Raw genomic sequence first — 55,358 nt, forward strand, 5'->3', positions numbered from 1 at the left:
TGAACCAGTTGAAATGATTCTTGCAATATCCCGCAAATAAGTAGTTTTGCCCGTTTGCGGCGGTCCGATAATCATCGTATGTTGCCATCTATTTTGATATAGATAGGGAAGACAGCTTTCCGCAACCCCAATCTTTTCTTTGGCAATCCTAATATTAAAGGAGGATAAATTTCTAATAGCTTTTACATAACCATTTTCAAGGATGACTTTACCTGCTAGCCCCACTCGGTGCCCACCGCTAATAGTGATATAACCTTTTTTTAATTCTTCATCTAATGTGTAAAATGAATGATTCGCTATTCTATTTAGGAATTGCTCAGCATCCTCTTCTAATACAATATAAGGAAGAAATAAAGGTTCATTCTTTGCTATTACTTCTAAAGGACGACTGATTCGAATACGAATTTCTTCCAAGGAATGTAATATGGGAGTCGGTAATTCTTCTATTTTTTCGGAAATTGTTTTTGGCAATAAGGATAATATATTCTCCATCATTGATTCCTCCTTTGTACAAGTGAAAATGAACTACTATTTTCACCAGTCCTCCCGATACTAAATGTATTCGATTCTATCAAAATTATGACTTAGAAAAATAGGCATAAAAAAAGAAATCGAAATTGCTTTCGATTTCTTCCTATTTTTCATTTGTAGTTAGGCTCTTGAAACATATGAACCATCAGTTGTATTGATAATTAGCTTGTCGCCTTCATTCACAAAGAAAGGAACTTGAACAACTAAACCTGTTTCTACAGTAGCAGGTTTTGAACCGCCGGAAGCTGTATCTCCTTTAATTCCTGGTTCCGTTTCAGTAACAGTTAATTCAACTGTATTTGGAAGTTCAACCCCAAGTGTTTCAGTTTGGTACATCATAATATTTACTTCCATATTTTCCTTTAAAAACTTTAATTCATATTCAATTGCCGCTGTTGGCAGTTCGATTTGCTCATATGATTCATTATCCATAAATACGTGAGAATCACCATTCGCATATAGATATTGCATTCTACGGTTATCAATTTGAGCTCTCTCTACTTTTTCGCCGGCACGGAATGTTTTCTCTTGGATTGCACCAGTTCTTAAGTTACGAAGTTTAGAACGTACAAAAGCCGCTCCCTTTCCTGGTTTTACGTGTTGGAAATCCATTACACGCCAAATACCTCCATCTACTTCAATGGTTAAACCTGTGCGAAAATCATTTACAGAAATCATACTCTATTTCCTCCTCATTTATATGACAAATTCTACGGTGTAGAAATTTCCGTTGTGCATCCATTCTATAGAATTATTAAATCCTTTGTTGAATGTGTTATCGTTTCGTTAGAGTTTTCAGTGATCAATGTATCATCTTCTATCCTAACGCCGCCTAGTCCTGGAATATAAATTCCTGGCTCTACAGTTACCATCATTCCTGGTTGTAAAACTACATCAGATCGTACAGATAAGGATGGTCCTTCGTGCACTTCTAGGCCAATTCCATGTCCTAAGGAATGTCCGAAGTATTCGCCATAACCATGACTGGAGATATAATCACGTGCAATGGCATCGGCTTCCTTCCCTGTCATTCCAGGTTTGATTTTTTCAATAGAAAGTAATTGGGATTCCAATACAACGTTATAAATTTCTTTTAGCTTTTCCGATGGCTCACCAACAGCTACTGTTCGGGTAATATCAGACACATACCCCTTATAAAGAGCACCGTAATCTAATGTTACAAAATCGCCTTTTTCAATAACCTTTTCACTAGCAACTCCATGTGGCAGTGCAGATCGCACTCCGGAAGCAACAATAGTGTTAAAAGACGAGGACGTAGCTCCACATTTTCTCATAAAAAACTCAAGTTCATTCGAAACTTCAAGTTCTGTCAATCCCGGTTTAATATAATCTATAATATGTTTGAATGCCGCATCTGCTATGTCGGCAGCTTCCTTTAATATCTTAATCTCTGATTCCGTCTTAATCAAGCGTAAATTTTCAATTAGGTTTGAGACTGGTACTAATTCTGCTTGGATCGCTTTTTCATATGTTTGGAAAGAAGAATACGTCATATAATCCTGTTCAAATCCTAATCTCCTGATGCCTAGATTTTTCACCTGGCTGGCTATTTCTTCATGAATTAGGCCTTTATGTTGAACAATGGTAAAGCCTACTGCCTGTTTCGATGCCTGCTCAATATAACGAAAATCCGTAATAAACAATGCTTTGTCTTCGGTTATGAGCACAACTCCAGCAGTACCAGTGAAATTGGAAACATATCTGCGATTATAAGGACTTGTTATTAAAATACCGTCTATTCCGTTTCCCTGCAAAGCCTTCCGTAGTTTTTCCAGTTTTCCCATCTTCAATCTCCCCTTTTTATGTATTCAACCACAGCTTTCAGAGCCAATTCATAACCAAAAAAACCAAAACCAACAATCTGACCAACGGTAACAGGTGCAGTAACGGACTCTCTTCGGAATGCTTCCCTTGCATGCACATTTGAAATATGCACTTCAACAACGGGAACCTGGATAGAAGCAATCGCATCGCGAATCGCATAACTATAATGGGTAAATGCTCCAGGATTTAAAATAATCCCTGTATAGTTTTCCTCTTCTGCATGATGAATTTGGTCTATAAGGTCACCTTCATGATTGGATTGAAAGGCATCAATCATTACACCGTAGGATGTACCTACCTTCTGTAAATGCTCAATTAAATATTCAAGCGTATTGTTACCATAAATATTAGGCTCTCTTTTGCCAAGCAAATTTAAATTGGGACCATTTAAAACAAGGATTTTTTTCATTTTCTACACCTTTTTATGTAAGAATGTTCAACATATTCATTCTATCATAAACAATGAAAATGAAACTAGATGAACCCTTACAAAAGTTCATTAACTTTTCATCTCTTTATTTTTATCACGGTAATGACTCCTTTCTTGTTGTTCATAGGAGATAGAGTATCCTATAAACACTCCGTAAACTAGATATAGACAGACACTTGTAATGATTGTATTTACATCTAACTTAAAAAATGGTTTCATACTTGGAAAAATAGGATTCAAAATAATAAATACAATTAAAAATAAAACAATTCCATATACCGCACCCACCCACACGGTTTTAAACTTTTTTAATATCGCATAATAAAGGAAAGCCACAACAATGGAAATAATTCCGTAAGCGAATATCGAGATCACAATTCCTATCCAGCTTTCCCTCCAGGTTCCTACTGTAAAAGGTTCTAAAATAATGTTTGGCTCTACTTTTATAAAATTTAAATAGTAAGCAAAATATCCTATTGCACTCCACAATATACCACCAAAAAAACCTGTAATAACCACCATCTTTGCAAATGATCCGGACTCATTTAACAATGTTTCTTCATGATGAGAAGCCATTATTTCACCTCCAAAAAATATAGAAACCTTGACACAAGCTGTACCAAAGTCCCTATTAGTAGAATAACCATATCTATTTCAGCTAGTCGTATTTCAATTTTTTTAGTAAAATGAATGTAACTTCTTATTTGTATTGAGTGTATAAAAAGAAACGACTTTACATTAGATAATTAGGCTGGTGACTTTAATGGATAAACAAAAAGCTCCATCTTATGGTGGGCAAGCAGTAATAGAAGGAGTAATGTTTGGTGGGAGAAATCAAAGCGTAACGGCTGTTCGAAGAAAGGATTCTTCCATTGAATATTTTTATTTGCCCCGCAAATCGAGACCCGCACTTCAAATGTTAAAAAAGATACCCTTTCTTAGAGGGATTGTTGCAATCATTGAAGCAAGTGCAAACGGCTCCCAGCACTTAAGCTTTTCCAGTGAAAAATATGATGTGGACCCTAAAGATGATGTTAAATTAAAAGAGGAAAAAGTTTCTAAAACAACCATGGTCTTAGGCGTAGCAACCCTTGGCGTCCTCTCTTTTTTATTTGGTAAATTTGTTTTTACACTTGTACCAGTATTTCTTGCTGCACTGTTTAAACCTATCTTTTCAAACGATATCACTCAAGTATTGCTGGAAGGGTTATTCAAGTTAATTCTGTTATTAGGATATATTTATTTTGTCTCCATGACCCCTCTTATAAAACGTGTTTTTCAATATCATGGGGCAGAGCATAAGGTCATTAATTGTTTTGAACATCATTTGGATTTAACCGTAGAAAATGTTCAATCCCAATCACGTTTACATTATCGTTGCGGGAGTAGTTTTATTTTATTTACAGTTTTCATTGGCGTAATTATATATTTATTCGTTCCAACAAGTCCATTGTGGCTAAGAATTGTGGATCGAATTGCGCTAATACCGGTTGTTCTCGGAGTCTCCTTTGAGGTTTTGCAATTTACAAATAAATTACGTGATATTCCTGTTCTTAGATACCTTGGATATCCTGGTCTATGGCTTCAACTGCTTACAACAAAGGAACCCAGTGATGATCAGGTAGAGGTGGCAATTGCATCCTTTAAGGAATTGCTAAGAGTGGAAAATGAGAATGAGGACATTTCAGTGGAAAAACCGAATATGTCCTTGTAATAAATCATCTTTCTGCATGGCGTGATGTTTATTCTTCAATACTCACTCCATGCAGAATAGGTATATTTAAAAAACATATTTTTGTACAGAAACTCATTTAATAGGTATAAAAAATTGGTATAAAAGGATGATTTTGAGGAAACAATGCTTATGATGCTTAAACGGAGGTGGCTTATTTGCACATAAGAAATAGTCTAATCGGTGTTATCTTTCTCCTAGCAATCATTGGCTTTGGTACGTTATTACTGACTAACCCTGCTTCCCTTATAAAGCAAGTAATACTTACTGTCTTAGTACTTGCAGCTATATTTTTCATTTATCGATTATGGTCCAGTAAAAAATCAAACGCAAAGGAACAAAGAAGTTTCATAAAAGCAGCGCGTAAATCAAAAAAACGTTTAAAAAAACGGCAGGCATCTGGAAAATCTCCCGTACAGGCACGTAAAAAGCCAATTCGCAAAAAATCAGATGTCCAACTTACCGTAATTGAAGGGAAAAAGGGAAAAAAGAAGAATCGTGCAATTTTTTAGGCACTTTTCTTAAACTTTGTGTAAATCCAAAAGCCGATTTTAACCTGTTGCTATTACATATGAGTAAAAATCGGCAGTAGGATATTTACGGTAATTTTCTACCATCAAATGAAAAAACGGAATGTAGAAAAGAGCACGAATCCTATCCGGGATTATATACTTATACGAAAAGCAACAATCTTTGCGAACACAGCTATTTTTTTAAACCTATTAATATGTCCATTTCTTTAAAAATTCTTTCGTACGCACACGTCCTAATTCAATGAGGGCGTCTTTTTTTTCTGCTACTAAATCAAATTCGATAGATGTAAAGTTATCTGTTGGAATAAAGATAATATCCTTTTCAATTTGTCTAGAGATATATTTCGTGTCATGCGCATCCTTCATTGTATCAAATAGTGCACCAAATAATTGAAAACCATTTTTTATCTTATGCTTTGGATGATCTTTTAATTTAGAACTTAGAGATATACCAACAACTGGTCGGACCCTCTTTTCCCCTTCACTTACAAATAGCCACATGGGAAAATTGCTCAACACAGCTCCATCTACGATGATATTCGTACCATCTAAAGATCTTAGTTTGACTGGTTCAAAAAAATATGGAATACTGCAGCTCATTCTGATTGCCCTCGCGACAGGAAAGCTGTCTATCGGAACTCCGAGATCTACTAAATTGTCAGGCAGTACTAATAATCTCCCATTTGTTAAGTCGGAGGCAACAACTCTCAGCTTTTCCTTCGGCAAATCTGCGAAGGTATACACTCCTTTTTCCGCTAATTTCGTGGTTAACCAATCTTCAAACTTTTTACCACGGTATAATCCTAAGCGCCAATATAAAAATAGCCACTTTGTAAAAGGCAAAGGAAGCCAAGTTTTTCTTGCATCAAGAAATTGAGGAAGATTGACCTCTGCAACTAATTTTCTTAACTCCTCACCTGTATAACCTGCAGCAACCAGTGCTGCAATGATAGATCCCGCACTCGTACCAGCAATTCGTTTAAAGGTAAATCCCCTTGTTTCTAGTTCTTCGTATGCACCTATTAATGCTAATCCTTTGATCCCACCTCCAGAAAAGACACCATCAATCTCCATATCCCCATCCCCTTCAATAGTATTTATATATTTTTAAGAATGTGGAAAGGAAATTAGAACTTGATTGCTTATATAAAAATGACCCAAAAACAGAAAAAAGGAGCTAAGCAATAAGCTTAACTCCTCATTGTTTGGGTATTACAAGCCACATTTTAATTGGGCATGGCAATTATCACAAGTATTGCATCCGCCAATTTCCTTTACTGTTCCTTTTCGGCATACCGGACATGTATTTCCAATTTCTGATCCAATTGTGACACTTGTTGAACGTAAATCTTGGATAGTATCCACTAGAACAACTGCCGGTTTTTCCTGTTCTTTTACGTTAACATCTTCATCAAAATGATTTTCTTCTGCCTTTAATGTTAGAACTTGAGAATCGCGGCTGCCGTCAACATATACTGTTCCGCCTTTTGCTCCACCTTTATAGAGACGTTCATAGACCTGTTGCACCTGTTCTACGGTATATCCTCGAGGAGCATTTACCGTTTTCGAAATAGAGCTGTCAATCCATCGTTGAATCACACACTGAACATCTGCATGTGCTTCTGGTGCAAGCTCCATCGCAGTTGTAAACCAGCTTGGCAGTTGATTAGGATCTGCTTCCGGATGTTTATCAAGATATTCTTGAACAATCTCTGCTTTTACTTCAATAAATTTACCTAGGCGTCCGCTTCTATAGTAAGTAAAGGAGAAATAGGGTTCTAAGCCTGTTGAACAGCCAATCATGGTTCCTGTTGATCCGGTTGGGGCAACGGTTAATAAATGGGAATTACGAATTCCATTAACTAGAATCGATTGTCTAATGTCTTCTGGCATTTTACTCATATATCCTGTCTGGATAAACGCATGGCGCAATCTGATTGTTTCTTCTTCTGTTTCTCCCACTAAAAATGGGAAGCTTCCCTTTTCTTTTGCAAGTTCAATGGAAGCACGATATGCTGTGGTAGCAATCGTTTCGATTACCTTATCGACAAGAATGTTTCCTTCTTCAGAGCCGTATTCTTTTTCACAGTAAATCAATAAGTCAGCAAGTCCCATTACACCAAGACCCACGCGGCGTTCACCTAGTGCTTGCTTTTTATTTTCTTCCAGGAAATATGGTGTTGCATTAATCACGTTATCCTGCATTCTTACGCCAATTTCAACCGTTTTCTTCAACTTTTCAAAATTAACAGTTTTATTTTCTTTGTCTGCCATTTGTGCTAAATTCACTGCAGCTAAGTTGCAGACACTAAATGGAGCCAGTGGTTGTTCCCCACATGGGTTTGTCGCTACGACTTTTTGTCCGTATGCCTTTGCATTGGTCATGTCGTTTGCATTATCAATAAAGAAAATACCTGGTTCTGCTGAATATGTGGCACATATATTGATTAAATTCCACAATTCTTTTGCTTTCATTTTCCGGTATGTTTTGACTTTATGCCCTAGTTTTTCCCATTCACGAACATCTCCAACTTTATGCCATTCTTGATTATAAATCTCCATTTCTTCTGGACTGTAATTTTCAACATCAGGGAAACGAAGCTCATATTCAGCATCTTGTTCAACAGCATCCATGAAATCTTTTGTCAAACATACAGAAATATTTGCACCCGATAAGAATTCTGGATTATGGACCGTATATGTTCCACCGGTAGTTAATTTTTCCTGAGCATCTTGTAAGATGCTTTCGCTGAAACCGCCAAGACCAGGTATCGACTTATAGTTCAATATTCCTTGGTACATTGCTTTTTCTTGCTCCGTTAACGGTGTAAATTTCAACTTTTCTTTTGCATGTTTTTTGATGGTTTCATCATTAGTTGTCTCAAGCAAATATCTAAGTATACGAGGATTTTGCATTTTGGAAATAATGAATTCCACAATATCCGGATGCCATGCAGACAACATAATCATTTGAGCCAAAGTGTTACGTTGATTCGTTAAATCAACTCTCTAAGTCACCTTAGAGTTCAGACCATATCTTACACTCCTCTGAGTGTCCTCGCTCTTCGGAATCACTTCATTCCTACTCTACTCACTTCCACAAAAATTGTGTGCTTTCGATGGTCGTTGAACCTTCACCATTTAACAGGTGCTTGGCTGCTGATTGTCTTTATCCACTTACTGTTTTTAAGCATTCACGCATACCGTTTCCAGTTACGTTGTAGCCAGTAAGTCATAAAAAGAGTTCCCAGCAATTCACGAGGTTTATTTATAGACGAGGCACTTAAGCTAATTTACCACGTCTTGAACCACCTTGTTCAACAAGATGTGTCAGTTTTGCGATATCATCCAGCCATGAGACAGAGCCTGATGATTTTCCATTTACTCCTTTTGCTAATGTATTTCGTGGGCGAAGGGTTGAGCCGTTTGTTCCGACACCGCCGCCTCGGCTCATGATTTCCATTACTTGCTTCCGGTGATTAGAAATACCTTCGCGGGAATCCGCAACAAACGGCATCACGTAACAATTAAAATACGTTACATCCGTATCTGCTCCCGCGCCATATAATACCCTTCCGGCGGGGACAAAATTTAAGTTTACTAATTCTTGATAGAATTTCTCAAACCATTCTTTACGCTTTTCCTCTGTTTTCTCAACAGATGCTAAACCTGTTGCGTTACGTTTCGCAATTTGCTCATAGTAAACTTCTAAAGGCTTTTCAATTACGTCAATAGAGCGAACAATTAAGCCTGTTTCGATTTCGTCTGGATCGTCCAGTGCGCTTCGATACTCCTCATCAATCAAAACTTTAGCAACATTTTTTTCCCAATCTATATCTTGGATGAATCCTAATCCTCTGGCAGGGAATTTAGGATCTTCTTTGATAGTTAAAACAACGAAATCACCAGCAGTAAGAGTAATTTTTTTTGTATCCTTGAATGCATAGCGGTCAATCATAACAAGGCGGGATACCCCTTTATGGGTGATGTGCATGTCGGAAGAAATCGGATGTACTTGAGGAAATAGACTAATATCCTTATTCAATCTCTCCATATCAATATTCATTTTTGTGGTAAACGCAACAGACATTTTGACAACTCCTTCATATATCTATCAATTTCTAACTCTAGCAGGTCAACTCTTAGATGTATTTACTTATAATAAAGTATCATAAATCCAATTCCGAAATCAACATATAGTATCTAAAAAACATAAATATATACTACATATAGTTTTCAGGGTGGCATTTGTCCCTTTTTGTCAAATGATGAATAAAGCAAATTTAAGAGTTTGAAGGAGAGAAACTATGATTAAAGTGAAGAAACCCGGAAAATTAGATAATTTCCCATGTTGCAAAAGAAAAATCAATTTGAATCCCGATAATAAAAGGATAATCTACCTTTTTTCCATGTAATAAAAATATAAATATTTTTGTTGAAATGAATATTTATTTATATTAGTAAGGAAACTTTCTTTATCTTTTAACGAATTAAGAAAATGTTTTGATTCATGAAGCTCTGACGAATATAATAGATATAGTGTTACTCGTAGAAAGGAGCAAAAAAAATTGTCACAATGGTATTTTTTTATCATCGTAGTAGTTGCGATTCTTGCTTATACTCTTTATAACTATTTTGCACAAAAAAGAATCGTCAAAACATTATCTGAGGAGCAGTTCAAAGAAGGCTACCGAAAAGCGCAGCTTATTGATGTCAGGGAACCAAATGAGTTTGATAACGGTCACATCCTCGGTGCTCGAAATATTCCTCTATCCCAAATTAAAATGAGAATGAAAGAAATTCGCCCGGACAAACCTGTATACCTATATTGTCAAAGCGGAATGAGAAGCGCTCGAGTAGCTCAAATGCTATACAGAAAAGGATATAAGGACTTATATCAATTACAAGGCGGCTTTAAGAAGTGGACAGGCCGTATTAAAGCAAAATAACGAAAACCGCAGAAGAACTGCGGTTTTTTTTAAAATGAAGGCGGGTGGCAAAGCTGTGTTTATTAACTCCATACAATGGAAGGGGATAGACTCTAGACGTGATTATCCTTTTTCATTACCGATCTTTGAAAAATTTCAGTCCATTCATTTCAATAAACCTATAACTATCTTTATTGGAGAAAATGGCAGTGGTAAATCTACTTTTCTAGAAGGAATTGCAGCTGCTTGTCAGCTTCCTGCAGCAGGCGGTGTGGAAGTAAGTGATGACCCTGATTTAATGCATGCTAAGGAATTGGCGGATTCATTTACATTAAAATGGAAGGTGAAAACTAAAACAGGTTTTTTTCTTCGAGCAGAGGATTTTATCTCCTTTACGAAGAGGATCAAAGAAATGAAATTAGAAGCGGAAAATGAGCTGTCCGGAATAGAAGATACATATAAAAATAAATCTGCTTATGCAAAATCTTTAGCAGCACTGCCACACAAAAGAACCTTGTTTGAACTAAATCACTTCTACCGGGATGGTCTGGAAACTCGATCACATGGTGAGAGTTTCATAGACTTTTTTCAGTCTCGAATCAAACCAAATGGCTTATATTTACTTGATGAACCTGAGGCACCATTATCTCCAATGCGCCAACTTACATTAATGAGTATTATCCTCGATGCTGTAAACAGTGGTTCACAATTTATCATTGTCACCCATTCTCCAATATTAATGGGCATTCCGAATGCAGATATTTATACTTTCGATTCCCATCCTCCGAAACATATAGCTTTTGATGAAGCAGAGCATGTTCAGATTACAAAGCAATTTTTGGAAGCACCACAGCGTTTTATAAAATATCTATAGTATACAAACTAAAGACCTCTCGTAATGAGAGGCCTTTATTATTATGCTTCTTGATATTTTAAAATTGGCTTACGTGCTGCTTGTGTCTCATCTAGACGTTTGATGACAGTATTATGTGGAGCTTCTTGAACAATCTCAGGATTTTCTTCCGTCTCCTTCGCAATTTGGATCATTGCGTCAATAAAGGCATCGAGAGTTTCTTTTGATTCTGTTTCTGTAGGTTCAATCATCATACACTCTTCTACATTTAGCGGGAAGTAAATAGTAGGCGGATGATATCCAAAGTCTAACAGTCGTTTTGCGATATCTAATGTACGTACACCTAATTTCTTTTGACGTTTACCGCTTAATACAAATTCATGCTTACAATGACGATCGTATGGCAGATCATAATATTCAGCTAATCTTCTCATCATATAATTCGCATTTATAACTGCATTTTCTGTAACAGCTTGTAACCCATCTGGACCCATAGTACGGATGTATGTGTAAGCTCTAACGTTGATTCCAAAGTTTCCGTAGTATGGTTTTACGCGACCAATGGATTGTGGACGATCATAATCAAAAGCATATTCGTCGCCATTTTTTACAATAACCGGTTTCGGCAAGAATGGAATTAATTCTTTCTTCACACCAACAGGGCCGGAACCAGGTCCACCACCGCCATGCGGGCCAGTAAATGTTTTATGAAGATTTAAATGCACCACATCAAATCCCATATCTCCAGGGCGCGCTTTCGATAATACCGCATTTAGGTTTGCACCATCATAATACAATTTCCCACCGGCACCGTGTACAATTTCCGCCATTTCAAGAATATTTTCTTCAAAAAGGCCAAGGGTATTTGGATTTGTCAGCATTAATGCAGCTGTATCAGGTCCGACTAAGCTTCTTAAATCCTCTAAATCTACTAGACCATTTTCATTGGATTTGACGGTAACCGTTTCAAGTCCAGCAACAGTAGCCGATGCAGGATTCGTACCGTGAGCAGAATCCGGAACAATTACTTTTGTTCTCTGAGTGTCTCCATTTGCCTCATGAAAAGCACGAATCATCATTAGTCCAGTCCACTCACCATGAGCACCAGCTGCAGGTTGAAGGGTTACTTCGTCCATGCCAGTAATTTCAATTAAATGTTCTTGTAAATCAAATAATAATTCTAATGCCCCTTGAACAGAACTTTCATCTTGTAATGGATGAATATGGGCTAGTCCCGGGTAACGAGCAACAACTTCATTAATTTTAGGGTTGTATTTCATCGTACAAGAACCCAGCGGATAAAAACCAGAGTCTACTCCATGGTTACGCTTTGACAATGCTGTATAGTGACGCATTATATCCAATTCAGCTACTTCCGGTAGATTCGGTTCCTCTACACGCAAATAATCTGTTGGAAGATATTCCGTAAGTTCTGTTTCAGGTACATCTAACTCAGGTAGACTATAACCTACACGGCCTGGTTTTGTAATTTCAAAAATAAGTGGTTGATTTGCATTATTCATGGCTATCCCCCAATTCCTCTACGAAGTTATCAATTTCCTCTTTCGTGCGAAGCTCTGTTACTGCAATTAGCATATGATTTTTTAATTCGGGATAATCTCTGCCTAAATCATAGCCGCCAATGATGCCTTTTTCTAATAATTTCTGGTTAACTTCTTTCACAGATTTAGAAAGCTTAACAACAAATTCATTAAAGCTTGGTCCTGTAAAAGCAATGTCAAATCCATTATCTTGGAAAACACGCTGAGCATATTGGGTTTTATGAATATTTTGGGAAGCCATTTCCTTTACGCCTCTTTTGCCTAAAGCTGTCATGGCAACAGATGCAGCCAGCGCATTTAATGCTTGATTTGAACATATATTAGATGTAGCCTTATCACGCCTAATATGTTGCTCACGTGCTTGCAAGGTTAATACAAAGCCTCTCTGTCCATTTTCATCTGTTGTTTGTCCCACTAGTCTTCCTGGTACTTTTCGCATTAATTTATTTGTTACAGCGAAATATCCACAATGAGGCCCACCAAATGCAGACGGAATCCCAAATGTTTGCGCATCTCCGACAACGATATCAGCTCCAAAAGAGCCCGGAGGTGTTAATATTCCCAATGCAAGCGGATTACTTGAAACAACAAATAGTCCTTTAAATTGATGAGCAATTGGTTCAATCTCCTTAAGAGGTTCAATTTGGCCGAAAAAGTTTGGATACTGAACAATAACAGCAGCAACATTGTCATTCATTTCTGCTTTTAAGCTTTCTAAATTGGTAACACCATTTTCATGTGGAATTTCAACCACTTCAATGTACTGGCCTTTTGCATATGTTTTTAATACTTCACGAGATTCAGGGTGTACCGCTTCAGAAATAAGAACTTTCTTCCTCTTTGTTTGTCCGCACGCCAACATTGCTGCTTCTGCAAGTGCTGTACCACCATCATACATAGAGGAATTGGCTACATCCATACCGGTTAATTCACAAATCATCGTTTGAAATTCAAAGATTGCCTGTAATTCACCTTGAGAAATTTCAGGTTGGTATGGAGTATAGGCTGTATAAAATTCTGATCTCGAAATGACATGATCCACAATGGTTGGAATGTAATGATCATATACACCTGCCCCTAAGAAGGAGACATTTTGTTTTAAATCGGCATTTTTAGAAGCAAGTCGAGATAATTCTTTTAATAAAGCCGTCTCCGATTTTGCCTTTTTAATATTATATTGACCTTGAAAACGAACTTTTTCTGGAATGTCTTGAAATAATTCATCAACAGAGTCTACCCCTATTGCTGCCAGCATCTCTTTTTGATCTTGTTCTGTCATCGGCAAATAACGATGCATTGTCATGTTTCGGTTCTCTCCCATCCTATTTTTTTACCCTTTTATAAAATGGTGTTGGCACAACTTTAGCCTTTAATAATTTCCCGCGTATTTCCACGTTCACTTCTTGGCCAATTTCACTATTCTCAATATTGAGCAATGCGAGCCCAATATTTGTTTTAAATGTTGGTGATTGCGTTCCTGACGTCACCTCACCAATTTCAACATCTTTCGCAAATACTTTGTAGCCATGTCTTGGAATGCCTCGGTCCATCATTTCAATCCCAACCAATTTCCGTTTCAGACCATTTTCTTTTTGAGATGTTAATGCATTTTTTCCAATAAAATCGGCTTCTTTTCCTAGTTTCACCGCAAAGCCAATTCCAGCCTCCAATGGTGAAATTTCTGCTGAAAGTTCTTGTCCATATAGCGGAAGAGTCGCTTCAAAACGAAGTGTATCTCTCGCACCTAGACCACACGGTAATATTCCTTCTTCACTGCCTGCTTGTAAAATAGCATTCCACAAGCCAACTACATCTTCTCTATTGCAATAAATTTCAAAACCATCTTCCCCTGTATATCCTGTTCTAGAAACAAGTGCAGAAGCAACTGATAAGTCCACTTTGGAAGAAAATTTAAAAAATTTAATTTCCGATAAATCCTTGTTTACTGCCAACTTTTGGAGAATCCCTTCCGCTTTCGGTCCTTGGATAGCAAGTTGTGCAATGCGGTCAGAAATATTTTCAAGGATGACGTCTCCTTCTACATGTTTCTCTAACCAGGCAAAGTCTTTTTCGATATTCGCAGCATTGACAACTAATAAGAAATCTTCTGCTGAATTTCTATAAACCAGTAGATCATCAACGGTCCCGCCATTTTCATAGCACATTGCATTATATTGGGCTCCGCCGTCTACGATTTTCGCAATGTCATTTGTCATCATTTTTTGTAAAAAGTGTAAACTGTCTTTACCTTTTACCGTGAATTCTCCCATATGAGATACATCAAATAATCCTGCTTTCGTTCTTACGGCTTCATGCTCTTCCTTTATGCTGGAAAATTGCACAGGAAGCTCCCATCCGCCAAAATCAATTGTTTTTCCACCATATTCTTTATAAGTATCAAATAATGGTGTTCTTTTTAATGGCATTCGTTTTCCCCCTCATTTGATCGTTGATTCCTTACTATGTCCCATTGTAGGTGCCGCAAAGACCAAAAAAAAGACAGAAAAACTCTACGTATTATTAACTGAGTTTCTCTGTCCTGTAACCTGAAAGTTTACCATCGTAATGGTTTTCCTCTTGGGTGGCTTATAAAAGCACTCTCCAGAGTTGCGTCAAACAAGAGTCTTTTTGCCTGAGAGATTCACAACTTTCGTTATTTGCTCCTTCGGCGCTGCCTGCCGGGCAGTCTCTCCCCTTATTCTCATTCGCCTATATTAAATTAAAAAGTGGGCATACTAAGAATTAACGAAAATGTCATGCTTTACATTATGTTTAAGCTATTTTCATCCTATCATTAAACAATTATTTCAGCAATCATTTTTGGCGTAGATAACTTTAAGTTTTTAAACTACATTATCTTTCTCGGATGATAAGTATAAGGAGTGGCATAAATGACGATCAACATTGAATTTGATCCGACATGGGGTGAGGAATTATCCGATCGCTTTCAAAAGGATGGACCATGGGGTAATTGGGAGCTTTATAAGCTTGCCATTGAAATGGAAAAACATTTCATCATTCCTGAATTTGAAGGATTACAAGCACCACAGCATTTAGCAAATCTTAAACCTTTGCCTCATCAACTTGAGGTTGCAAAACAAGTGATTGAGAAAATGAATGGAAAAGCAATTCTTGCCGATGAAGTTGGTCTTGGAAAAACCATCGAAGCAGGTTTGATTCTGAAAGAATATATGATTCGAAAACTGGTGAAAAAGGTATTAATTTTAGTTCCAGCCTCATTAGTTTCACAATGGGCGTTTGAACTCAACACTAAATTTCATATTCCGGCAGTTGCCCAAAAAAAGAGTTATGTCTGGGATCAATTTGATTGTGTCGTTTCTTCTATCGATACAGCAAAAAGAAGTCCCCATAGAGAAAAGATATACGAACAAAATTATGACCTAGTAATTATTGATGAGGCACATAAACTAAAAAATCATAAAACCAAAAACTATGAATTTGTTCAAAATCTTAAAAAGAAATTTTGTTTATTATTAACGGCAACCCCGATTCAAAATCGTATTGATGAAATCTTCCATTTAGTGTCTTTATTAAAACCAGGACATCTAGGGAGCCAAACTGGTTTTATCGAAAAATATAAGAGTGGTGATCGCAATATTAAGGATGATAAACATCTCAATGAATTAGTGAATAAGGTGATGATACGCAATCGCCGTGCAGATACAGGAATAGAATGGACGAAACGGCATGTAAAGACAGTATTAATAGATTTTAATAAGGAAGAAAGAGATCTTTATAATGCTATTGATGTATTGAAAGGAAATCAGGATTATGCGGCAAATGTAGGTTTCACCATGATGACTCTGCAAAGAGAGGCATGCAGCAGCCGAGAAGCCGTCTATTATACCTTAAAAAATATGCTTAAAAAAAGAGAAAACCCAACCCCTGAATTTGAAGAAAAAATACAATTTCTCATTAAAAAAATCGAAGCTGTAAAACAAAATTCGAAAGCAGAAAAGACGCTCGAGCTTATTAAGGAGATTAATGATAAAGTCATTATATTCACAGAATATCGTGCAACCCAGCTGTATTTACAATGGTTCTTAAAGCAGCATGGCATTACTTCTGTACCGTTTCGCGGTGGATTCAAGCGTGGAAAAAAGGACTGGATGAAAGAGCTATTCCAAAAGCACACGCAAGTACTCATCGCAACTGAAGCCGGTGGTGAAGGGATTAATCTTCAGTTTTGCCATCACATGATTAACTTTGATTTACCTTGGAATCCGATGAGATTGGAACAAAGGATCGGTCGTGTGCATCGTCTCGGGCAGGAAGAGGACGTCCATATATATAATTTTGCAACAAAAAATACAGTGGAGGATCATATCTTAAAGCTGCTGTATGAAAAAATTAATTTATTTGAGCGGGTTATTGGAGAACTGGATGATATCTTGACACGGCTTGAATTTGGAAAGTTGGAAAACCATTTAAAAGATATCTTTCAACATTCGAACTCAGAAGGCGAAATGAAGATAAAAATGGAGAACTTAACAGAAATGATTCAATTTGCAGAAACGATGAAAAAACGGGAGGAGGATTCTTTGCATGCAGCAGGAGGAAATTCATCAATATCTTGAGCGCTATTTTGCAGCAAATGATTGTGAAATCTTGGAGAACCAGCCAGGGTTTTTGACCGTTCAACTTACCATTGATATGGATAAAGAACTTATGAACCGTCCTTTTTATTGGCATTATTTAGAGAAAACAGGTGGTATTCCGAATCCTGCGAAGCTTACCATTATTACAGATAAGAACAATACACCCGACGATGTGAAAGGCGAAATGATACATTTTGGGGCACCTCGGCTTCATCAAATCTTTCAATCGACGAAAAAACTCGCGGGGTATATTCGCTTATTTGAGGATTCAAAAGTTCTTCAAAATCAGCAAAGACCATTATATCCTTGGCTTGGCGTAAATATAAAAATCTCCTATCAATGCGATCGTAAACGGGATGTTTTTCGTTCTTTTGGCTTGAATATGATTAACGGTGGACTAGTCGAAAATTTTCAAGATTATTTACAAACAAAAAGACTTACCCCAAAAATACCGGACTTATGTTTTACCCTATCTCCTATTATTATGCCAAAAAGCGGATTACATCGAATTGAGACCTTTTTAAAACAAGAAATTTTAGATGAAGATCATGAATGGGCGGAACAAGCGAGACGAAGATGGGAAGAAGATTTAGCATTATTGGATCATTTTTATGAGGATTTGGAAGAAAAACCGGAGAGCTATCAAATCGAAAAGGAAGCCTTGCGGGAACAATATGAACCCGTCATAAAAATCGAGATTATTAATGGTGGCATCTTCTACCTAACACAGCCGATTGTAAAATAAAAAAGGAAATAGAAGGAGTCCTTGAAGGATGATCTTCTATTTCCTTTTAAATATCATTAAAATCGCAAATGGTATTACTCCAAACCATCTGCTTAAGAATGGCGTTTTTTCTAATTTTCTTTGCATCCGAATTTCTTTTCTTGCTGTTTTAGGTGTATCAAAATGCTTGACAAAGGTTTGCGTAATATACTTAATATAATCATTGGTAGACATTATTGGCAACACTCCTTATTCATTGAAAGTGTACCCAATATTAATTTATTTTATTCTTTTTATTATTTCATTGACCGTTTCTTCCATATTGAACTCATTCTTCTCAATCATCACTGTCGCAGTTCATAGAATAGCTTTCTTGGCTTATACAAGCCATTAATTTCTTCCAATGATTTATTCTCAACAAGCGGCCTAGACGTCTCATACTGGATTCTTTCCATTATTTTTTCTATACTACATTTAAGGAAAATGGACGCCCCAGTTGTAATAATCCCTTTGATATCTTTTGTATTTAAGAGTATTTCAGATTCTCATTCTCGAAAATAAGCTTCTCCCTTTTCAGCAAAAATTTCCGATATTGTCTTACCTTCTGCTTGTTCAATCCATAGATTTGTATCGAAACAGGTATATGAAGATGTTCGGATAATTTTTGCCCTATCAGTTGTTTTACCCGCACCCATAAAACCAATAATATACAACGGCCGCCTTTGTTGAACTTCTCCCCTCATATTTCAATCCATTTCGAAATTCGCTTTTCTGTCTGATCATAAATTAATTCATTTTTCGTTTCTTGTCCAAACGAAAGATGTGTGGTTAGGATGATACGATATTGATTATCATCTATTGATTTTATTTGAAAGGAAACATTCCCTTCCTCAAATGATATCACACCTTGATTCTCCATTTTTTGATTTTCTATACGTTCCATTAATGTTTTCAAGGTTAAGGAAATCATACTGTTCCGTATATAATACCCTTTTGCTTCTTGTAGATAGCGAAATTCCGATAAGTATATTTGGACAGATGAAAGGAGAAGAAAGAAAACAACAAAGGTGATCATTAATGTAAATGGTAAAATAAATCCTTTTTCATTTTTCACTTTCCTGCCCCCCTACCCTAGAATCCTCCAATACAGTCGGATTAAAAAAAGTAAACTCGGCCATTACTTGTTTATTATTTGTAAATTGAACGCTAAGAGTAATATGATTATTGTTGATAGCAAACTCCACTCTCCTCACCTTTTGCAATACAACTTCATGACCAGTATCGTTTACTCTTCGGCGTAACAATAAGCCAAATGGTTCATACGAAACCTTTTCACCATTTACTTGTAATATAAGCTTGTTCCCAGTCCTGCTAGCCTCGTTGCAGTTCCTTAATTCTCTTCTTAACTGCATTAAGAAAATATTCCACTCATATGAATCCTCTGTAGATAAAGAATGATTGATTTGATTAACCCCCTTCATTACTAAGGGAATAATACTTAAGATGACAACTGCAATCATTAAAGTAATAATACTTTCTACTAATGTAAACCCCTTTTCATTTTTCCGTTTCAGTAATACAATTTTGTTTCTTATCATATAGCACACATGCTTTCCACTTCCCATTGAAAGATGTTATAGAGGTTTCGTAACTTCTTCCTTCTGATGTAAACCTTTTTGATAATGTATCGTTAATCATAAATTGCTCTGAACTTTCATACAAAAATCGATAAGCCAATAGATGCTCCTTATTATTTTCTAAATTCTTCATCATGTGAAACATAAGGGGAAACAACATGGTTGCTACAAATAAGATAGCGCCAAAGGCTACTAATCCTTCCGCAATAGTAAAACCTCTCTCATTCCTGTACACGGAACCTCCCCCTTCCAATATTAAATATCAGTTCAAACGTATGCCCATTTATTTCAAAAGTAAGGGTTCCAAATCTGCTAATATTTCCATCTCGCAAAATAGTAAAAGATAGAAATGATCCTTTTATTAATTTTACAGAGGTGTCCCAGGACCTATTCACAATTACGTTACCATTAGCAGTTTTCATCATATAGCGATTATAAGCTGGGTAAAATTGAACGGTTACAATCTCTTGTCTGCTTATCGTATAGGTTTGCGCATAGTAAAGGTCTGCTTCTAATTGTGAAATAATCATTTTCTTATCCATTGTGTCTTTTAAAGGTTTGAAGCTAGCCAGGCTTAGGGAAAGAAAAACGGTGAGCACTAATAATACGATTAACACTTCAATTAGCGTGTAACCCCTGTTCCCTAGACTCGCTTTCAAGAGTTATTCCCCTTGACCTCAGTTACTTTTCCGTCCGCATCGATTTTGACAGTATTTCCATTCGGACAAGTGGTTCTTCCATCCTTTAAATATCCTTCTTTCTCCAAGTCGCCCACACTTTTTGGAAAACTATGCTTTTCCATTTCATATGCTTCCACCTGTCCTTGGACCATGTTGTCAGAAAAACACAGTACATCCTCCTTAAATAAGTAGCTCTGACATCATGTCACAGTTTTGATAACTCTCTCTAATTATAGAGATAGAGACAAAAATCAGAGCTTTATTAGGAGGAGAAAACAAAATGGTACAATCAGCAACAAAGTTAAAGGTAGCAATTTATGTTAGGAAATCTAGAGAGGAAGAGGGAGGAGCAGAAGAAACTCTGCATACTCAGAGGGAAACTTTAATAAGAATAGCTGAGCAAAAGGGATATAAGAATCCTGATGTATTTGAGGAAATTGAAAGCTCTATAAAATGGAATAGACCTGAGTTAGCTAAAATGATTGCATCTATTGAGGATGGAAAATATAACAGGATATTGGTTACTCATATAGACAGACTTGGCAGAGATATAGGTCTGTTAGATGATATTAAAAAGCTCTGTATTCAGCATGATATTGTCATTGAGACTCCTGACAATGTTATTAAGTTTGATGATGAAAATCAGGAGCTACTTTTTGGATTTAGCTCAGTCCTTTCTGACTTTGAATATAAAAGGATTAGACACAGATTACAAAAAGGAAAATATGATGCTGTTGCTATTAATAACAGATGGATTGGCTCAATACCTCCAATAGGTTATACATGGGATAAGAATACAAAGCAGTTACTTGTAAATCCTGATGAAAAGAAAATAGTAAGAAAGATGGTTGAATTAGCTTTATTAGGTTACTCCTCAAGACAAATAGCTGACAAAGTAAATGAGCTAGGTTATAGGTCTAGAAAAGGTATTCCTTTTAAGACAGACAGAGTATTAGGCATCCTACAAAATAGAGTTTATGTAGGGGAGTCAAAGTATAACTCTAAAAGGCTGAAAAAGATTGCTATTGCAAAAGATACTCATGAGGCAATAATGACTGAGGAAGAATTTAATCAGGTACAGGCTCTTTTTAAATCTAGAAGGTCAAAAGAAAATCTACAATCCTTAGGGATTAAATCTCCTGTCAATAAGCTCTTAGTTTGTGGAGTTTGTGGAAAAGGGATGACAATACAGCTCAATAATAAAGTTAGAAAGACAGGGAGAAATTACTCCTTTTATCAGATTAGACCTTGTAGACATCAGATTGACCTTGAGACTAAATGCCATAATGGAGGAGCAGCTATATACAAAGTAGAAAATGCTGTCGTAGAGGCATTAAAGCTGTACAAGAAGGAATTAGAGGAGTCCTTAGTAAGTTTGTTAGATGAGGATACATCAGATATTGAAAATAACCTTAAATCAAATTTAGAAAGTCTTGAGGCAGACCTAGCTAAGCAGGAAAGAAAGGCTAAAAGGCTGTTAGACCTGTATTTAGATGAGGAGTTAGATAAGCAATCATATCAGCAAAAGAAAGAGACTTTAGAGGAAACAATCTCAGCTCTTAAAAATGAGATAAACATTGTAAGAAATAAATTAGAAAGCCTAGATGCCTCTACTCAGGTTGATAAAGTAAAAGGAATAATTGAAATGATTGATAATTTTGAGGAGATGGAGCTTGAGGAGCAAAATGCTACATTAAAGCTGATTATCTCAGGAATTGTATTTACTAAAACTGCTGAAACAAATAATGAGCCTGTTATAGATATTAATTGGAGAGAGCTGTAAAGCCCTCTCTTTTTTATTTTTGTTTTTGCAGTTCTTCTAGCTCATCTACACTTTCTAGAAATTGTTTTAAAGCATTTGAATACTCTATTTCCTGAGTTAATTCATTAAATCCAAATCCTTCTTTATCAAAATCAGGTAACTGATGATATTTTTTTTGTATTTTGGCAAGTGTAATACCAAATCCACAAATATCTTTGTCTATTCTTTCACTAGGTTTATAAAAAATGCCATCATGGAAATCAGCATACAGGCTACTATTTTTAAATCCATTCAGTAAATCAGCAACAGCAGGGATCATATTTATTTGTTTTTGATTTTCAGCATCCAAATATAATTCTTCTATAGCCTCTGAGTAAGAAAAATTAGTCTCATCTAAAAAATCCATAATTTCATCATAAGAGTTAGTAATTAATGAAAATTTAAACTCTGTATATCCTTTTACTTTCATAAATTTAAATAAAATCAGTAGCATAGACACATAACTTTGTGAAATTTTAGTCTGATGGTCTCTAATATCTTTATTAAGTTTTTTCCAATTAACTTTTTTGCCAAAATGGATATCCAAAGCTACAGAATACAAAATAGGTAATTTCCCAAATTCCTCAAATGCTATATGGGCACAGAGGTAAGCTCTAGCATATTTTTCATGATTATAGAGTAGCTCAGCCTCCTCTAACAGCTCACAGGCATTTTCATTTATTTTATAAAATATTTTTTCAATATCCTCTACTTTTAATTGGTTAAAACTCATCCTAACCATCTCCTATGAAAGCCCTTTATTATTATTGTATCTTTGTATCAAAAATAAAAAAAGGAAAAGCCTCTTAGCTCTTCCTTTTAACTAGCTGATTTATTTTGCTTATGATTATAAAGGTCAATCATTTTCTTTGCCCACATCTCAAAGTTAGGATTTCCATGTATATTTACTGTGACTCTATCTTTAGTCTTAAAGGTAATGATCTCTTCTTTATTTTCCTGTTTTTTAAATTGCTCCATTTTGTATCCTCTCCCTTTGCAATGTTTTATCTAAGCTATATTTAGCAGGGAATTTAAAACTGTGACATTTTGTCCATTTCTTCCCCTCATAACTATCATTAGAGAAGAGTTCTTAAACTGTGACACATGCTCATATTGCTCCTAACATTGCAATTTTAGATAGGGATTATTTTTGTTACTTTTAACTCCAGTTTTTCACAAAATAGAATCATGATATATTTATATAAATGGGAAACATGGAGGTTTCTAATGTGTGAGCCTATTCAAATTATTTATGATGTTAAGGCATTGGAAGGAACTTGTTATGTAGAATTGAAACCAGGAAAATACACAGGGAATCATTGGAATAAAGACTCTATATATTTTTCAGATGAGACATTTTCATTCTTTTCTTTTGCAATTGAAAAACATTATAAGAGGTATAGTTTGTTTGGTGTGAGTGAGATAAGTATGCAAACTTGGGGACTAATAATTGCTGAGCTTGAAAAACTAAAATCAATATTACAGAACAATCCAAACATTGCTGAATTAAAAAAACATCTTGTATTTTTGTTAGAAGAAATAACAGAGAAAAATTTTCTTAAAGACTTTCATGAAAATATAAACAGGCTGATAAGGGTAATAACTGAGCTACAAACATGGGTAATGAATACAAGCAAAAAACATGATTTTATTTCAATCTTAGGAATTTAAAAAAGGGGAGGCAAATCACCTCTCCTGTACTCAATGTGCAATTATGTTCTGCCCTATGATCTATTCCTAAATTACAGTATTAGTTAGTGACTTGTAATAAGTACAATACCAATAAGAATAGCTCCAAGTGATAACAAGAAAGCAAAACCACTGAGACTGCTTGGACTTAAAATTTCAGATAAGCCTATGATTAAAAAAAATACTTTTTTTGATTTTTTGGTTTCATCTTTCTTAAATTCTTTATAACCATAGCTCAATAAGTATATAGCAGATGCCAGACCAATTATTAAGAGGACTACTCCAAGCATTACTAACACAAAAATCTAGTCCCCCAATCTAAACTGTTTTATTGGTTAATAAGTGTTTTTTAACTAAACATGATACTATCTTTATCAAAATACTTCCTTACTTCCTCAGTAAACCCAGTATCCTCAATCCATTCAAAGACCTCATCCTCTAATGCCTGTATCTGCTCATTTTCTGTTTCATCTTCTGAATAAAGGTATAAATCATTAATTCTGGCAATAGCTGCAGAAAGATTTAGTTTCTTTTCAAAAGCTTCTTTTGCTTCTGCATCTGTTTCCTTTTCCCTGAATTTATCCTGTAGTCTATCTAATTGGTGTAAACCTTTGCTTAAAAAGTAAATTGCCATTAATAATTTTCTTTTTTCTTCATCTGTCATTTGATTGAATTTCAATAATCTCACCTCTATCTTTCTTTAGGAAAAACTTTTTTTACTATTACTGCAACAATAAATACAGCAATAAAACAAAGGATTAATCTAACTATTTCTGTAATTATCCAACTATCCCAAATATTTAAGTCCTTTGTGAATGTAACTACCACAATAGTAACTAAAACAGCTAATAAAGAATCTTTATTCAAGCTTTATTCACCTTGTTCCTTTTTTTCTTTTTCCTCAAAAGCCATCCCAACCAAATGAAAGAATAGAACAGCAATGATTTCTGTTGTTAATTGAATAGAAATACCACTAATTATTTCATCTGCTACATGAAATGCTACCCAAGAAAATGTGCAGTCTATAATCATCCTTGTGAGAAATAGTTTAGTTTTACCTGTTATATTCTGAGTTGCTACTCTAATAAAAACCATTGCAATTAAATCAAGAATAAAGCCAATAATGAAATATAACAAAACAAAAAGTAATAGTGATGAAAAAGATTCATACCTTACTCCAAATAATTTTAAAAATCCTGCAATCCCAAAGAAAATGCTCCCAATAATAATTGAAACACAAACAATTATAAGTAATGTTATTGCTGAAACAGCAATTACCCTTTCAAAAAGATTCATTTCTTTAAAAGAATAATTTTTACTTTTCATTTTCACTCTTGTGATAACTCCCTTAGAGGCTTTTATTTATGAGTTTTTACCAATCTTTTTTTCTCTGTATGGATATAACACTGTATCAACCCAATTTTTAAACATATCATTGGCACCTTGCTCTGTTTTAATGTTTCCTAAGAATACCCCAAAGTAATCAGTATAGTGATGTTCCTGATTATCAAATAATGCTGTATATTCTTGTTTGTTTTCAAATTCATTAAAAAACAAATCCAAAGTTTTATCATACCTTTCCAAAGCAATTGCCTCTAAATAAAAAGTAAATTGATCTTTATAATTGTCTATGTGTATGTGATTACCAGTATAATTTTCATTGTCAAAGTATCCTTTATTTTTCATGTCAAATTATATTACTCCTTATTAAAAACCAAATTTCCCCAAGAGATTTTTTGTGTCATTCTCATTTTTTGTTATCAAAGCATTAATAAAATGAATATTTGCATTTTTAATTGCTTGTTTAATTTCAAGGTAAGGGAGTAACTCATCTTTCAGCATTTGTAAATATTTCTCATACTTCTCTTTACTTGAGTATAAGACTTTATTTGTTTCAGCAACATCTAAAGTATGTTTTTCCAAATCAGCAATTATCAAATTTGCTGTGTTATAATCCCCTAGTTTAAGGTAAGAGTACAATTTATCAACATTCCAAAGCACTTCACCATATTTCTCTAACTCATGCTTATTTACAAAGTCCAAATATGTTTTAAGGTCTGTTACCTTTTCAAGAACAGGAGCAACATGCTTTTGGAAAACTGCTAATACATCATTAACAACAGAAACTGTCTTATTGTAATTAAGTCTGTCAAATTCCCAGTAATCAGCATTGGTTAAAAAATCATCAAGTCTAAAATTTCCTTCTCTTAAAAAGACCTTGTCATTCTTAATACAAAATGGAAATAGTCCAATGTTTAATGTGAAATCAATTGGACTGCTTTTAAATAAATATATGGTTTGAATAATCTCATTCCCCACTACTTTAATAAATAAGGAACCTTTTAGTTTGAATCCTAAACTTTCAGCATAATCTTTGAAAACTTCTTTATAAACTTTGGTTAATAATAAACTCACTGTAATACCCCCATAGCAGGATTGTACATTATTTCTTTTGTTTTAGTTTCCTTACTAATCCAGTAGCAGCAAGTATCAATCCCATAAATATTGGTAACTTGTGATTAGCATTTTCAGTTGTGTCTGTAATAATGATTAAGCTTAAAAGTACAATGAGGCATAAAAACACAATGTTCTTCTTCTGTTCACTAATTTTAAAGATTTTAAAGGAAAGAGTCAGTGATCCTAAAATAAGTAGAAAAACAGCAATTTCAATAACATCAAGCCACATATAATTCACCTCAATTATTGTCAAAAATCCATTCTTTGAGCAAATTCTAAACATAAAATATGCATATTACTATTGGTAAATTTTCCTTAATCAAAGCTCACTATAATACACAGTGGGTAATATTACCAATTTAGTTTTTTTTAATTGTAGCTATATTTCAGGCACTTCTCTCCCTGCTCCTTACCCCCTAGTCCCCCCTGTACCCCCTTAGAGCTCATAGTGTCCATTTAAACCTTACCCAAAATAGACAATAAAGTAATCCTTGATTATACTAGGTTTATAGAGTCTATTTTAAATGTCTATTTACTGTTATATCAGGAGGTTAACATAGATGGCTAAGCAATATGGATATGCAAGGGTATCAACAGCAGACCAACATCTAGAGGCTCAAGTAAAGGCTCTACAAGAGGCAGGAGCAGAGGAAATATATAAAGATAAGGCAACAGGCAAGAACACTCAGAGAGAAGGTTTACAGGCTCTGCTAAGCATCCTACAGGCAGGAGATACACTTATTGTTACCAAGATGGATAGAGTGGCTAGGAATGTCAAAGAAGGCATACAGCTTGTGGATGAGCTTACAGAAAAGGGGATCAAGCTGCATGTTTTAAATATGGGTATGTTTGATGGCTCTCCTACCTCAAAGCTAATCAGAAACATCCTTTTATCTGTAGCAGAATGGGAAAGAGAAATGATACTGGAAAGACAAAGAGAAGGAATAGCTGTAGCAAAAGCTCAAGGTAAGTACAAAGGTAAGCCTAAGAAATACACTGATAAAAACCCTGCTTTAGTCCATGCATTAGAGCTGTTTGCAAACAGAGAAACCAATGGAAAGACAGTTAAGGAAATCTGTCAGATCACTAAGGTAAGCAGAGCATCACTGTACAATATTGCAAAGGAGAAGGGCATCCTCTGAGGAACTGCTCTTTTTTTGTTTCATCTTTAATTCTCAATAGTCCCCCCTCCTATTTTTCAAACTGAAAGGTCAGAAAATAAATATTTTTATGTCTTGGACATTCTTGGAATCTTGGATGTTTTAAGCATTGGTACATCAACACTTTACTGTACTAAATAATCCAAGACCATGCTTTTTACACTCCTTTTTCATAACATCATCCTTATTCCTTCCAATAAATTTTTAACTGAGGCAGAATACCTCCTTATTTCCTCCATTCCTCCATTTAATTTTAAAAAGTTTTTTCAACAGATAGCTGCAATATGTCACAGTTTTAAATTCCTCCTCTAATGATAGGTATGTGGACAGGTTGAGTAGTTATGGAAAAAGAATTGCATTGCCTGTCACAGCTCAATACTTTCATCTAATGGTAAATATGAAGGCAGGTTGAGCAGGGACATTATCAACCATGTCACAGTTTCAAAGTTACATCTAAATATAGTCATGTGGGGCAGTCAATCAATCCCATTTGTCCCTACTATCCAACAATCAGAGGGGGGAATGTCTACTTAACACTAAAGAACTGAAAGACTAGAAAGCTGAGAAAGACTTGATAGGTTGTAAAGGATGGATAGTATATCCCTTTTCTTTGTATCAAATTGAGTAACAACAATTACAACAATATCTATGGGAGGAGGTAAGTAAATTCAATGAATGTAGTAAATGAAAAAGACTACTCCAAGCATATCCCAAGAGAAACTATTCAGCAGGGGAAAGCTCTACTCAAGGAAAGACTTTGTACCTCTGATATTGAGCAAGAGCCATTTGTCCATTTATCTGTCAGAGAGTCCTACAATCTTTCTGCTGATGAAATTGAGAAAAAGGCTTACCTATCATTAGACAAGGATTTTATTGCTCAAGGGGGACTGTCTAAGCTCCATCCATCAGCACTAAAAGTATTGCTTGTTATTGCATCTCATACTGATAAGGATGGCTTTGCATGGATTTCACAGGAGAGTATAGGAAAGCTAGTAGGACTTACTAGACAGCAGGTAGGAGTAATCATTCATAAGCATCTATTACAAAATGTCTACAATGAAAGAAAGCTCCTAGAGGCTATCAAAATTAGAAAAAAGGATGGACAGGAGTTTTATCTTTACCATCCAATAAACTGCTACCTAGACTATGAGGTTTACTCTGGTGATGATGTTCTCACTGAGGAATATGAGGAATTAAATGTGATTGAAATAGACTAAAAAATTATTGGGGGAATTTATAATGAATAAATTACAAGTGAACTTTATGGCTACTTTGGCAATGTTAGGACTAGAAAATAAGGCTCAGGATGTTCTAGTAAATGACTTTAAGTCTCAGCTTGAGACTTTTAAAGATACTCATAAAACTATAGAAAATGCTCAGGCAGTACATGAGCAATATAATAATTTATCCAAAAATTTAACAACAGAAAAGAAAGCTCTAGAGGCTGAAGTTGTAGAGCTGAAAGAGTCCATTAACAATCTAGATGTTAAAGGTGACATTGTGGCTCAGGTTATGACCATAAATAAGTCCATTCAGGAAAAAGAGGAGAGAATTGCAGGAATTGCCTCAACTCAATTACTACTAGGTGGTAAAGCAAGACAGGATATTATTGATGCACTATATGAGGGGTACAAAGCTCATAAAGCCTTATCAAGTGAAATTTATCAACTTATTGGTACAGTAAAGCCAATTATCAATCAAGCTAACAAAGCTCAGATTGTAAAGGCATTACAGTCTGTAGTAAATGAACTTAACCATTTGGGTTACATCCTAAGGGACATTACAGCTAGTGTTAATGCTGAAAGGCTTAATTATAAGGGTGTTGTTTTTAGTATCAGTAATACTAGTATTATCTCTGCTATGTCTCAGATAGAAAGAATGTAATTAAGAAATTTTTAGAGGTTGGGCAAGCTGCTCTGCCTCTTTTATTTTACAAGAGAGGGAGAATGGATCAATGAGCATAATTTATAATTTTAATACATGGAAAGTGTCAGGGAACAAAGCTCCTCAATGGAGTCAAAAGGCTTACAAACTAATGAGAGTAAACATAAATAAAAGAGGTTATACAGGTGAGCTATTGGGAGCAATCATGTATCTCCACTTTATAAAGGGGATGACTGTCACACAAATAAGAAAAGCTCCTACAGGTTATAACCTACCTAGTGTCCATATTAGGAGCATTATTAAAGGCACATTTAGTCCTGATGCATTTATTATTTTCATGGATATGCTTGAGACTGAGCCTGAGATATTGGACAGGCTTTTTAGAACATATTAAAATTGAATAAATAGTTTCAATTAGGAGTGTAATTTAGATGCACTGTTTTTGTGAGAATAAGCAAACTTTTGATTTAAAGGTTGAAGGTGATGTTAGTGCAGACCCTATTTGGTGCAATCAATGTGGCTGTAACTTTGACATTGAAGAGGCTCCCCTTTCAGAGGATTTAAAGGATGATTTGATGAGGTGGGCTATGATCTATGGTAGATGGATTGACTGGAGTAAAGATACTTTGCTCCCCAATGGAATAGAATTAGAAAATGAGCATAATAAACAAGGGCAACAACTTACTGAAAAAGTGAAACAGGAGCTTGCTAATAAATATAGAGTAAGATTTTCTCCTTCTACATCAGCTAGAATGTATTCTGATTTAGATTTTTGACTTATTCAATAAACAAGCTGTTTTTCTTGAATGAATTTTATCAGAAATAATAGTAAAGGAGGGGTTATCTGTGCCTCTCCTGCTTTTTTTGTTTAAATAGTCAGTGGTACTTTCTGTCCAGAGGCTTACAGGTTATGACTATGCTTGGTACTCAATCTTATATGTTGGATTTGTTTTTTTTGAAAATAAAATAAAATAAAATAAAATTAGTGGGAAGAATTATGAAGAAATGATTTTTCTGTAGAGGATGATTATTAAATGATTACAATAGCTACTGCTGAAAATTACCTCAAAAATAAAATTGGTGATAATACAAATGATGTTCTTAAGGTTTGGGAGGAATTTAAAGCTTTTGCAAAAGAGGATGTTGTTGGAGAGGAAGAGAAAGCCATATTATTTCAGTGTGGAATTTTCAACTTTACTGGAGAGAAGTTATTTTATTTTGACCTTGTTAGACAATTCACTGATATAGAGGATGGAAATATGCAACAACTGCATTGTGAATTTGTTTTTAATCCTGTTAAAGAGTTTAAAAAATTAAAAGTATCAGAATGGTATTTTAACTATGAGGGTGAGTTAGATGATTATTTTAAAAAAGTAGAAAATCTTAAGGAATTTAAAATTCCACTTAACTATACCCCTGTCCAATTTAACATTTTTCAAGAAGAAGTTTAATGTTAGTATAAAGGTATTCCTATTTTCAGGAGAAGGGACAATAAAAATCAACAGAGATAACATAGTAAAGTAGGGGATTTGCCTCTCCTGCTTTTTTGTATAGTAAAATGAAAATTTAACTGAGATATTGCCTTTTTAAATGCCCACACAGTCTGCTGCAGTTTAAAAAATTGGAGGAGATTACATAACCCTAACAAAAAGGAGAGCATTTCTGCTCTCTATGAAGATATTCTTTATTAGTTGTTACCTCATAGTCAAAGAGCTACCCCTATAGATAATCAGAGACTGTTACATGTTTCATTGTATTAGGTACAACAGATGCATACTCTGTATCAAATAACACTAGGTTAGTTCCATTTTTATGTACTGTGCTTTTATAAATCATACCTGCATAACCTTGCTCCTTTATATAATTTGCAATAGCTTGAAAAGGAGCATATTCCATCCTTTTTATATCTTGTTTGTCTGTTTCAACAGGCTTAAAAATTTGGTCAGATGAGAATATATTAAAGTAAAGCATTGTAATTATCTTGGAGAGCTTTGTATGATTCATAACTCTGAATTTCTTATCATAGGATTTTTTCTTAACATATTGCTCTAGCTCATGAATTTGTTTAGGTATGCTACTATCCCCACAAATATTAACAACTTTTTTATTTCTTCCTAAATCAGTAACCTGAAATCTACATACAGTAGCTGTAGAATCATGAGGTGCTCTTATTTCTTTTAAGCAGGTAGTAATGGATTCATTGAATTTATTTTGTTTGTTAATACCTAAATATAAAAATACAGTTCCTGGTGGGTTCATTCTATTTTGGTTTTGTGAATATTCAAGTGTAGGAATCATTCTATTGTAATTTGTAAGACTTTGTATTCCATTAGCTCCCCTATACATTGGAAATATGTCTTTCAAAGATTCCTCAAAATAACCAACAGCTTTTGTAAACATGCTATGAAAGGATTTAAAAAAGACATAATCACTAATTAACTTTTCTATGTCATTGTACAAAACTTTACCTGAGCTTAAATCATCTTTTAACACAGTCCAAAGCTTTCCTAAATCATTAACAAGGTAATCATAATCAATATCATCTGCCATTTGTACTCCCCCTAAAATCTTACCAGTTTCTAGGTTCTCCCCAAGCTAATGGATGACTAATATACTTAACAGATTTATCAAAAGTCATTGAGTTAAAGAAGTAAATTTCTTTATCTGGAAAATAACTTCTAATTCTCTCAGAGGTAGCCTCTTTTCTATCTAAGTCATATATGCCATAAGCTATAACATCTACATTAGAATTTATTATTGCATCTACTATATGTTTATCAGCAGATTCATTTAAATCATGACCATAGATTGTTAAATGCCCACTTATATCCCTTAAAGAGTTATAACAAAATCTTAAATACTTATTTGATTGTATTTGTTCTAACTTATCTTCCCATTTCCCTTCTGATACATAAAGAGGTATATTATTCTGCTCCATTGATTCAGTAACAGCATCAATTAAAAATTCATGTCCATTCTTTCTTACCTTTTCAATTACATTTTCCTCATTAACAAATAAATGTAATCCACCATGCAAGTAATATAAATTTAAGGAGTCATCATTTTTTTTAGGTGTAAAGTTTAAATAATATAAGCCATTTCTTCTAAAAAAGTCATTAATAGTCCTGTGTTGATTATGTAATTTAACATGTAGCCAATATGGAATAAGATCATAATTAGTAGTAAAAATACTATTAGTGAAAATACTGAAAGTATAATTAGTGTCAATTCCATTATTTAATTGAATATCAAAGTTATTAGGATGGACATTAACAACTCCATTTATTAATGCTCTTTTAATTCTTTCATAACTTACAATAAGCTCATCAGTTTCATAACTAAATATTTTATTTATGCTTAAAGCTCTCTTTATGTTTTCTAAGACATACTCAAAGTTAGTTGTATGTAGTTCCTCAAATAATCTTCTATCTTTGTAATCAAGTGTCTCCCTTTGATTTTCATACAGAGAAGAATAATTAAAATCTTTCCATAAACCTATTGAAAAACCATTTCCAATTAATAAATGCTCAGTTTTTATTTTTCCAGTTTCAAATAGTTCTTGGTAACTAGCTATCATAAATAATAATCTCCTCTATATGTTCTGTACCCATTTTATCTTAACAAAAAAGGATTGTTACACTCCACTCCTTAATTTACTATTATCATTATTTTCCATAAAAATATGATATAATTTCCTCATAAAAATTACCAAAGGAGCAATAATATGCCTACCATACAGGAAAACCTTTTAATATATATAAAGAATAAAGTTGATGATCATTTTGAAAGATTTACATATGAAAATGTAAATAGATATATAGATTTTTATGAGGACATAAACTTTCCTGAATTTAAAGAGTTTTTTTCTTCATTTCACTTTTATCTTAATAAGTTATTTATATTCTTAAATGGTAAGTTAAAGAGCAATAGGCATTATAATGCCTATGAAAGTAGACAATTAATGTTCTTAATTGATGAAATATATTCATTACAATCAACATTGAAAGATACAGAGTATTATTTTACTGTTATTCCATACTACAAAGGGATATTTGATAAGTGTGAAAAATTTCTTGTTGAAAGTGGAGGGAGTGCTATCCCTCATGATTTTGAATTTATTCAATTGATTGATGCTGAGCCTATATTTACTTTTGATACTCAGGTATCCATATCAAGAGCTCATAAAAACATTTCATTCCCTACAAAAACAATTGGCACTGGTTCCTATGCCACTGTCCATAAATACAAAGATGATTACTACAACAGGTTTTTTGTTATAAAAAAAGCAAAGAAAGATTTAACAAAAGATGAGTATGAAAGATTTAAGAGAGAATTTGAAGAAATGAAAAAGTTAAATTCACCATATGTTATTGAGGTATATCACTTTGATGATGAAAAGCAGCAATATGTGATGGAATTTGCAGATGATACATTAGAATCATATATTTTAAAAAATAATGGGACTATGGGAGTTAAAGAAAGAGTAAATCTAATTAGACAAATACTTAGGGCATTTAAATACATTAATAGTAAAGGTGTTTTACACAGAGATATAAGTACAAAAAATATATTGATTAAGAAATATGAGGGTTTAAATGTAATTAAGGTATCAGATTTTGGACTAGTCAAATTAGAGAACAGTGTATTAACTAACAAGAATACTACAATTAAAGGATATTTTAATGACCCTAAATTAGAGTTAATTGGCTTTGATAAATATACCATTTTCCATGAAACATATGCCTTAACCAGAATTGTCTATTTTGTAATGACTGGAAAAATCAAATTGGATTCTTATAAAAATAATGACTTTAAGAAATTTATTGAAAAGGGCATTGCAGATGACCCTTTCAGCAGATATAAGGATGTTCAAGAGTTGCAAGATGCTTTCAACAAATTAGTACCTACTCTATCCTAAGTGGGTACTTTTTATTTGTGAAATATTCAGGTTTTAGTTCTCCCTCTTTTTTTGTGCAATCTTTTTTAGGATTTTATAATTCTTGACCAAACCCTGAAACCCTTGTAAAATCAGCATTGAAAAGAGGATGAACTGTATTTATTCCATTTCACAAAAGCTTCGCATCCTTTATTATTAATATTTTTGCTATGTTTTGTGATATTTGGAATTGCTACAAATATTAATATCGTTATTATTAATAAGACGACTAACATTTCTATTAATGTAAAGGCATTTTGATTTTTTACTAGTTTCAAATGAAATACCCCCTTAAATCGAATTCATCATATCAAACATCGGCAGCATAATGGACATATAGACTGCCAGTACTAATAGTCCAATCATGCTAAACATAAGTGGCTGCAAAACTTTAAATACCTTTTCCATTTTTTCCTCTATTTGACCAAGACAAAAGCGGCTATAATATTGCAATTCTTGGTCTAATCTGCCATTTTTTTCACCATGTTGGATAACAATAAATAACTGAGGATCATAGAAGGAAAACTTTGAAAGGGAATAGGAAAAGGAATAGCCTAATGTTAGATCTTTACGAATCAGTTCTGCTATATTCTTCACTAGTGGTCGGTAATGCTGTTGAGCCATACATTCTAATACCTCATTGATCGATAAACCACTATGCAGTAAGAAAGAACATTCCCTCGCTAAAAACTGACTATTCAACAATCGGGAATATGTCCGTATTACAGGTATTCGAGCAATCATTTCAGCTTTCTCAATAGTTGTTCTTTTTGAGAAAAAAACACTTGAAAGAAGGATAATCAAAAAAACATTTCCACTGAAAATTGTTACATAAAACGGCCCTTTCTCCATAAATTGAGTAAAAAAGCGAATAAATAGGGAAGGTTGATAATCCATGGAGGAATAGAGGTTAGCAAATTGTGTGAGTAATAGTGTTTTTAACATAAATAGTATAAGAATGAGAATCCCTATTAAAATCAATGGATATTGTAATAATTTAAGGATTGTCCTTCGTTCATTATCTCTTTTAACTAAATAATTACCAGCTTCCTTGAAGGCCAATGCGATATTCCCATGCTTCTCAGCAAAAAACATTTGGGCACAAGCTTTTTTATCGAATTGCTCTTCACTTAGAATTTCATGAATCGGAATTCCGTTTTGTAATTTCATTAACATTCTATGTGTATAATATTTTTGATCCACTCTTCCTAAAAAATCAATGGCATCCGCTATTGAAAATCCATTCTGCAGCATATCACCGAGTCTATTTAAAAATATACCCTGCTCTTTCAAGGTTTGCTTGTTCCGTTTCAAAAACCCAGCGATTATACTCTTGTTTAGAGATATAACCAAGTGCAATCCCCTTTCGTAAAATTTCTCTTAACGTTACGTATTGATACGGTGTTTCTAAACCACTAGCCTCGTCTAATACACACTTCAATGACTTTCCATACAATAACTCATAAACAGCCGCTCTTCTTTTTTCGTGGTAGCGCGAACAGTATTTTGAACATCGATCCCCACAAAATGGACAGCTAAGCGTAACGAGTCGCTGTGCAGTTATGCCAATTAGTGTTTGCTCCAATTCCATTTGCTTAATCCCAAATTCTAATAATCGATAAATTGCTCCTTTCGCATCTCTTGTATGCATAGTACTTAGAACTAAATGACCTGTTAATGCAGCCCGTACAGCAATTTCGGCGGTTTCATGGTCTCGAATCTCACCAACAATTATAATATCTGGACTATACTCTATAAAAACTCTAGTTTCATCCGATTAACGATAAACTCAAAAATCCTTATATATCAACGGTTTTGAGACAAAACACCCCTCTTTTTATATATTTATACTCACCCTAGTTAACGCTACTGTGTGAGCATTTTGGTGGTCAAGTGGTCAATCGCTTGACCTTTTTTATTTATTTAATGTAAATATGCAAATTTAATCCTTCTCCCCATTCTGCTAACCGTCTTTTTCTTAGTTCTGATTTCGTAAAGAAGATAATCTTTGGGTCATGACCAAATTGCATTTTAAATGCTTCCTTCACTTCATAATATATTTGCAATTTCTTTTTGTTTTCTCCCATGCTTTGAACATTGTCAATTTCTACAAAGTGATGAACTCCTTTTTGATAAAAACGTGCATCCGGTCGAAAGTTTATCTCTTTATGACTTAAACCATCTTTTACTTTAACTTTTACTTGCGGTTCATTCTTCCAATTATCCGGGCAACCAAGCAAGACATATAAATCATTTCTCATTAAGGTATGCTCGACATTCTGATTCCACTTCACATCTTTGGTTGATCCTATTAACTCCCTTCCTTCTTTGGTTAAGTAATAAATGTTTTCCACTATTCGTTTACATTGAATATACCCTTCCTCCTTTATTTCTTTGAGGATTCGATAAGCATTTTTCCCTCCTCCTAAGTTATGAATAGCTTGTAATTGACCTTTTGTTACAAATTCCAATTTATCCAAGGTCAATAGTATAGCTTCGTGTCTCTGTCTTTTTCTCTCGGTTTGGGGCAACACGCATAAAACCTCCTAAACGCTCCATCATTTCTTTATCGCTGATGTAAGGGGATTGGAATTTCTTTAGTTCGTGAGTTTTGTATAATCCTCTTCCGGGTATGTTAGATGGAAGTTTTTCTGCTCCTGTTTCATCAATGGCTACTTTGGAAGCATATCCAGCCGGCAAACGAAATGAAATCTTTCCATCAGCATTCATTTTTACTTGTCTTGGCATACAGTCAGCAGTTGGATATTGAGTGCAATAAATTAATCTGTATCCTAATGCTCCAGCTACCCTTGCGACTTCGGATAGAACACGTTGGCAACCTTCTAATAGTTCCTTTTCTTCTTTACTCATGGAGGAATCGGGTGTGAGTTGTGCGGCTTCATCTACAATAATGAAAGTGCGGTTTTTGATTGGAGTGTCGATAATGTTAGACCATAAATTCTTGCGAAATATCGCTTCACGTTCTTTAATATTGTCATGGATGGTATTTAACATAATAGCAGCTTCTTCTTGATTGGTTGCTATGTCATTTACTTGTTGCAATTTGCGATAACGTTCAAACTCTAATCCTCCTTTTAGATCAATAATATAGAAAGAAACTTCCTCGGGATGGTGTTCGATAAGATACGTCATGATGTTCTTAAGCATAACTGTTTTTCCAAATCGTGTAGTTCCTGCAATGGTCATATGTGGAGTTTTATCATAATCATGATAGATAATATCCCTATGAGTTTTGCCTACTGGAATTCGCCACCCTTTAACGTCTGGAACGTCTTTATAAGGAAACATTTTAGGTAAGTCTTTATCGTACACGTATATATGAAGAAAATAGTTATATTCAATCTCTACAGGTTTCTTTAATGCTTCTTCAATGATAATGGCATCGTTTATAATTTCTTCACTATGCAACCCTCTTGGTAATTTGTACACGTAACAGGTATAACCATCTCCTTTTTTCTTTTCTTTGAATGTTGGTACATACACTTTATCGTCCTCTTTGACAAGCAACTCAAGACGATGAAAGCATGACTCAATAATCTTTCTTTCGTTCATTCTACTAGTTGGCATAAGCGCTACTGCCCCTATTGCGATTGGCGGTATTAACCATTCTATCATGTGCGCCCCTCCTTGAAATTATCGAATCAGATAATGGAATTATCAATGAGATAATTGTTTTAAAATCAAACTACAAAATGGACAAAATAATAAAACAAGATATAAAGCAAAATAACTATATCCACTTACTATATCCACTAGAAACCTATCGCTAAATATCGCATGAAAGGGTTCTTTAATATAAACCATGCAATCATACCAAGGAATGTAGCGAACATGATTACCTTCACCATAGCATCGTTTATAGTTATCCCAAAGAACTTTTCTAGGACAATCACTCCAAGTAAAACAAGGGACATGCTACCGAAAAAGATATACCCTTCAACGATTGGTAAGGGAGTAAGTCCGACTGACATAAATTTTGTAAATGGTATCACTTCATACGTCATGATAAATCCTCCTTCGATAAACTCATAGAAATACGGAATAGTAATAAAATCATCTCTCTATTACTCAACTTGTTTTCAAACTGAAAATCCACCAACTTATCAATTAACTGCGCCATTTCAACATCTTTCGTCTCCATGGATATACCTCCTTTTATATGTCTTGATATATAGATACGCAAAACGTAAATAATAATGCAGGTACACGTAAATTAAATTTACGAAAGGAGAAAAGAAAATGATGTTGAATAGTTTTAACAGGTGATAATATGAAAAGCAAAATAGAAGAACTAATTAAAAATAGTGGATTGAAGAAAAATTTCATTGCCGATAAACTAAATGTAAGTGTTCATCAGTTAAGGAATTACGAAACAGGAAGAAGCTTAATCCCGATAGATAAAGCTTATCTTTTAGCTGATTTATTAGGTGTAAAAGTAGATGATTTATACGAACGGAGTAAGTAAAATGCAAATACATATTCAGATTCATGTAAGAGAAAGTGGTGGAGGGATATTATTATTTACCAATCCACATGTGAAGAGAAAATATTTTAAGGTTGATCCAGATAGAGAAGCAGCAAAATGGGCATATGCGCGTATTTATGAAGCAAGTATGGAGATGGGTGGACGATATCTTGAGATAGAAAAAGTGTTTTATAATGGTGACCGTAATATTACGGAGTTAGTAAAGGAAATGGAAGAAACGTTTGATTTATTTGAATGGAAACAAAAAGGATATATAAAGTAAAGGGGGATGGGCATGGATATTGTCGATATTATCGTAGATATAATGGGTTCCATTGGCTACGGATTTATTATTTGGAATCTTGTTTATTGGCTTGTGAATGCTGCAACAAAATATAAGAAAGATACAATTGTTGTTTTGGTTTGGAGTTTTGTCATTTCGTTTATTTTCACTATTGTTGGTGGTTGGTTGTGGTATCCGCCAGCGTTATTATTTAACGCCCCGATCATTCTTTTGTTCTTTTTGTATGACTTTATAAAGGCGAATAAAAATAAAAAAAGAAAAAGCAGCCCCTCTCAATTGAGAAGGGCTTTCTTATTTATTTAACCTTTGCACCTGTACTTGGTGCAGCATAAATATTCACTTTTCCAAAGTCGCGAGTTTGAATTGTATACACATCTTTCTGTGGATTTCCTAAGATTTCATACTCCAAACCACCGAACTTTTTAGGGTTGAGAAAACCTTTTTCATTTCCCTTAACTGGCGCTTTATTGGTTGGGTATACTCTCCAGGATGAAGCAGTCTTAGGGAGATACAACCTTTTTTTATTAGAAGGTTTTTTTGCTTTTGCACTTTGCTTCACTTCATCATATTGTGTTAGGTTATTATCTTCAATGACTTTAATTAGCTTATTTGCATAGTTTGGATCCGTAGCATATCCATCAGCTTGAACATTCTTTGCAGCTTTCTTATAATCCGTCTCACCTATTATGTTTTTGTATTTGTTTCTGTCCCACGATACTCCATTTACGTATAAATTAGCAAGGTCACATAAAGATTCATACCATGATGGATATTTTCTAAACGCTGCATCCACTCTATAAGGTTTATTGCCTTTATATTCTGTGGTTTGCATGGTTACAGATTGACCGTTATACGAGCCTTTTACACCGAATAAATTCTTCCCCTTAACAGCTAGTCCACTTTTACCATAGTTAGACTCTAAGCAGGCTTGAGCAATTACTAATGAAGCTAAAATGTTAAAATTCTTTTTAATTTGTTGTGCATGTGGAGCAATTTCGGAAATGAATGACATTATTTACCCTCTCCTTTATCCTCTTTATCTTTAATAACTTGCAACTTATCAGCTAGAACAGACGGTACTTTTAAGCCTAATTGAGCGCAATTCTCTAAGATGGATAGTAATTCATTGGCTATATAAAAAATGACCGTAGCATAAGCCACAGCCCCATTTAAGCCTAATATTTTATCAATGATATTGGCAGCAATAATTATCCCGAATATGCCGATTTTACGAGCATATCCGAATAGTGCATTCCGACTTCTAAGGTGACCTTCTTTCCACGCTCTTAGAACGCCTGTGATTATATCTAATAACATAGCGATTGTGAGTAAATCCAAGAATTTTACTGATCCAAACAAGTAATGTCCTAAAATTTCTAATGTCATGATTAACATCCCCTTTTCCAAAATAAAAAGAGAGCTGCATTAGCCCTCTTCATCTTTAAATCCTGTTTTATTCCATCTGTAAAACAATAAACCGGCTATATATAAAATCAAAGCCCATATTGAATAACCATAATAATGTGGCGCGAACTCTTTTATTAAAGATGGAGCAATTAATAAAACACAAAATATCAACAATAATAAACCCGCTAACAATCCATGTTCTGCAAAGCTATACAAAATGAATCTTAACCAATTTTTTAAACCGAACAAAACCATGATGATAAATAAACCAATTAAAATCCAGTATAGGATATCCATTTTTCACCCCCAAAAGATATTTTTGCTAATATTATATATCTTTCAGAGGTGAAATAACATTTATTTTTTTCGCAATGTTTGTATTAATTCCATAAGTTTAGCAACTTTTTCCTCTTTCGAAAGTTTGTCATCCTTCTCTATCTTCGTGATTTTCCCTTTATCATATGGTTTTGTTTTAACTACTCGAAGAATATTATACAAATCTTCATTTAAACCATATGGTTCCATTTGTTTGTATGCTTTAGTTTGTATCTCAGTTAATGGAACTCGCTTATTATCATAGTAGTCTTTAGCATCAGACGTTGAGCTAGGACCCATTAAAGTGATTTGGAGATTCTTTAAAGGATTAGTATCAATTGGATAGCTTAGTTCCTTTTTCGGTCCTTTAAATGGAATAGTACCATTATCTCCTTTGTAAACAGCCTTATTCCGTATCGCATCAACACCTTGAGTAGTTTTTCTGAATTGCGATGCTCCGAAAGGAGAGAGAGCATATAAAGGGTCTTGCAAAGCCTTAGAAAGTGTTACCCCAGTGCCAAAACGGTTAGGACTTCTCTCCCCAAATAAATCTTTATATTTTATATCCGTAAAAGGTAGTTTCTTGTTAGTGTCTACTTGATTAGTTAATAGGTTACCGCCAGGAATATTACCAACTACTTCGCCTGTTAAAGATGCAATTGCGTGTTTTAGTTTATCTGATGTATTCCCTTCACCTTTTTCGTATCCTTCAGCAAAAGCACCAACAGGATCAAGAGTAACGCCACTTCCTCTTATGTGTTCCATCGCCTTGTTAAGACCATAGGAAGCCGCTAGGAAGGTCATAAGACCAGATACATCTTTACCTTTCGCCATTTTGCTTAATACAGTCCACTGGTTCCCGACTTCTAATGTAAATGGTGCAAGAATTTGCATTGTTTTAGATTTTTGTAGTAAAGGAACTTCGCCGACTCCACGCCCTGCAACAATATGACGTGTCTCGCTATCAGCGTATTTAATTGGATCAGATACTTTCTTTGCTAGCCCTTTACGATACATTGAATTCCAAATAAAGTTAGTACCCGCTTTATCCGCAGTCTCCATCAACCATAATGCTAATTTCTTTGGTTGCTGTAATAATTTTTGGTCAAAACGTTTGTAGAAGCGATCGGAATATCTCTCTTTTATGAAATTAGATTTCGCTATAGGGGAATCAATGTTTTTGGTCTTAGTTAATAACTGTTTTGACGCTTGAATCAATGTATCAGCAAGACCTTGTGGAGCATATTGTTTTGCCTTAGCAATGCCTAAAGGAACGTTACCTATTTGCCCTAATGCAGATGATAAGTTACCAATAACCATATTGCTTTTCACTTGGCTATTCGCTTTTGTTAATAATTTATATCTCGTTCCTCTACCTATTAATTCTTGAAGTAAACGATCATATGGATTGGTTTTTCCTGCCAAATCATTTGCATGGTTATTCAAGGCTTTAATAATATTATTAGCATTTCTCGTTTGTTCGGTCGCATCAGCTAATTCATTTGCAGTTTTACGCAAAACAGGAATTACAGGATCCAAATTAATAGAATGACTTGCAGCTTGTAAGTACTTTAAGAAACCACCAACCGCGTCGCTCTTGTAATTTCCGTTTAACCTCTTTTGCATGAATCCCGCAAATTTTGTATTAGGTTTAGTGAAAGGTGATAGCCCTTCTAAATGTGGATCAATATTCGATGGAGTTTCGAATAAGTTTTTAATTCCTTCAAAACCATCTAATTCATTGAAATGATGATAATAATTGTTTCTTTTCGGTACCAACTTTTCCGGATTATTTGGATATATTTTTGAACGCACTTCATTGACCTTATTAATTAGATCATCATAGTTCTTTCTAAAATATTCATCCGCTTGTACAATCTTCTCCCAATTCTTTGGATGAACCTTTTTTAACTGCCTTAGATTGATAGCATCCAGTTCCTCTGGAGAAAGACTTTTCGGGTCAATACCTTGCTTTTTGAGGTACCGATTAACTAGCTTTTTTTCCCCATAATCCTGTACTAATGCAGATTCTTTGGATCCTTTTTTGATACCAAAGTCCTTTACTACAGTATTAAATAAATCATCTGTTAATGCTTCTTGCATGTTGACGTGTGATTGTTTCGCTTTATCAAGAGATTCAACTATCAAAGACTTTTGTTTTTCAGGTAATCTTTCGGCAATCTGATAAATATTCTTTGTTCCTGTTCTGAATGGGCCGATATCTTTAATCTTCTTGATCTCTTCATCCAAGTTTGATTGCGCTTCATTTAGAATAGGTTCTGATTCTTCGGAAATACGCTTCAATACTCCACCATTCTCTACTTGCGGAGTAATCTTTTCTGCAGCACTAGCGACTTCATTTTTAATTGGACTAACCCTCAATGAACGAAGCAAATCTGGTTGGTTGCCTTTAGGTTCCTGTAATCTTGAAATACCCATTTTTTTTAAAGCATTATTAGAAACAGGTTTTCGATTTCCGAACTTACTCCAAACTTCATTTGTATCAATAACTTTGGTAGGTTTATAGTCCTTATAAGCGAGTTCTGCCAACTGTTCTAAATTAACCGGTTCATCCGGCTTTGCAAAGTGTGTCCAGAGTTCATCCAATCCCTCTTTTGTGATTTTGTTCGTATCATAATTTTGGTGAACATACTTCGCGAAATCCTCATAACGCTTTTGCCAGTATTCTCTCGGTGCTTCTTCCACTAAATCTCTAGGTTTTGCAGGTACATCTATTCCATAATGCTTAGCAATAATATTTTCATTTGGATTATCAATGACAGGCTTAGCGTTAGAGAAGTCTGGAAGCTTACGATTTGGCGATAAAGCACGTAATCTGTCTTGTAAACTACCGTGAATAGGTTTAGATGTCGGTAAATCACTCTTTTCACCTGTCATATAGGTTTCTCCAAGTCTTTTTCCTAAGTCTTTGCTATTTGGAAGCAACTTTTTAATTGCTTTTTCGGATGCGCCTTTAAGGAGTTGGTTACCACCCACTAGCAATGGATCCGCAACACCGCCTAATAATGTATTTAACGCGATATCCCTGGCATTTTCTTTCGCTGAATAATCTTTACCGTTAATCGCTTCCCGAACTCCAACTTGTCCAGCACCGAATAACGCTCCTGCTGCTGCGCCTTCTTTTGCTAACTGTCCAGCTTTTGCTATCCCTTTCGTTCCCGCCTTAGCGCCTAATTTCAATGCTTTTGCCCCTTTGTAAGCAGCAGCACCAGGGGCAAATAACCCTAGTGCATCATACGCAAAATCAGCAGCCTTTCCTACTCCTTTTCGGGATTGGAACTGCACTGCTGATTCTCCGTCATGAGTCTTTTTATATGTTTCGTCTAATGCACCAAGTAGAGCAGAGTTAGCAGTACGTGTCAGCCCTCTTGTAAGTTCTTTCGTGACTTTACTTCGGTCAGTGCTTTTTGCATCGTTTACAGCATTTTTAAAGGCATCTGTGAAGGTTGTATTAGGGTCACCGTCAAAAACGTTTTTAACCCCTTCTCCGTATCGCTTGAGAGGGGTTAAAATGTCGTTTAGTAATCCAGTTTTCGGTTTTTTATCTTCCATTTTGCTACGTGATTCTGCTTTAACAGTTGTTTTAGGAGATGGGTGTAATTGCTGACTATATTCATCCCAATATTCTGCGCTATATCCTTCATTCTTTGTAACACGTTTAGGAGTTTCCCTACTTGTGTTATCAAGGAAGTTTCTAAAACCAGTTACATCCTTCACACCGGCTGCCTTTGCTGCTTTTTTAAACTTTTCATCATAACTTCTTCCGAATTGTTTTACTGGCAAACCTTTTAATAATTCCTGTTGCCAATTAAAATATTTTGTCATGGTTCCACACCCTTAATATGCCAATTTAAACGGTTGGTTAATTAGTCTTTCTGATGTTTTACCTTTTTTTGCGTTAGCCAGTAGATTATTGTATAAATTCGCTGCACTAACCAATTTCGGATCAAGTTGACTGCTCTTAACAGTAGTGGATTTCTTCTTGGAACTAGAGGAAGACCTAGAACTTCCCCCCCCTCCGCCTCCGCTACCCTTTTTTGCAGCTTGTGCCTTTTGGAATGCAAATTGTGCTTGATCCAGAGATAATTGTCCAAGTTGAACTTTCTTACTAAGTTCATACTGCAACTTCTGTAAAGCATAATTTTGACCGTATTGTCTGATGTTCTCGTTAAATTCTTTTTGCCACTGACTGTCCGACACTTTGTCTCTACTCTTTTGATAATCGAATTGTGTTTGCCATTGTTTGTCCGCTACTTTATCTCGGCCGACTTGGTAATTATAATTACGATTACTGTTCCACTCGTTATAGAGTTGTGAACGATTCTGTAAGCTATAATCCTTGTCTTTCCAGACTTCATCATTTGCTAATTGGGCTATCTGTGTCGCCCGTTGTGCGTTTAAATCTGCTATTTGCCCTTGTGCAGCGATAGCAATCTTGTTTAATTGGTCAGCTGCGAGTCCTGAGTGTCCTAATCCCCTAGCCGCTGCCACTTGCCCAGCTTGTACATCATTAGCGTATTTTTGACTTTGGATGTTTTTTACCCCTTGGTTGAATAAAGGGTCTACTTGCCCCGCTACTTTTTTCTGTGCATCTGCATAAGAAATAGGTTTGTAATTATAGGTAAAGGTATTTGCCATGGTTTCACCCCTTTATTATGTCTTGTTTTCCTTTAGAGGTTAGATAAGCATCAATTCCCTCTTTTAAATCTGGACGCTTGGTTATCACGAATTCGTACCTATAAGCACCTTCAATAATAAGTTGCCCCATAAAATCAGCCATTTTCTTGACCTCCTAGAATTAAATCCGCTACCGCTTGTTGTAAAAGTGTTAATTTTTGTTCCATCGTTGGAGCATTCTGGTACTCTTGGAGTAATTGCTCTTGATAGTCCGTGTCTTTTACTAGTTGTCCGTTCTCGTATTTAAATACAAACGGATTGCTTAATACCTCATGGCTCAAAGGAACATCAATAGATACATCAGCATCTTTTCCTTTTGTAGTTCCCCATCCCGTTACACGATTCGATGTGTCGAGATACAGATATATTTCCATCTCTCTCACCTCTTAAATTTCAATTACTTTTCGTAATACTGCTAGTCGATTTTCGCCAGTACTATTGATAGTTTTGCCGGTTATATCTCCATCATTAATATACAAGTACTTTGTTGCCACTTTCCCTGTACCATCTCCAGTTCCAAGAGAAGTTGGTATTTGTTCAATAAACCCTCCACCTTTATCAAATCCTGCGAAAGATTTAGGAATTAAGGTTGTATACCATTCTAAATCCCTTGAACCGCTACCAACTACATAATCAGACCAAACTAAAACCCATCCATGTTGACATTCAGAAAGTTTTTTGGATGGTTTGATGGTGTCTGTATCGTACGGATAGACATTCCCTTCCCATAAAATATTTTGTTTTGGAGGATTCCATCCTTTCCATGAGCCATTATCTTGGTAATTGACATACATGTTTTTATTTAAATCAAAGGCAAGCACCCATGCATATCCTTCGCTTGTGATATGTGCTATACCTCGAATGGATTGGGTACTTGGATTGTTTTTTGCTCCACTCACTGCATAAAAAGTATGCAATCCTTTACCTAATGCTAATAACTCCGCTAAAATATCTTTTGTTTTATCCGATACAGATAGTTTTACTCCTCCATCATTTGTGGTGATTTTCGTCATTTGTGCTGATGCTTTTATGTTCGTATCCGTACCATCTAAAGTATTAACGATAGCTATTAACTGATTAAATTCATCGTCCACCTGACTAGAACTAATAGTCGTACCTGGTTGAAAGTCGTATAATCGTGACCAAGTCATTGTTTCACCTACTTTGGTTTCTTTATTTCATATTCAATAACAATGCCATATACACTGCATGGTTCATCTACATTACTATTTTCAATTTGAACTTGAATTGATTTGCCCTTTTTGCGAATCTTCACCATCTGTTGAAGTATTTCACTAAAATCCCATAGTGCTTCGTCCCATTTGGACACATCCCATATCGCTCCCAGTCCTTTTTTGTCATCCACTCCAAGGTTATTGAGATTAATTAATGTGTATTGATCAATGGTTGCGTGTAAATCAAAAGAGGATTGTGAACCTTGATACTGCTTCATCACAAGCCACATTCGACGAATTTTCTTCATGTTTACAGGTAAATCAAAGTCAATAATCTTGGTTTTCATCATGAAAGCAATTGCTTCCCCATCGTCACTGTAAACATTCTCGTTAAATTTATATATAAAGCCATCATCGGCACTGAAATATAGTTCATTATCAATAACAACAAAGCCTGTCGCTTTAATGTTCGTGTATTTCGTCCATTGCTCAAGCGTTATATCATAAACAAGTGTTAGACCACTTGGAAAGCTTAAATAATACTTATTGTCATGAAAAATTGAGGTAGCTTGCGATTTTTCTACTAAACTGATGGACTTTAATATAGGTCCAATCGCATCACTGACAATTTGAGCCGAAATATACTCTTGTTCCGTAGAAAATAAGCTATATATATGGTCATCGCCCAAGTAAAAAAGGTTGTTTCCCACTTCCTGCACGGAATTTTGTGAGATACAACCTTTTGGGACGTTAATTTTGGTTAGTTGATAATCTAATAGAGTTGCTCCATCCCCTGTTAGCACCCAAGCACTACGTTTACATAGGATGATTAAGGTATTTCGGAACGCTCTTAGCTCTACAATCTCGTCATTATCCTCTGTCGCCACATCAAAAAAGTAAATTGCTGGCCAGTAATCATATACTGCGTACCCAAGATAAGGGTCAAAGTAACAAAAAGACACCCTATTCTTAACGGTAGGATGTGCTGCAGCAAATATTCTATCCTTCTTTATTGCAAAAGTACGAAAATTGGTTAGGTTAATTAAGTCATTTACTCCCGGGTCTGTTGTTTCTGCTGGTGTACCATTCGTTCCATCCGTTGGAACATGCGGAGTAACTTCACTTACACTAGAACCGTTGTAAACCTTCAATCTTCCTTTGTCTGCGATTAATACCGCATCATTTATCTTTCTATCCTTATATACGACAAACTTTGTTGAATCACTGGTTAAGATGCCTGTAACAGAGGTTAAATTACCGTCTATCACTTTGTTTAATTTATTTTGAGAAACTGCCAATAACTCTGAATCTCCACTGTTCTTATGGTAATAATAAATTTGAGAAATTGGATTTCGAATGTTTAAAGATTTATTCCAGCTTGTCATTTTTTCACCCCAGTGCATTAAAAAAGACGAGTATACACTCGTCTGCAATTTATAAAAACGGAATACTTTCTTTTATGATTCCTTTGCCATTGAATAGTGTAAAAAACTTACTTTCATCAGAAGCTTTTCCACTAAAATAGTTATGAGCATATTCCTTTATTGTCTCGTAACTTACTTTATTACAAAGTTCTACCCAATGATCATCAAATTCTTTTGAAGTTCCTTCTGCGTTCATGTCTACTTCATACACATATCTTTTATCCATAGAGTAAGCGATATTTTTCGCGTTTTCTTCTCCGTTTATTAGGAATAGAGCATTTAATCTGGAAGGACATTCATTATAATGAGTTTTTCTAATATCTTCGAATATCATTTCAATAAGATACAGATGATAATTTTCGTCCTTTTCAAAGTTTGGTTGTTCATAATTTGTTAGAGGTATTTCAGTTCCGTAATTATAGGTGTCATTAGTAACAAGATAGTATTGCATGGCTTTACTCTCCTTATACATTAAGTAATTTACTTTGCAATTCTTCTTTTTCCATTAATGTATCTTCTAAGATAATACCTAAAAGTTTTCTAGTAAAATCCTTATAGAATCTCATGTCGTAATGGAGATAGAACATTCCCCAAGGATGATCTTCAACAGAGTAATAGTTTTCATCCGAATACCCTATTGCCTGGTTGAATTGGGAGAAACAAAAGAATCAATACCATGGTGCGAAAAAACTCTTGTTTAGTTCCGTTTTAAAATGTCTAGTATCAAACGGACTAAGATTATCAATTAAATCTTCATCAAACGGTATAGGTTCTGATACTAATGAAATCATTGACATTTGATTTTGGTGAAGCACACAAGAATAGTATTTCTTGTAGTCGGGAATAAATTTAGAATTGAAACTGTCCCTTGATACACAACTTCCTAAGACTGCTATTTTTTTCATGATTGACCCCTTTATAATATATATAATAATTTAAATATATCATAAATTCGCTAAATCTACTCCCATTTATTTCTTATATTGTAGGATTATCTCCCAAATAATATATATAAAACTTTGAACCTGCACCAATCGTAATATCTTCATTTAATGGCTTTACAAACGGTGTTACTTTATCACCCGCATTGAAATTGTACATGAACGTAGTTGATAAAAATGGTAAGTTATATACATTACTGTAAGATTCGTCATCAAAATCTCTATCTGTAACTGTACCTCCGACATCATGAGATATGCCAAATCGAACATATCCATTCGCTAAAGTTACCGCAGTTGTAACTTTTATTGTCATATTTATGAGGTATATGCCTTTTCTTGGTATGGTATAAGTATTTCCACCCGTTACGCTTCCAGATGGGAAGTTTGTTACAGGAGAACCAAGTGTCATTTTATTTGATGCCAACTTAGTCAAAACTTGATTATTTGCTTGATGAATAAGAGCGTGATTGGTTAAGTTACCACTATGATATATGTCTCTAAGTGGAGTCGTTGGATTATAGGAACTATCCCACGCTTCGAATAAACCGAAAGATGGAGCCATAACTCTGACATATGGTTTACCCATTATCCATGTTCTTGCTTTGTCATCTCCAAGCTTTGCAATATCATTTTGTTCCATAGTTGCTAGATTTGAATACGTTACACCATCGGATAAATAACCGAATATATTATAATCATTTTTAATATACAAAGAACCCTTTACGATTAAACTCAACAACCCTAACGCTTCAAACCGAGTCAGATTTTGTAAATTAATTATTTTGCCATCGCTGTCAGTAAGTCTATCTCGTAATAAAGGAAAACCTCCACGAGCATCTACAATTTCTGCATTAGAATTACCATTATCACCGATAATTAATTCCAATCTTTCACTAGTATCACTTATATCTTTGTTTAAATCAAACAGAGTATCTTGTACCGTTCCATCCCCATGGGTAATATGGTCAGAACTATGGGCAGCAGTTGCGTTTTTATGTTCCTCTATCTCATTTGCTCTATTCTTTATTTCTGTATCAATGGTCTCAAAGTTCGCAGACAATGTTGTATCTACTTGCTCTGGATCATTTCGATTCGGCAAATACAAATGATAATTAGGTGTGTAATTCGCCATTAAACATCACTCCATTTCTTCCCGCCAAACTGTTGCCAAGTGAGTGTTTGCGTCACTTGTGAGGAAGCAAATTGCTCATAACCCGAACGTTTTGCCACATATCCATTCCCAATTACTGCATTTTGCGATTCAGTTAGTGCATTTTCCGGAATTAGGTTCGCAGCATCTTTGACATTTAATCCTGCGGAGAAGTCTCTAAAGGTTGCTAGTAGCTTAGTACCCATAACAATTCACTCCATATACATCTCTAATTGCTTCTGGTTGTGTTTTTCGAAAAAAATTAATAAACTCCTGTTTTCTTGCTTGATAATCGCTCCATGCAGCCATTCGTAACTCCTGTTCATCATCTTGATATTGACGTTTGGCAACAGTATAGAGGATGAATAGGTCATGGAAAGGGGAAGGTATTTGTGGTTCATCGTCCAAGTTTTCAAGATGTGGTAGTTTCGCACGATAATAAATGTCTAAATCTTTGGATTCGGTTGGAGTTGGTTGGATGATTAGCTTATTTCCCCATAATTTGAAACCTTTTGAGTGTAAATTATTCAATGGTAGTTGATACAAAAGCTGTGTTCCATCCACTAATTGCCCCATTTCAAGGAAATCAGAAGGTAAATCATACTCTTTTTTGTCTTTCTCAAGGGGAATAACGGTACTTTGTTGAAATTTCGCATAAGGAGATAGTTCATCCATACAACGGTTAATCCAGCCTTTTAAATCCTCGTTATCCAGCGTGTCATCCACATCTTTGTTGATTTCTTCATAAATCTCATTGAGGTTCATCCGAATACCTCCTTAATACAAATAAAAAAGAGTGGGAAAATCCCACCCTTACTCTTTCTCTTGATCTTTAGCAGATTTGAATCCAAACTTCTTGAATGCTGCAGCTTGCACATCATCTCTAGCAAGAAGTTTCACTCCATTTTTATGTGTAAATTCAATGTGTCTATCATTTTTAACTGCTTTTTTAGCCATCAATAATCATCCTTTCATTAAGGTGTTGTTGTTGTTTGATGTACGAACAATGCATCTGCTTTATTGTTTAATACAAAGGCATCATAACGCTTACGACCTTCTACTAACCATCCATTGATACCAGGAGGATTATCATGAGTCTTGTAATCTTCCAGTTTGTTTGCTGCAACTGTAGCAATCGGATGGCAGATGATGAAAGGTGTATTAGCCGGGAAGTAAGAAGAAGGAACTTTAATCACTTTCATTCCATCCAATTCTCCAACTTGACCGTTAACTAACATCTTTTGTGCTATTTCCGTAGACTTGATGAAAGAAGGATCTAGTTTAATAAGGTTATAGAATCCTGGAGTAACGTATAGTAAACGTCCACCTTGAGGAGCCTTATTCTCATCTAATACCTCTGAACCGTTTAGTACCGCTTCATAAGCATTTGTTTTATCAACATCTCCTATTTCAACATTCCCGTTCGCTGCCGCCGCTGCAGAAATGGTCGCAATACGGTATTTATCAATCTCCGGCACGATGACTTCATCAATTTGACGAGCAAGAGCCTTGCCGGCTTGCATAACCATTTGTGTATCTTGGTAATTACCGCGATCAATCGTGAAGGTAAATGAACGGTCACGAGTTAATTTCATAGTTTGTAGCGAGTTATCCAACTCTGCCGCTGTACCGTAACGGTTCGTACCAGACTTAACGTAATCGTTCATTCCTACTGTTGGAATAGAATACACGTTAATGGTATCTACTCCTGCCCAGTTATAATCGTGATTTACTGCTACTTCGGTTAAAGATTTCAACTTAAATCGTTCATCAACTTTACTTTCGTACTTTGCTGCTAAATTTACTGCCATTTATATCACTCCTGTTAGATAGAATTAAATCCTTGTAAGAATACATCTTCACTAGCAACCTCTTGGCTACCGTGTGCAGTCGTACCCGTTACAGGTGCTTTCTGCTTGTTTGTTTGGTTTTGTGTCAAGCGTTGTACTTTCGCTTGTAATTCTTTGTTTTGGTGCTCCATATACGCATATTTGAGGGGAACTCCTTGCGCTTTAGCTTCTAGCACCTCTTGAGGGATGGTGTCTTTATTCGGGTCAAATAATCGTCCGTTTACTTGACTGAAATACTCAAAGAATTCATTGTAATCCTTCGTTTCCTGTTCCTTTTGTTGCGCTGCTTCACGCTCTTGCTGGATTTGTTGACGGAACTTGCGATTCTCAATCATTTCCCTTGCGTATTCTTCTGGAATGTTTTGCTGAATGAGTTCATCTAGCATTTGTTGTTCACGTTGTTGACGCGCCATTTCAATAAACTCTTGAGGGTCCATTCCATAATCTTGAGCCATTTCATCAATGAACGTTAAACGTGGATCCGATTGTAATTCGTTTATTCGTTCTTGAAGCTTGTCATAGTTCATTCCCTTTTGAATCAAAGGAACTGCATCATCATAAGAGATTTCCTGTTCTTCTTTGTTGTATTTAATCTTGAATTTAGGTTGTTCTTCTTGCTCGGAAGGTTGTTCTTCCTGTGATTGCTCTTCTGGTTGTTCGATATCCTCTAATTCTGTTTCGTTGGTATCTACTCCATCCTCTTGGATATCCTCTGTGGAAGTATCGCTAAAATCATCTGGTAAAATAGCATCTTCTTCTGCAGCAAAGAACTGTAAATCTAATTTAAGTTTGTCGGTATGGTTGCCGATTGTTTTAAATTCCAATGTAAATCCTCCTTCGCTATGGTTGGCGAAAATTATTAAGCCTTTTATCGTCATGCTGAGGACAAATAATTAAATGAATTGCTTATAATAGTCGTGTTGCCACTTAACGAAACCAAAACTTTTAGGAATAGCTTGAAAAAATGTTTTAACTCTTGATTGATGACCCATGAATGACATACTTTCTTTATAAAACCAGAAATAATCTTTGACTAAAGCGACATACATTTTTCTTTTAGTAATTTTCATAAATCCTCCTCAAAATAAAAAAGCACCTATTCAGATGCTTTGTTGTTTGCTAATAATCCAAGTTCATTAGCGATTTCATGTTTAACAGCTTCCCTAAACTCATAATCAACGTCTAAATTAGCTACTTTCAATACATCTAGTAACAATATAACTTTATTGATATCCATATTTGCCTCCTATTTTTTAGCTGCTTTCATTGCTTCAATATCCAACTTCTTGTTTTGTAATGCTACATCTATTGCGCGGTCATCTTGCATGCGTTGTTCTGCCATCTGTTGTTGTTCTTGCGCCTGTTGTTGTTGCATCTCTTGCATTTCGGCTTGTTGTTGCTGCATCATCGCTTGTTGTTGCATACGTTGTTCAATATTAGCGATTAACTCCTGTTTCTGTGGTATATATTCCTCTGGTACACGTTCCAAGTAATCTAGTATGTCTAAATGTCCTTGGTTTAATAGATTATCTAATGTTTGAACACTAGCAATTTCAGACCAATAAGAAGATTCCCCAACATCAGCGCGAACATGTAACCACATATCTTTTAATGTGCTGAAATCAAACTGCTCTATAGTTTTCTGTCCGTCACGCTCCATTACAATCGGTCTAACACCGTAATAAGTACCCATCATATCGAGTAGTATCTTTCCGATATCCTCTACCCATTCATATAGATTCTTTTTCGGTATCTCTAATGGGATAGCAGACGATTTTTGGACCGCAATCGTAGCACTTGTATTCTTTGGATCAATGTTACCAAGTGCAGCATCTGAAATACCTAGCGTTTCTTTTGTGTATTGCATGGCCATATCAATAGCATTCGTGATTTGTGGAGACATATTAGCAGGTTCTAAGTAACCGGCAATGTTACCGATGTTAACTTCTCCACCTAACCCCTTTATCGGAATAGCTGAACCAATCATGTTATCCCATACATCAATATAATCAGAGTTGTATACTGCTTTCGGGAAAGAAGTCATCATCAAATGATACATAACCATCGCAAACATTCGATTGATAAAGATTTGATTCGGAAGAATCCCTGTGCATATCGCCCGACCATGGTATTGATTCTTTTGTTTCTCCCAATTCAACCAAGCAATAGGGTATTCTGTTAATCCTGTGTCAATATCTTGATAGATATAAGCATTTTCCACACTTTTACTTGCGTGTACAGTTGTTACTTCTTCTGTAATTGGGTGATTGTTTTCATCTAAGATAGGATTCCCTTCTTCATCCTTCTTAGTGCGTGTCACTTTCTTTTTACGATAGACAATGATGTACAATGCCTTTCCGTAATCATCTGCTTCAACCTCAATCTTTCCAGAGTCCCCAGACTGTTCTAAATAACTGTAATCAGACTTAATTTCCCCTTCGTCTGTTGACTGTTTATAACGTTTTGCTTCTTCTTGAAGGTTTTTTACCATATCTCGACCCGCAATAATGATGTACGGTTGGATATCTACTCTGGAATTGTTGGCATTCCCAAAGAAAACATTGGAACCGTCCACTAATTCCATTTCGATTTCGCCTTCAATATCAGAATAAGCACCGCCATAAGGTTTTTTAGAGGTATCAAAATAGAAATGAGCGCATGCATCACCTGTTATTGCTGCATCGTATAGCGCATCTTTAATTTTGAAGTCCATTTTAAACTTCTCTAACAGGTTATTTACCATTGCATTGGTTAACTCTGCACCTTCTGACTCTGCTTCCATTTCGGGCGTGGGATTATCATCTGCATATAGCAATGGTTCAAAGTGTATTTTCGTCTTACTAGAGGTTAAAGAAGCAACAAAGAACTGTATGACACGCTTAATAATGTTAAATACAGGTTGTGGCATATCCTCAACTTCTAAGTTTCTCCACTGATCACCTTGAAAGAAGGCAATGTTTGCATCCACTGTGTCGTAGTAGTTCGGTTTCAGCTTGTTATTGTATTGTTTCCCAGCTTCATAAAGTTCCCAGTCTTTCGTGCGCTTACCATTCAATTATTCCACCTTCTTCCGTTGCAAAGCCTTGGAAACGTCATAGTTCATGAGCTTCTGAAAATCTTCTTGAATCTTCTTTGCTTTGATTAGCTGTTTTTCATCTATTTCAACAGGTTTCCCCTGCTTTTTTCCGTATTTCGTTCCCATGTAGAACACAACAAAAAAGACTACTGGAGTCAGTAGCCCTAAAAGAAATTGCATTATTCATCATCCTCTATATACTGCCAAGAAGGAATAAAGGCAGATTCTTTATATTTTGGATCACACTCTTTATCATCTATATCCCATTTTAAAACAGTAGGTTGTGAAATTACCCATCCATCTCTGTAAAAGTCATATTCAATCAAAATGCCATCGCTTGCTCTTACATCTATTAAATCTAGTAAAATAGCATTCGCATTGCCTTCTGTTCTAGGATATTCTAATTTGACCCTCTTGATTTTCTTATTCATCTTCTCACCTACCATTTTCTAAACGCATTTACCTGTGGTTTTCCACCGGTTATTTTCTTAATTGCCTTTGCATGCTTTTCTTGTGGTGTCGGATTGTCTG

Annotated in this window: 70 protein-coding genes, 6 pseudogenes and 1 riboswitch (2 of these 77 only partly in view); of the genes and pseudogenes, 18 read left to right on the top strand and 58 right to left on the bottom strand. The window is 35.1% G+C overall.

All coding sequences use genetic code 11. The features are described 5' to 3' along the window. From spoIIIAA to CWO92_RS06650, 5 genes are all read right to left on the bottom strand, one after another. Positions 1-492 carry the 5' portion of a stage III sporulation protein AA gene (gene spoIIIAA, locus CWO92_RS06630; protein ID WP_101353408.1) on the bottom strand. The gene continues 435 nt to the left of window position 1, outside the view, so the window shows 492 of its 927 coding nt (coding positions 1-492); its start codon is at positions 490-492; the stop codon falls past the left edge of the window. A gap of 159 nt (positions 493-651) precedes the next feature. Next, positions 652-1,209 (bottom strand): elongation factor P, encoded by a 558-nt coding sequence (gene efp / locus CWO92_RS06635; protein WP_101353409.1) that lies wholly within the window; start codon positions 1,207-1,209, stop codon positions 652-654. Positions 1,210-1,274: 65 nt separating this feature from the next. Then, on the bottom strand, positions 1,275-2,336 hold the full coding sequence (locus CWO92_RS06640; RefSeq protein ID WP_101353410.1) for a M24 family metallopeptidase: 1,062 nt from the start codon (positions 2,334-2,336) through the stop codon (positions 1,275-1,277). A 2-nt stretch (positions 2,337-2,338) separates the two neighbouring features. Continuing rightward, positions 2,339-2,785 (bottom strand): type II 3-dehydroquinate dehydratase, encoded by a 447-nt coding sequence (gene aroQ / locus CWO92_RS06645; RefSeq protein WP_101353411.1) that lies wholly within the window; start codon positions 2,783-2,785, stop codon positions 2,339-2,341. Positions 2,786-2,875: 90 nt separating this feature from the next. Then, positions 2,876-3,382: a YqhR family membrane protein gene (locus CWO92_RS06650; protein ID WP_101353412.1), complete on the bottom strand. Its 507-nt coding sequence runs from the start codon at positions 3,380-3,382 to the stop codon at positions 2,876-2,878. 187 nt (positions 3,383-3,569) lie between these two features. Here CWO92_RS06650 and CWO92_RS06655 point away from each other — a divergent pair, with 187 nt between their 5' ends. Both CWO92_RS06655 and CWO92_RS06660 read left to right on the top strand, forming a co-directional pair. Then, positions 3,570-4,520 carry a DUF1385 domain-containing protein gene (locus CWO92_RS06655; protein WP_101353413.1) on the top strand — a complete coding sequence of 317 codons (951 nt, stop codon included), beginning with the start codon at positions 3,570-3,572 and terminating at the stop codon, positions 4,518-4,520. Between the two features lie 176 nt (positions 4,521-4,696). Then, on the top strand, positions 4,697-5,050 hold the full coding sequence (locus tag CWO92_RS06660) for an SA1362 family protein (protein ID WP_101353414.1): 354 nt from the start codon (positions 4,697-4,699) through the stop codon (positions 5,048-5,050). A gap of 210 nt (positions 5,051-5,260) precedes the next feature. Here the strand turns inward: CWO92_RS06660 and CWO92_RS06665 are convergent, their stop codons facing one another. From CWO92_RS06665 to CWO92_RS06675, 3 genes and pseudogenes are all read right to left on the bottom strand, one after another. Continuing rightward, positions 5,261-6,145, bottom strand: coding sequence for a patatin-like phospholipase family protein (locus tag CWO92_RS06665; protein ID WP_101353415.1), 885 nt, complete (start codon positions 6,143-6,145; stop codon positions 5,261-5,263). Positions 6,146-6,283: 138 nt separating this feature from the next. After that, positions 6,284-8,047, bottom strand: a pseudogene (locus CWO92_RS06670) (vitamin B12-dependent ribonucleotide reductase); the annotation flags it as partial. 319 nt (positions 8,048-8,366) lie between these two features. After that, positions 8,367-9,161: pseudogene (locus CWO92_RS06675) on the bottom strand (ribonucleotide reductase barrel domain-containing protein); the annotation flags it as partial. Between the two features lie 478 nt (positions 9,162-9,639). Between CWO92_RS06675 and CWO92_RS06680 the strand changes: the two are divergent. Both CWO92_RS06680 and CWO92_RS06685 read left to right on the top strand, forming a co-directional pair. Next, the gene (locus tag CWO92_RS06680) at positions 9,640-10,020 is read left to right on the top strand and encodes a rhodanese-like domain-containing protein (protein ID WP_101353418.1); all 381 of its coding nucleotides are present in this window, start codon (positions 9,640-9,642) and stop codon (positions 10,018-10,020) included. A gap of 55 nt (positions 10,021-10,075) precedes the next feature. Beyond that, positions 10,076-10,873: an AAA family ATPase gene (locus CWO92_RS06685; protein ID WP_158177032.1), complete on the top strand. Its 798-nt coding sequence runs from the start codon at positions 10,076-10,078 to the stop codon at positions 10,871-10,873. 41 nt (positions 10,874-10,914) lie between these two features. Here the strand turns inward: CWO92_RS06685 and gcvPB are convergent, their stop codons facing one another. Genes gcvPB through gcvT form a run of 3 tightly spaced genes read right to left on the bottom strand, consistent with a single transcriptional unit; the run spans position 10,915 to position 14,840 of the window. After that, a complete protein-coding gene (gene gcvPB, locus CWO92_RS06690; protein ID WP_101353420.1) occupies positions 10,915-12,375 on the bottom strand; it encodes an aminomethyl-transferring glycine dehydrogenase subunit GcvPB in 1,461 nt (486 codons plus the stop codon). Beyond that, positions 12,368-13,717: an aminomethyl-transferring glycine dehydrogenase subunit GcvPA gene (gene gcvPA, locus CWO92_RS06695; RefSeq protein ID WP_101353421.1), complete on the bottom strand. Its 1,350-nt coding sequence runs from the start codon at positions 13,715-13,717 to the stop codon at positions 12,368-12,370. Before gcvPA ends, gcvPB begins: the two co-directional genes overlap by 8 nt. 19 nt (positions 13,718-13,736) lie before the next feature. Beyond that, positions 13,737-14,840 (bottom strand): glycine cleavage system aminomethyltransferase GcvT, encoded by a 1,104-nt coding sequence (gene gcvT / locus CWO92_RS06700; RefSeq protein WP_101353422.1) that lies wholly within the window; start codon positions 14,838-14,840, stop codon positions 13,737-13,739. A gap of 184 nt (positions 14,841-15,024) precedes the next feature. Further along, positions 15,025-15,119, bottom strand: a riboswitch (glycine riboswitch). Positions 15,120-15,305: 186 nt separating this feature from the next. On the opposite strand from gcvT, the gene CWO92_RS06705 reads away from it, so the two are divergent. Then, positions 15,306-17,012 (top strand): DEAD/DEAH box helicase, encoded by a 1,707-nt coding sequence (locus CWO92_RS06705; RefSeq protein WP_101353423.1) that lies wholly within the window; start codon positions 15,306-15,308, stop codon positions 17,010-17,012. Beyond that, positions 16,981-17,778 (top strand): YqhG family protein, encoded by a 798-nt coding sequence (locus CWO92_RS06710; protein WP_101353424.1) that lies wholly within the window; start codon positions 16,981-16,983, stop codon positions 17,776-17,778. Before CWO92_RS06705 ends, CWO92_RS06710 begins: the two co-directional genes overlap by 32 nt. Positions 17,779-17,814: 36 nt before the next feature. Here the strand turns inward: CWO92_RS06710 and CWO92_RS06715 are convergent, their stop codons facing one another. The 7 genes and pseudogenes from CWO92_RS06715 to CWO92_RS25250 form a co-directional block, all read right to left on the bottom strand. Continuing rightward, the gene (locus tag CWO92_RS06715; protein WP_101353425.1) at positions 17,815-17,991 is read right to left on the bottom strand and encodes a YqzE family protein; all 177 of its coding nucleotides are present in this window, start codon (positions 17,989-17,991) and stop codon (positions 17,815-17,817) included. Between the two features lie 110 nt (positions 17,992-18,101). Continuing rightward, positions 18,102-18,500, bottom strand: a pseudogene (locus CWO92_RS25935) (shikimate kinase). After that, a complete protein-coding gene (gene comGG / locus CWO92_RS06730) occupies positions 18,497-18,871 on the bottom strand; it encodes a competence type IV pilus minor pilin ComGG (RefSeq protein ID WP_101353428.1) in 375 nt (124 codons plus the stop codon). Before comGG ends, CWO92_RS25935 begins: the two are co-directional and overlap by 4 nt. Next, a complete protein-coding gene (comGF, locus tag CWO92_RS06735) occupies positions 18,861-19,355 on the bottom strand; it encodes a competence type IV pilus minor pilin ComGF (RefSeq protein ID WP_165786628.1) in 495 nt (164 codons plus the stop codon). The genes comGG and comGF overlap by 11 nt, the downstream gene beginning before the upstream one ends. Further along, positions 19,315-19,629 carry a hypothetical protein gene (locus CWO92_RS06740; RefSeq protein WP_101353430.1) on the bottom strand — a complete coding sequence of 105 codons (315 nt, stop codon included), beginning with the start codon at positions 19,627-19,629 and terminating at the stop codon, positions 19,315-19,317. The genes comGF and CWO92_RS06740 overlap by 41 nt, the downstream gene beginning before the upstream one ends. Next, positions 19,616-20,053, bottom strand: a complete 438-nt coding sequence (comGD, locus tag CWO92_RS06745; RefSeq protein WP_101353431.1) for a competence type IV pilus minor pilin ComGD — start codon at positions 20,051-20,053, stop codon at positions 19,616-19,618. The genes CWO92_RS06740 and comGD overlap by 14 nt, the downstream gene beginning before the upstream one ends. Next, on the bottom strand, positions 20,050-20,226 hold the full coding sequence (locus CWO92_RS25250) for a competence type IV pilus major pilin ComGC (protein WP_496197108.1): 177 nt from the start codon (positions 20,224-20,226) through the stop codon (positions 20,050-20,052). Before CWO92_RS25250 ends, comGD begins: the two co-directional genes overlap by 4 nt. A gap of 128 nt (positions 20,227-20,354) precedes the next feature. Between CWO92_RS25250 and CWO92_RS06750 the strand changes: the two genes are divergently transcribed. Next, positions 20,355-21,857: a recombinase family protein gene (locus CWO92_RS06750; RefSeq protein WP_101353432.1), complete on the top strand. Its 1,503-nt coding sequence runs from the start codon at positions 20,355-20,357 to the stop codon at positions 21,855-21,857. Positions 21,858-21,870: 13 nt separating this feature from the next. Here the strand turns inward: CWO92_RS06750 and CWO92_RS06755 are convergent, their stop codons facing one another. Beyond that, positions 21,871-22,608, bottom strand: coding sequence for an AbiV family abortive infection protein (locus CWO92_RS06755; RefSeq protein ID WP_165786611.1), 738 nt, complete (start codon positions 22,606-22,608; stop codon positions 21,871-21,873). Between the two features lie 86 nt (positions 22,609-22,694). Beyond that, positions 22,695-22,853: a hypothetical protein gene (locus CWO92_RS25255; RefSeq protein ID WP_165786612.1), complete on the bottom strand. Its 159-nt coding sequence runs from the start codon at positions 22,851-22,853 to the stop codon at positions 22,695-22,697. Between the two features lie 249 nt (positions 22,854-23,102). Here CWO92_RS25255 and CWO92_RS06760 point away from each other — a divergent pair, with 249 nt between their 5' ends. Beyond that, a complete protein-coding gene (locus CWO92_RS06760; RefSeq protein WP_101353434.1) occupies positions 23,103-23,546 on the top strand; it encodes a hypothetical protein in 444 nt (147 codons plus the stop codon). An 83-nt stretch (positions 23,547-23,629) separates the two neighbouring features. On the opposite strand, the gene CWO92_RS06765 is transcribed toward CWO92_RS06760, so the two are convergent. Genes CWO92_RS06765 through CWO92_RS06790 form a run of 7 tightly spaced genes read right to left on the bottom strand, consistent with a single transcriptional unit; the run spans position 23,630 to position 26,250 of the window. Next, the gene (locus CWO92_RS06765) at positions 23,630-23,863 is read right to left on the bottom strand and encodes a hypothetical protein (RefSeq protein WP_101353435.1); all 234 of its coding nucleotides are present in this window, start codon (positions 23,861-23,863) and stop codon (positions 23,630-23,632) included. A gap of 50 nt (positions 23,864-23,913) precedes the next feature. Next, positions 23,914-24,243 carry a hypothetical protein gene (locus tag CWO92_RS06770; protein WP_101353436.1) on the bottom strand — a complete coding sequence of 110 codons (330 nt, stop codon included), beginning with the start codon at positions 24,241-24,243 and terminating at the stop codon, positions 23,914-23,916. A gap of 11 nt (positions 24,244-24,254) precedes the next feature. After that, a complete protein-coding gene (locus tag CWO92_RS25260; protein WP_165786613.1) occupies positions 24,255-24,431 on the bottom strand; it encodes a hypothetical protein in 177 nt (58 codons plus the stop codon). A 3-nt stretch (positions 24,432-24,434) separates the two neighbouring features. After that, a complete protein-coding gene (locus CWO92_RS06775; protein ID WP_235851570.1) occupies positions 24,435-24,890 on the bottom strand; it encodes a YrvL family regulatory protein in 456 nt (151 codons plus the stop codon). A 36-nt stretch (positions 24,891-24,926) separates the two neighbouring features. Continuing rightward, a complete protein-coding gene (locus CWO92_RS06780) occupies positions 24,927-25,250 on the bottom strand; it encodes a hypothetical protein (protein WP_101353438.1) in 324 nt (107 codons plus the stop codon). 21 nt (positions 25,251-25,271) lie between these two features. Further along, positions 25,272-25,979 carry a hypothetical protein gene (locus CWO92_RS06785; RefSeq protein WP_101353439.1) on the bottom strand — a complete coding sequence of 236 codons (708 nt, stop codon included), beginning with the start codon at positions 25,977-25,979 and terminating at the stop codon, positions 25,272-25,274. Positions 25,980-26,007: 28 nt separating this feature from the next. Continuing rightward, the gene (locus tag CWO92_RS06790; RefSeq protein ID WP_101353440.1) at positions 26,008-26,250 is read right to left on the bottom strand and encodes a hypothetical protein; all 243 of its coding nucleotides are present in this window, start codon (positions 26,248-26,250) and stop codon (positions 26,008-26,010) included. Positions 26,251-26,581: 331 nt separating this feature from the next. On the opposite strand from CWO92_RS06790, the gene CWO92_RS06795 reads away from it, so the two are divergent. The 6 genes from CWO92_RS06795 to CWO92_RS06820 all read left to right on the top strand — a co-directional run bounded on the left by CWO92_RS06795 (position 26,582) and on the right by CWO92_RS06820 (position 30,516). Continuing rightward, a complete protein-coding gene (locus CWO92_RS06795) occupies positions 26,582-27,163 on the top strand; it encodes a recombinase family protein (protein ID WP_101353441.1) in 582 nt (193 codons plus the stop codon). A gap of 689 nt (positions 27,164-27,852) precedes the next feature. After that, positions 27,853-28,398, top strand: a complete 546-nt coding sequence (locus tag CWO92_RS06800; protein ID WP_101353442.1) for a helix-turn-helix domain-containing protein — start codon at positions 27,853-27,855, stop codon at positions 28,396-28,398. Positions 28,399-28,420: 22 nt separating this feature from the next. Further along, on the top strand, positions 28,421-29,065 hold the full coding sequence (locus CWO92_RS06805; RefSeq protein ID WP_101353443.1) for a hypothetical protein: 645 nt from the start codon (positions 28,421-28,423) through the stop codon (positions 29,063-29,065). A 70-nt stretch (positions 29,066-29,135) separates the two neighbouring features. Next, on the top strand, positions 29,136-29,459 hold the full coding sequence (locus CWO92_RS06810) for a hypothetical protein (protein WP_101353444.1): 324 nt from the start codon (positions 29,136-29,138) through the stop codon (positions 29,457-29,459). 37 nt (positions 29,460-29,496) lie between these two features. Next, positions 29,497-29,841, top strand: coding sequence for an immunity protein CdiI family protein (locus tag CWO92_RS06815; protein WP_101353445.1), 345 nt, complete (start codon positions 29,497-29,499; stop codon positions 29,839-29,841). A 258-nt stretch (positions 29,842-30,099) separates the two neighbouring features. Continuing rightward, positions 30,100-30,516: a hypothetical protein gene (locus CWO92_RS06820; protein ID WP_101353446.1), complete on the top strand. Its 417-nt coding sequence runs from the start codon at positions 30,100-30,102 to the stop codon at positions 30,514-30,516. Between the two features lie 268 nt (positions 30,517-30,784). On the opposite strand, the gene CWO92_RS06825 is transcribed toward CWO92_RS06820, so the two are convergent. Then, a complete protein-coding gene (locus CWO92_RS06825; RefSeq protein ID WP_101353447.1) occupies positions 30,785-31,615 on the bottom strand; it encodes an RES family NAD+ phosphorylase in 831 nt (276 codons plus the stop codon). Between the two features lie 19 nt (positions 31,616-31,634). Further along, complete coding sequence (locus CWO92_RS06830) at positions 31,635-32,642, bottom strand: DUF4917 family protein (RefSeq protein WP_101353448.1); 1,008 nt, start codon at positions 32,640-32,642, stop codon at positions 31,635-31,637. A gap of 147 nt (positions 32,643-32,789) precedes the next feature. Between CWO92_RS06830 and CWO92_RS06835 the strand changes: the two genes are divergently transcribed. Beyond that, complete coding sequence (locus CWO92_RS06835; RefSeq protein WP_101353449.1) at positions 32,790-33,983, top strand: protein kinase domain-containing protein; 1,194 nt, start codon at positions 32,790-32,792, stop codon at positions 33,981-33,983. Positions 33,984-34,129: 146 nt separating this feature from the next. Here the strand turns inward: CWO92_RS06835 and CWO92_RS25940 are convergent. The 7 genes and pseudogenes from CWO92_RS25940 to CWO92_RS25265 form a co-directional block, all read right to left on the bottom strand. Further along, a pseudogene (locus tag CWO92_RS25940) lies at positions 34,130-34,279 on the bottom strand (prepilin-type N-terminal cleavage/methylation domain-containing protein); the annotation flags it as partial. A gap of 13 nt (positions 34,280-34,292) precedes the next feature. After that, positions 34,293-35,294 (bottom strand): competence type IV pilus assembly protein ComGB, encoded by a 1,002-nt coding sequence (gene comGB / locus CWO92_RS06845; RefSeq protein WP_101353451.1) that lies wholly within the window; start codon positions 35,292-35,294, stop codon positions 34,293-34,295. After that, positions 35,266-35,766, bottom strand: a pseudogene (locus CWO92_RS26260) (ATPase, T2SS/T4P/T4SS family); the annotation flags it as partial. The pseudogene CWO92_RS26260 and the gene comGB, both read right to left, overlap by 29 nt. Before the next feature lie 154 nt (positions 35,767-35,920). Next, a complete protein-coding gene (locus tag CWO92_RS06855; protein ID WP_101353453.1) occupies positions 35,921-36,535 on the bottom strand; it encodes a replication-relaxation family protein in 615 nt (204 codons plus the stop codon). After that, positions 36,474-37,637 (bottom strand): FtsK/SpoIIIE domain-containing protein, encoded by a 1,164-nt coding sequence (locus CWO92_RS06860; RefSeq protein WP_101353454.1) that lies wholly within the window; start codon positions 37,635-37,637, stop codon positions 36,474-36,476. The genes CWO92_RS06855 and CWO92_RS06860 overlap by 62 nt, the downstream gene beginning before the upstream one ends. Before the next feature lie 137 nt (positions 37,638-37,774). Next, entirely contained in the window at positions 37,775-38,026 is a 252-nt protein-coding gene (locus CWO92_RS06865) for a hypothetical protein (RefSeq protein WP_101353455.1), read from the bottom strand. Next, positions 38,023-38,163 (bottom strand): hypothetical protein, encoded by a 141-nt coding sequence (locus CWO92_RS25265; RefSeq protein WP_165786615.1) that lies wholly within the window; start codon positions 38,161-38,163, stop codon positions 38,023-38,025. The genes CWO92_RS06865 and CWO92_RS25265 overlap by 4 nt, the downstream gene beginning before the upstream one ends. A gap of 129 nt (positions 38,164-38,292) precedes the next feature. Here CWO92_RS25265 and CWO92_RS06870 point away from each other — a divergent pair, with 129 nt between their 5' ends. The 3 genes from CWO92_RS06870 to CWO92_RS06880 are packed head-to-tail and all read left to right on the top strand — an operon-like array spanning position 38,293 to position 39,094. Then, the gene (locus CWO92_RS06870) at positions 38,293-38,487 is read left to right on the top strand and encodes a helix-turn-helix transcriptional regulator (RefSeq protein ID WP_101353456.1); all 195 of its coding nucleotides are present in this window, start codon (positions 38,293-38,295) and stop codon (positions 38,485-38,487) included. 1 nt (position 38,488) lies between these two features. Further along, positions 38,489-38,770: a hypothetical protein gene (locus CWO92_RS06875; RefSeq protein WP_101353457.1), complete on the top strand. Its 282-nt coding sequence runs from the start codon at positions 38,489-38,491 to the stop codon at positions 38,768-38,770. A gap of 12 nt (positions 38,771-38,782) precedes the next feature. Then, positions 38,783-39,094 carry a hypothetical protein gene (locus tag CWO92_RS06880; RefSeq protein ID WP_101353458.1) on the top strand — a complete coding sequence of 104 codons (312 nt, stop codon included), beginning with the start codon at positions 38,783-38,785 and terminating at the stop codon, positions 39,092-39,094. A gap of 253 nt (positions 39,095-39,347) precedes the next feature. On the opposite strand, the pseudogene CWO92_RS25950 reads toward CWO92_RS06880, so the two are convergent. The 22 genes and pseudogenes from CWO92_RS25950 to CWO92_RS06975 all read right to left on the bottom strand — a co-directional run. Next, positions 39,348-39,803 (bottom strand): annotated as a pseudogene (locus tag CWO92_RS25950) (glycoside hydrolase family 73 protein); the annotation flags it as partial. Then, the gene (locus tag CWO92_RS06890; protein ID WP_437177518.1) at positions 39,803-40,177 is read right to left on the bottom strand and encodes a phage holin family protein; all 375 of its coding nucleotides are present in this window, start codon (positions 40,175-40,177) and stop codon (positions 39,803-39,805) included. The pseudogene CWO92_RS25950 and the gene CWO92_RS06890, both read right to left, overlap by 1 nt. 39 nt (positions 40,178-40,216) lie before the next feature. After that, entirely contained in the window at positions 40,217-40,495 is a 279-nt protein-coding gene (locus CWO92_RS06895; RefSeq protein ID WP_101353460.1) for a hypothetical protein, read from the bottom strand. A 60-nt stretch (positions 40,496-40,555) separates the two neighbouring features. Continuing rightward, on the bottom strand, positions 40,556-44,359 hold the full coding sequence (locus tag CWO92_RS06900) for a hypothetical protein (RefSeq protein ID WP_101353461.1): 3,804 nt from the start codon (positions 44,357-44,359) through the stop codon (positions 40,556-40,558). 12 nt (positions 44,360-44,371) lie between these two features. After that, positions 44,372-45,172 carry a hypothetical protein gene (locus CWO92_RS06905; protein WP_101353462.1) on the bottom strand — a complete coding sequence of 267 codons (801 nt, stop codon included), beginning with the start codon at positions 45,170-45,172 and terminating at the stop codon, positions 44,372-44,374. Between the two features lie 4 nt (positions 45,173-45,176). Further along, positions 45,177-45,314 carry a hypothetical protein gene (locus CWO92_RS25270; RefSeq protein ID WP_165786616.1) on the bottom strand — a complete coding sequence of 46 codons (138 nt, stop codon included), beginning with the start codon at positions 45,312-45,314 and terminating at the stop codon, positions 45,177-45,179. Then, positions 45,307-45,585 carry a hypothetical protein gene (locus CWO92_RS06910; RefSeq protein WP_101353463.1) on the bottom strand — a complete coding sequence of 93 codons (279 nt, stop codon included), beginning with the start codon at positions 45,583-45,585 and terminating at the stop codon, positions 45,307-45,309. The genes CWO92_RS25270 and CWO92_RS06910 overlap by 8 nt, the downstream gene beginning before the upstream one ends. 12 nt (positions 45,586-45,597) lie before the next feature. Beyond that, positions 45,598-46,362: an XkdV family phage structural protein gene (locus CWO92_RS06915; RefSeq protein ID WP_101353464.1), complete on the bottom strand. Its 765-nt coding sequence runs from the start codon at positions 46,360-46,362 to the stop codon at positions 45,598-45,600. An 8-nt stretch (positions 46,363-46,370) separates the two neighbouring features. Continuing rightward, on the bottom strand, positions 46,371-47,771 hold the full coding sequence (locus tag CWO92_RS06920; RefSeq protein WP_101353465.1) for a hypothetical protein: 1,401 nt from the start codon (positions 47,769-47,771) through the stop codon (positions 46,371-46,373). Between the two features lie 49 nt (positions 47,772-47,820). Further along, complete coding sequence (locus CWO92_RS06925) at positions 47,821-48,261, bottom strand: DUF2441 domain-containing protein (protein ID WP_165786617.1); 441 nt, start codon at positions 48,259-48,261, stop codon at positions 47,821-47,823. Positions 48,262-48,478: 217 nt separating this feature from the next. After that, positions 48,479-48,715, bottom strand: coding sequence for a DUF6270 domain-containing protein (locus tag CWO92_RS25955; RefSeq protein WP_101353467.1), 237 nt, complete (start codon positions 48,713-48,715; stop codon positions 48,479-48,481). Between the two features lie 73 nt (positions 48,716-48,788). Continuing rightward, a complete protein-coding gene (locus CWO92_RS06935; protein WP_101353468.1) occupies positions 48,789-49,883 on the bottom strand; it encodes a hypothetical protein in 1,095 nt (364 codons plus the stop codon). Beyond that, the gene (locus CWO92_RS06940; RefSeq protein ID WP_101353469.1) at positions 49,883-50,107 is read right to left on the bottom strand and encodes a hypothetical protein; all 225 of its coding nucleotides are present in this window, start codon (positions 50,105-50,107) and stop codon (positions 49,883-49,885) included. The genes CWO92_RS06935 and CWO92_RS06940 overlap by 1 nt, the downstream gene beginning before the upstream one ends. Then, on the bottom strand, positions 50,097-50,666 hold the full coding sequence (locus tag CWO92_RS06945) for a phage adaptor protein (RefSeq protein WP_101353470.1): 570 nt from the start codon (positions 50,664-50,666) through the stop codon (positions 50,097-50,099). The genes CWO92_RS06940 and CWO92_RS06945 overlap by 11 nt, the downstream gene beginning before the upstream one ends. Positions 50,667-50,714: 48 nt before the next feature. Continuing rightward, on the bottom strand, positions 50,715-50,858 hold the full coding sequence (locus CWO92_RS25275; RefSeq protein WP_165786618.1) for a hypothetical protein: 144 nt from the start codon (positions 50,856-50,858) through the stop codon (positions 50,715-50,717). A 17-nt stretch (positions 50,859-50,875) separates the two neighbouring features. Then, positions 50,876-51,568, bottom strand: coding sequence for a N4-gp56 family major capsid protein (locus CWO92_RS06950; RefSeq protein WP_235851566.1), 693 nt, complete (start codon positions 51,566-51,568; stop codon positions 50,876-50,878). Between the two features lie 158 nt (positions 51,569-51,726). Further along, positions 51,727-52,575, bottom strand: coding sequence for a hypothetical protein (locus tag CWO92_RS06955; protein WP_101353472.1), 849 nt, complete (start codon positions 52,573-52,575; stop codon positions 51,727-51,729). Positions 52,576-52,847: 272 nt separating this feature from the next. Then, complete coding sequence (locus tag CWO92_RS25285; RefSeq protein WP_165786620.1) at positions 52,848-52,988, bottom strand: hypothetical protein; 141 nt, start codon at positions 52,986-52,988, stop codon at positions 52,848-52,850. 9 nt (positions 52,989-52,997) lie between these two features. Next, positions 52,998-54,806: a portal protein gene (locus CWO92_RS06960; protein WP_101353473.1), complete on the bottom strand. Its 1,809-nt coding sequence runs from the start codon at positions 54,804-54,806 to the stop codon at positions 52,998-53,000. Further along, positions 54,807-55,007 carry a hypothetical protein gene (locus CWO92_RS06965; RefSeq protein WP_101353474.1) on the bottom strand — a complete coding sequence of 67 codons (201 nt, stop codon included), beginning with the start codon at positions 55,005-55,007 and terminating at the stop codon, positions 54,807-54,809. It abuts the gene before it with no gap. Continuing rightward, positions 55,007-55,258 (bottom strand): hypothetical protein, encoded by a 252-nt coding sequence (locus tag CWO92_RS06970; RefSeq protein WP_133120529.1) that lies wholly within the window; start codon positions 55,256-55,258, stop codon positions 55,007-55,009. Before CWO92_RS06970 ends, CWO92_RS06965 begins: the two co-directional genes overlap by 1 nt. A gap of 8 nt (positions 55,259-55,266) precedes the next feature. Then, a protein-coding gene (locus CWO92_RS06975) for a PBSX family phage terminase large subunit (RefSeq protein WP_101353476.1) crosses the window boundary here: on the bottom strand, positions 55,267-55,358 show its 3' end. Its footprint extends 1,249 nt past the window's final position; only the last 92 of its 1,341 coding nucleotides appear in the window; its start codon lies off the right edge, out of view — the gene reads right to left on this strand; it ends in the stop codon at positions 55,267-55,269.

Origin of the sequence: Heyndrickxia camelliae (genome assembly GCF_002844575.1) — a bacterium.
In the GTDB taxonomy this organism is placed as follows: Bacteria; Bacillota; Bacilli; order Bacillales; family Bacillaceae_C; genus Margalitia; species Margalitia camelliae.

Bases quoted from the DNA above. Each gene is read 5' to 3' on its own strand.
- CWO92_RS06710 (WP_101353424.1), top strand. From the start codon at position 16,981: ATGCAGCAGGAGGAAATTCATCAATATCTTGAGCGCTATTTTGCAGCA.
- CWO92_RS06705 (WP_101353423.1), top strand. From the start codon at position 15,306: ATGACGATCAACATTGAATTTGATCCGACATGGGGTGAGGAATTATCC.
- comGF (WP_165786628.1), bottom strand. From the start codon at position 19,355: ATGATAAGAAACAAAATTGTATTACTGAAACGGAAAAATGAAAAGGGG.
- CWO92_RS06860 (WP_101353454.1), bottom strand. From the start codon at position 37,637: ATGATAGAATGGTTAATACCGCCAATCGCAATAGGGGCAGTAGCGCTT.
- CWO92_RS06790 (WP_101353440.1), bottom strand. From the start codon at position 26,250: ATGTGGCTTGATGTTATTGAAATTGCTGTTTTTCTACTTATTTTAGGA.
- CWO92_RS25265 (WP_165786615.1), bottom strand. From the start codon at position 38,163: ATGGAGACGAAAGATGTTGAAATGGCGCAGTTAATTGATAAGTTGGTG.
- CWO92_RS06900 (WP_101353461.1), bottom strand. From the start codon at position 44,359: ATGACAAAATATTTTAATTGGCAACAGGAATTATTAAAAGGTTTGCCA.
- CWO92_RS06820 (WP_101353446.1), top strand. From the start codon at position 30,100: ATGATTACAATAGCTACTGCTGAAAATTACCTCAAAAATAAAATTGGT.
- CWO92_RS06825 (WP_101353447.1), bottom strand. From the start codon at position 31,615: ATGGCAGATGATATTGATTATGATTACCTTGTTAATGATTTAGGAAAG.
- CWO92_RS25255 (WP_165786612.1), bottom strand. From the start codon at position 22,853: ATGGAGCAATTTAAAAAACAGGAAAATAAAGAAGAGATCATTACCTTT.
- CWO92_RS06755 (WP_165786611.1), bottom strand. From the start codon at position 22,608: ATGAGTTTTAACCAATTAAAAGTAGAGGATATTGAAAAAATATTTTAT.
- CWO92_RS06650 (WP_101353412.1), bottom strand. From the start codon at position 3,382: ATGGCTTCTCATCATGAAGAAACATTGTTAAATGAGTCCGGATCATTT.
- CWO92_RS25955 (WP_101353467.1), bottom strand. From the start codon at position 48,715: ATGAAAAAAATAGCAGTCTTAGGAAGTTGTGTATCAAGGGACAGTTTC.
- CWO92_RS06805 (WP_101353443.1), top strand. From the start codon at position 28,421: ATGAATAAATTACAAGTGAACTTTATGGCTACTTTGGCAATGTTAGGA.
- CWO92_RS06830 (WP_101353448.1), bottom strand. From the start codon at position 32,642: ATGATAGCTAGTTACCAAGAACTATTTGAAACTGGAAAAATAAAAACT.
- CWO92_RS06760 (WP_101353434.1), top strand. From the start codon at position 23,103: ATGTGTGAGCCTATTCAAATTATTTATGATGTTAAGGCATTGGAAGGA.
- CWO92_RS06890 (WP_437177518.1), bottom strand. From the start codon at position 40,177: ATGACATTAGAAATTTTAGGACATTACTTGTTTGGATCAGTAAAATTC.
- CWO92_RS06640 (WP_101353410.1), bottom strand. From the start codon at position 2,336: ATGGGAAAACTGGAAAAACTACGGAAGGCTTTGCAGGGAAACGGAATA.
- CWO92_RS06865 (WP_101353455.1), bottom strand. From the start codon at position 38,026: ATGACGTATGAAGTGATACCATTTACAAAATTTATGTCAGTCGGACTT.
- CWO92_RS25270 (WP_165786616.1), bottom strand. From the start codon at position 45,314: ATGGCTGATTTTATGGGGCAACTTATTATTGAAGGTGCTTATAGGTAC.
- CWO92_RS06870 (WP_101353456.1), top strand. From the start codon at position 38,293: ATGAAAAGCAAAATAGAAGAACTAATTAAAAATAGTGGATTGAAGAAA.
- CWO92_RS06715 (WP_101353425.1), bottom strand. From the start codon at position 17,991: ATGTCTACCAATGATTATATTAAGTATATTACGCAAACCTTTGTCAAG.
- CWO92_RS06905 (WP_101353462.1), bottom strand. From the start codon at position 45,172: ATGGCAAATACCTTTACCTATAATTACAAACCTATTTCTTATGCAGAT.
- CWO92_RS06925 (WP_165786617.1), bottom strand. From the start codon at position 48,261: ATGCAATACTATCTTGTTACTAATGACACCTATAATTACGGAACTGAA.
- CWO92_RS06965 (WP_101353474.1), bottom strand. From the start codon at position 55,007: ATGCAATTTCTTTTAGGGCTACTGACTCCAGTAGTCTTTTTTGTTGTG.
- CWO92_RS06665 (WP_101353415.1), bottom strand. From the start codon at position 6,145: ATGGAGATTGATGGTGTCTTTTCTGGAGGTGGGATCAAAGGATTAGCA.
- CWO92_RS06935 (WP_101353468.1), bottom strand. From the start codon at position 49,883: ATGGCGAATTACACACCTAATTATCATTTGTATTTGCCGAATCGAAAT.
- CWO92_RS25250 (WP_496197108.1), bottom strand. From the start codon at position 20,226: ATGGTCCAAGGACAGGTGGAAGCATATGAAATGGAAAAGCATAGTTTT.
- CWO92_RS06970 (WP_133120529.1), bottom strand. From the start codon at position 55,258: ATGAATAAGAAAATCAAGAGGGTCAAATTAGAATATCCTAGAACAGAA.
- CWO92_RS06835 (WP_101353449.1), top strand. From the start codon at position 32,790: ATGCCTACCATACAGGAAAACCTTTTAATATATATAAAGAATAAAGTT.
- gcvT (WP_101353422.1), bottom strand. From the start codon at position 14,840: ATGCCATTAAAAAGAACACCATTATTTGATACTTATAAAGAATATGGT.
- efp (WP_101353409.1), bottom strand. From the start codon at position 1,209: ATGATTTCTGTAAATGATTTTCGCACAGGTTTAACCATTGAAGTAGAT.
- gcvPA (WP_101353421.1), bottom strand. From the start codon at position 13,717: ATGACAATGCATCGTTATTTGCCGATGACAGAACAAGATCAAAAAGAG.
- aroQ (WP_101353411.1), bottom strand. From the start codon at position 2,785: ATGAAAAAAATCCTTGTTTTAAATGGTCCCAATTTAAATTTGCTTGGC.
- CWO92_RS06750 (WP_101353432.1), top strand. From the start codon at position 20,355: ATGGTACAATCAGCAACAAAGTTAAAGGTAGCAATTTATGTTAGGAAA.
- CWO92_RS06780 (WP_101353438.1), bottom strand. From the start codon at position 25,250: ATGAAAAATAAAGGATACTTTGACAATGAAAATTATACTGGTAATCAC.
- CWO92_RS06895 (WP_101353460.1), bottom strand. From the start codon at position 40,495: ATGGATATCCTATACTGGATTTTAATTGGTTTATTTATCATCATGGTT.
- CWO92_RS06810 (WP_101353444.1), top strand. From the start codon at position 29,136: ATGAGCATAATTTATAATTTTAATACATGGAAAGTGTCAGGGAACAAA.
- CWO92_RS06910 (WP_101353463.1), bottom strand. From the start codon at position 45,585: ATGGAAATATATCTGTATCTCGACACATCGAATCGTGTAACGGGATGG.
- CWO92_RS06950 (WP_235851566.1), bottom strand. From the start codon at position 51,568: ATGAACGATTACGTTAAGTCTGGTACGAACCGTTACGGTACAGCGGCA.
- CWO92_RS06815 (WP_101353445.1), top strand. From the start codon at position 29,497: ATGCACTGTTTTTGTGAGAATAAGCAAACTTTTGATTTAAAGGTTGAA.
- gcvPB (WP_101353420.1), bottom strand. From the start codon at position 12,375: ATGAATAATGCAAATCAACCACTTATTTTTGAAATTACAAAACCAGGC.
- CWO92_RS06775 (WP_235851570.1), bottom strand. From the start codon at position 24,890: ATGAAAAGTAAAAATTATTCTTTTAAAGAAATGAATCTTTTTGAAAGG.
- CWO92_RS06875 (WP_101353457.1), top strand. From the start codon at position 38,489: ATGCAAATACATATTCAGATTCATGTAAGAGAAAGTGGTGGAGGGATA.
- CWO92_RS06655 (WP_101353413.1), top strand. From the start codon at position 3,570: ATGGATAAACAAAAAGCTCCATCTTATGGTGGGCAAGCAGTAATAGAA.
- CWO92_RS25275 (WP_165786618.1), bottom strand. From the start codon at position 50,858: ATGGCTAAAAAAGCAGTTAAAAATGATAGACACATTGAATTTACACAT.
- CWO92_RS06800 (WP_101353442.1), top strand. From the start codon at position 27,853: ATGAATGTAGTAAATGAAAAAGACTACTCCAAGCATATCCCAAGAGAA.
- CWO92_RS06915 (WP_101353464.1), bottom strand. From the start codon at position 46,362: ATGACTTGGTCACGATTATACGACTTTCAACCAGGTACGACTATTAGT.
- CWO92_RS06940 (WP_101353469.1), bottom strand. From the start codon at position 50,107: ATGGGTACTAAGCTACTAGCAACCTTTAGAGACTTCTCCGCAGGATTA.
- CWO92_RS06945 (WP_101353470.1), bottom strand. From the start codon at position 50,666: ATGAACCTCAATGAGATTTATGAAGAAATCAACAAAGATGTGGATGAC.
- CWO92_RS06880 (WP_101353458.1), top strand. From the start codon at position 38,783: ATGGATATTGTCGATATTATCGTAGATATAATGGGTTCCATTGGCTAC.
- CWO92_RS06795 (WP_101353441.1), top strand. From the start codon at position 26,582: ATGGCTAAGCAATATGGATATGCAAGGGTATCAACAGCAGACCAACAT.
- CWO92_RS25285 (WP_165786620.1), bottom strand. From the start codon at position 52,988: ATGGATATCAATAAAGTTATATTGTTACTAGATGTATTGAAAGTAGCT.
- CWO92_RS06920 (WP_101353465.1), bottom strand. From the start codon at position 47,771: ATGACAAGCTGGAATAAATCTTTAAACATTCGAAATCCAATTTCTCAA.